Source organism: Peribacillus sp. R9-11 (assembly GCF_031345095.1).
Classification (GTDB): Bacteria; Bacillota; Bacilli; order Bacillales; family DSM-1321; genus Peribacillus; species Peribacillus butanolivorans.
Genome location: NZ_CP133763.1, coordinates 436,199 through 493,357, shown reverse-complemented (window position 1 = coordinate 493,357; position 57,159 = coordinate 436,199). Strand labels below are relative to the sequence as shown.

Annotated in this window: 60 protein-coding genes and 1 riboswitch (2 of these 61 only partly in view); of the genes, 23 read left to right on the top strand and 37 right to left on the bottom strand. The window is 38.8% G+C overall.

Annotated elements, in window-relative coordinates; all coding sequences use genetic code 11:
* The 8 genes from RE409_RS02410 to RE409_RS02375 form a co-directional block, all read right to left on the bottom strand.
* Window positions 1–140: the 5' end (the start) of a Gfo/Idh/MocA family protein gene (locus RE409_RS02410; RefSeq protein ID WP_201222308.1), read on the bottom strand. It extends 883 nt beyond the left edge of the window; 140 of the gene's 1,023 nt are visible here — the first part of the coding sequence; its start codon is at window positions 138–140; the stop codon falls past the left edge of the window.
* 18 nt (window positions 141–158) lie between these two features.
* On the bottom strand, window positions 159–881 hold the full coding sequence (locus tag RE409_RS02405; protein ID WP_056522646.1) for a ThuA domain-containing protein: 723 nt from the start codon (window positions 879–881) through the stop codon (window positions 159–161).
* Window positions 882–1,113: 232 nt separating this feature from the next.
* Window positions 1,114–2,148, bottom strand: a complete 1,035-nt coding sequence (locus RE409_RS02400) for a LacI family DNA-binding transcriptional regulator (RefSeq protein WP_053344280.1) — start codon at window positions 2,146–2,148, stop codon at window positions 1,114–1,116.
* A 57-nt stretch (window positions 2,149–2,205) separates the two neighbouring features.
* Window positions 2,206–3,024 carry a carbohydrate ABC transporter permease gene (locus RE409_RS02395; protein WP_053344279.1) on the bottom strand — a complete coding sequence of 273 codons (819 nt, stop codon included), beginning with the start codon at window positions 3,022–3,024 and terminating at the stop codon, window positions 2,206–2,208.
* Window positions 3,024–3,884 carry a carbohydrate ABC transporter permease gene (locus RE409_RS02390; RefSeq protein WP_053344278.1) on the bottom strand — a complete coding sequence of 287 codons (861 nt, stop codon included), beginning with the start codon at window positions 3,882–3,884 and terminating at the stop codon, window positions 3,024–3,026. Before RE409_RS02390 ends, RE409_RS02395 begins: the two co-directional genes overlap by 1 nt.
* Window positions 3,885–4,058: 174 nt before the next feature.
* Window positions 4,059–5,357: an ABC transporter substrate-binding protein gene (locus RE409_RS02385; RefSeq protein ID WP_201250127.1), complete on the bottom strand. Its 1,299-nt coding sequence runs from the start codon at window positions 5,355–5,357 to the stop codon at window positions 4,059–4,061.
* 364 nt (window positions 5,358–5,721) lie between these two features.
* A complete protein-coding gene (locus RE409_RS02380) occupies window positions 5,722–5,907 on the bottom strand; it encodes a hypothetical protein (protein WP_201183156.1) in 186 nt (61 codons plus the stop codon).
* 230 nt (window positions 5,908–6,137) lie between these two features.
* Window positions 6,138–6,977 (bottom strand): YitT family protein, encoded by an 840-nt coding sequence (locus tag RE409_RS02375; protein ID WP_053344275.1) that lies wholly within the window; start codon window positions 6,975–6,977, stop codon window positions 6,138–6,140.
* A gap of 459 nt (window positions 6,978–7,436) precedes the next feature.
* Between RE409_RS02375 and bioF the strand changes: the two genes are divergently transcribed.
* The 3 genes from bioF to bioC are packed head-to-tail and all read left to right on the top strand — an operon-like array spanning window position 7,437 to window position 10,202.
* Entirely contained in the window at window positions 7,437–8,636 is a 1,200-nt protein-coding gene (gene bioF / locus RE409_RS02370) for an 8-amino-7-oxononanoate synthase (protein WP_309558458.1), read from the top strand.
* Window positions 8,633–9,382, top strand: a complete 750-nt coding sequence (locus RE409_RS02365) for an alpha/beta fold hydrolase (protein ID WP_309558456.1) — start codon at window positions 8,633–8,635, stop codon at window positions 9,380–9,382. Before bioF ends, RE409_RS02365 begins: the two co-directional genes overlap by 4 nt.
* Window positions 9,372–10,202 carry a malonyl-ACP O-methyltransferase BioC gene (bioC, locus tag RE409_RS02360; protein ID WP_201222316.1) on the top strand — a complete coding sequence of 277 codons (831 nt, stop codon included), beginning with the start codon at window positions 9,372–9,374 and terminating at the stop codon, window positions 10,200–10,202. Before RE409_RS02365 ends, bioC begins: the two co-directional genes overlap by 11 nt.
* A gap of 490 nt (window positions 10,203–10,692) precedes the next feature.
* Here bioC and RE409_RS02355 read toward each other — a convergent pair whose 3' ends face one another.
* The 4 genes from RE409_RS02355 to RE409_RS02340 all read right to left on the bottom strand — a co-directional run bounded on the left by RE409_RS02355 (window position 10,693) and on the right by RE409_RS02340 (window position 14,626).
* Entirely contained in the window at window positions 10,693–11,370 is a 678-nt protein-coding gene (locus tag RE409_RS02355; protein WP_309558454.1) for an ABC transporter ATP-binding protein, read from the bottom strand.
* A complete protein-coding gene (locus tag RE409_RS02350; RefSeq protein ID WP_201222318.1) occupies window positions 11,367–12,473 on the bottom strand; it encodes an ABC transporter permease in 1,107 nt (368 codons plus the stop codon). The genes RE409_RS02355 and RE409_RS02350 overlap by 4 nt, the downstream gene beginning before the upstream one ends.
* Before the next feature lie 99 nt (window positions 12,474–12,572).
* Window positions 12,573–13,952, bottom strand: a complete 1,380-nt coding sequence (locus RE409_RS02345; protein WP_201183167.1) for a sensor histidine kinase — start codon at window positions 13,950–13,952, stop codon at window positions 12,573–12,575.
* Window positions 13,949–14,626, bottom strand: a complete 678-nt coding sequence (locus tag RE409_RS02340; RefSeq protein WP_309558452.1) for a response regulator transcription factor — start codon at window positions 14,624–14,626, stop codon at window positions 13,949–13,951. The genes RE409_RS02345 and RE409_RS02340 overlap by 4 nt, the downstream gene beginning before the upstream one ends.
* A 350-nt stretch (window positions 14,627–14,976) precedes the next feature.
* Between RE409_RS02340 and RE409_RS02335 the strand changes: the two genes are divergently transcribed.
* A complete protein-coding gene (locus RE409_RS02335) occupies window positions 14,977–15,951 on the top strand; it encodes a bile acid:sodium symporter family protein (RefSeq protein ID WP_201183171.1) in 975 nt (324 codons plus the stop codon).
* 383 nt (window positions 15,952–16,334) lie between these two features.
* Window positions 16,335–17,591 carry a DUF445 domain-containing protein gene (locus tag RE409_RS02330; protein ID WP_201183173.1) on the top strand — a complete coding sequence of 419 codons (1,257 nt, stop codon included), beginning with the start codon at window positions 16,335–16,337 and terminating at the stop codon, window positions 17,589–17,591.
* A gap of 174 nt (window positions 17,592–17,765) precedes the next feature.
* Here RE409_RS02330 and RE409_RS02325 read toward each other — a convergent pair whose 3' ends face one another.
* The 3 genes from RE409_RS02325 to RE409_RS02315 are packed head-to-tail and all read right to left on the bottom strand — an operon-like array spanning window position 17,766 to window position 19,583.
* A complete protein-coding gene (locus RE409_RS02325; protein ID WP_201183175.1) occupies window positions 17,766–17,960 on the bottom strand; it encodes a DUF5344 family protein in 195 nt (64 codons plus the stop codon).
* Window positions 17,960–18,121 carry a hypothetical protein gene (locus RE409_RS02320; protein ID WP_201183177.1) on the bottom strand — a complete coding sequence of 54 codons (162 nt, stop codon included), beginning with the start codon at window positions 18,119–18,121 and terminating at the stop codon, window positions 17,960–17,962. Before RE409_RS02320 ends, RE409_RS02325 begins: the two co-directional genes overlap by 1 nt.
* Before the next feature lie 52 nt (window positions 18,122–18,173).
* Window positions 18,174–19,583 (bottom strand): M28 family peptidase, encoded by a 1,410-nt coding sequence (locus RE409_RS02315; protein WP_201254181.1) that lies wholly within the window; start codon window positions 19,581–19,583, stop codon window positions 18,174–18,176.
* 274 nt (window positions 19,584–19,857) lie between these two features.
* Between RE409_RS02315 and RE409_RS02310 the strand changes: the two genes are divergently transcribed.
* From RE409_RS02310 to RE409_RS02300, 3 genes are read left to right on the top strand one after another with little or no spacing between them, the layout of a single operon-like run.
* A complete protein-coding gene (locus RE409_RS02310) occupies window positions 19,858–21,006 on the top strand; it encodes an iron-containing alcohol dehydrogenase (RefSeq protein WP_098176995.1) in 1,149 nt (382 codons plus the stop codon).
* Between the two features lie 11 nt (window positions 21,007–21,017).
* Window positions 21,018–22,634: a sensor histidine kinase gene (locus RE409_RS02305; RefSeq protein WP_309558450.1), complete on the top strand. Its 1,617-nt coding sequence runs from the start codon at window positions 21,018–21,020 to the stop codon at window positions 22,632–22,634.
* Between the two features lie 4 nt (window positions 22,635–22,638).
* Window positions 22,639–24,069 carry a sigma-54-dependent transcriptional regulator gene (locus RE409_RS02300; protein WP_201222324.1) on the top strand — a complete coding sequence of 477 codons (1,431 nt, stop codon included), beginning with the start codon at window positions 22,639–22,641 and terminating at the stop codon, window positions 24,067–24,069.
* Window positions 24,070–24,146: 77 nt separating this feature from the next.
* On the opposite strand, the gene adhP is transcribed toward RE409_RS02300, so the two are convergent.
* The gene (adhP, locus tag RE409_RS02295; RefSeq protein ID WP_053347932.1) at window positions 24,147–25,160 is read right to left on the bottom strand and encodes an alcohol dehydrogenase AdhP; all 1,014 of its coding nucleotides are present in this window, start codon (window positions 25,158–25,160) and stop codon (window positions 24,147–24,149) included.
* 278 nt (window positions 25,161–25,438) lie between these two features.
* Between adhP and RE409_RS02290 the strand changes: the two genes are divergently transcribed.
* Complete coding sequence (locus RE409_RS02290) at window positions 25,439–25,735, top strand: DUF3892 domain-containing protein (RefSeq protein ID WP_053344256.1); 297 nt, start codon at window positions 25,439–25,441, stop codon at window positions 25,733–25,735.
* Between the two features lie 184 nt (window positions 25,736–25,919).
* Here the strand turns inward: RE409_RS02290 and RE409_RS02285 are convergent, their stop codons facing one another.
* Together RE409_RS02285 and RE409_RS02280 are read right to left on the bottom strand one after the other, a co-directional pair.
* The gene (locus RE409_RS02285; RefSeq protein WP_056522703.1) at window positions 25,920–26,732 is read right to left on the bottom strand and encodes a hypothetical protein; all 813 of its coding nucleotides are present in this window, start codon (window positions 26,730–26,732) and stop codon (window positions 25,920–25,922) included.
* Window positions 26,733–26,995: 263 nt separating this feature from the next.
* On the bottom strand, window positions 26,996–27,517 hold the full coding sequence (locus RE409_RS02280) for a YbaK/EbsC family protein (protein ID WP_201183184.1): 522 nt from the start codon (window positions 27,515–27,517) through the stop codon (window positions 26,996–26,998).
* Window positions 27,518–27,684: 167 nt separating this feature from the next.
* Window positions 27,685–27,729, top strand: a riboswitch (PreQ1 riboswitch).
* A gap of 6 nt (window positions 27,730–27,735) precedes the next feature.
* Here RE409_RS02280 and RE409_RS02275 point away from each other — a divergent pair.
* The 3 genes from RE409_RS02275 (at window position 27,736) to RE409_RS02265 (ending at window position 30,740) form a co-directional block, all read left to right on the top strand.
* Window positions 27,736–28,221: a QueT transporter family protein gene (locus RE409_RS02275; RefSeq protein ID WP_201183186.1), complete on the top strand. Its 486-nt coding sequence runs from the start codon at window positions 27,736–27,738 to the stop codon at window positions 28,219–28,221.
* A 121-nt stretch (window positions 28,222–28,342) separates the two neighbouring features.
* On the top strand, window positions 28,343–28,999 hold the full coding sequence (locus tag RE409_RS02270; protein ID WP_201183188.1) for a TVP38/TMEM64 family protein: 657 nt from the start codon (window positions 28,343–28,345) through the stop codon (window positions 28,997–28,999).
* Between the two features lie 115 nt (window positions 29,000–29,114).
* Window positions 29,115–30,740 carry a PAS domain-containing sensor histidine kinase gene (locus RE409_RS02265; RefSeq protein WP_201222326.1) on the top strand — a complete coding sequence of 542 codons (1,626 nt, stop codon included), beginning with the start codon at window positions 29,115–29,117 and terminating at the stop codon, window positions 30,738–30,740.
* Between the two features lie 89 nt (window positions 30,741–30,829).
* Here the strand turns inward: RE409_RS02265 and RE409_RS02260 are convergent, their stop codons facing one another.
* Together RE409_RS02260 and RE409_RS02255 are read right to left on the bottom strand one after the other, a co-directional pair.
* Window positions 30,830–32,281, bottom strand: coding sequence for a cadherin-like beta sandwich domain-containing protein (locus RE409_RS02260; RefSeq protein WP_309558449.1), 1,452 nt, complete (start codon window positions 32,279–32,281; stop codon window positions 30,830–30,832).
* 57 nt (window positions 32,282–32,338) lie between these two features.
* Window positions 32,339–33,208 carry a VOC family protein gene (locus RE409_RS02255; protein ID WP_201222329.1) on the bottom strand — a complete coding sequence of 290 codons (870 nt, stop codon included), beginning with the start codon at window positions 33,206–33,208 and terminating at the stop codon, window positions 32,339–32,341.
* Between the two features lie 175 nt (window positions 33,209–33,383).
* On the opposite strand from RE409_RS02255, the gene RE409_RS02250 reads away from it, so the two are divergent.
* Together RE409_RS02250 and RE409_RS02245 are read left to right on the top strand one after the other, a co-directional pair.
* Window positions 33,384–35,015, top strand: coding sequence for a copper resistance protein CopC (locus RE409_RS02250; RefSeq protein WP_309558447.1), 1,632 nt, complete (start codon window positions 33,384–33,386; stop codon window positions 35,013–35,015).
* An 18-nt stretch (window positions 35,016–35,033) separates the two neighbouring features.
* Window positions 35,034–35,696, top strand: a complete 663-nt coding sequence (locus RE409_RS02245) for a YcnI family copper-binding membrane protein (protein ID WP_309558445.1) — start codon at window positions 35,034–35,036, stop codon at window positions 35,694–35,696.
* 43 nt (window positions 35,697–35,739) lie between these two features.
* Here RE409_RS02245 and RE409_RS02240 read toward each other — a convergent pair whose 3' ends face one another.
* The 5 genes from RE409_RS02240 to RE409_RS02220 all read right to left on the bottom strand — a co-directional run bounded on the left by RE409_RS02240 (window position 35,740) and on the right by RE409_RS02220 (window position 40,199).
* The gene (locus tag RE409_RS02240) at window positions 35,740–36,738 is read right to left on the bottom strand and encodes a S8 family peptidase (RefSeq protein ID WP_201183201.1); all 999 of its coding nucleotides are present in this window, start codon (window positions 36,736–36,738) and stop codon (window positions 35,740–35,742) included.
* A 340-nt stretch (window positions 36,739–37,078) separates the two neighbouring features.
* Window positions 37,079–37,585 (bottom strand): SEC-C metal-binding domain-containing protein, encoded by a 507-nt coding sequence (locus tag RE409_RS02235; protein ID WP_201183203.1) that lies wholly within the window; start codon window positions 37,583–37,585, stop codon window positions 37,079–37,081.
* A gap of 207 nt (window positions 37,586–37,792) precedes the next feature.
* Window positions 37,793–38,362: a nitroreductase family protein gene (locus RE409_RS02230; RefSeq protein WP_057218282.1), complete on the bottom strand. Its 570-nt coding sequence runs from the start codon at window positions 38,360–38,362 to the stop codon at window positions 37,793–37,795.
* A gap of 11 nt (window positions 38,363–38,373) precedes the next feature.
* On the bottom strand, window positions 38,374–39,546 hold the full coding sequence (locus RE409_RS02225; protein ID WP_309558442.1) for a toxic anion resistance protein: 1,173 nt from the start codon (window positions 39,544–39,546) through the stop codon (window positions 38,374–38,376).
* Complete coding sequence (locus RE409_RS02220) at window positions 39,543–40,199, bottom strand: 5-bromo-4-chloroindolyl phosphate hydrolysis family protein (protein ID WP_201183207.1); 657 nt, start codon at window positions 40,197–40,199, stop codon at window positions 39,543–39,545. The genes RE409_RS02225 and RE409_RS02220 overlap by 4 nt, the downstream gene beginning before the upstream one ends.
* Before the next feature lie 256 nt (window positions 40,200–40,455).
* On the opposite strand from RE409_RS02220, the gene RE409_RS02215 reads away from it, so the two are divergent.
* Window positions 40,456–40,902, top strand: coding sequence for a hypothetical protein (locus RE409_RS02215; protein WP_207196240.1), 447 nt, complete (start codon window positions 40,456–40,458; stop codon window positions 40,900–40,902).
* A gap of 463 nt (window positions 40,903–41,365) precedes the next feature.
* Here RE409_RS02215 and RE409_RS02210 read toward each other — a convergent pair whose 3' ends face one another.
* The 5 genes from RE409_RS02210 to RE409_RS02190 form a co-directional block, all read right to left on the bottom strand.
* Window positions 41,366–41,569, bottom strand: coding sequence for a hypothetical protein (locus tag RE409_RS02210; RefSeq protein ID WP_309558441.1), 204 nt, complete (start codon window positions 41,567–41,569; stop codon window positions 41,366–41,368).
* A 49-nt stretch (window positions 41,570–41,618) separates the two neighbouring features.
* Complete coding sequence (locus tag RE409_RS02205) at window positions 41,619–43,484, bottom strand: DUF6583 family protein (RefSeq protein ID WP_309558440.1); 1,866 nt, start codon at window positions 43,482–43,484, stop codon at window positions 41,619–41,621.
* A 545-nt stretch (window positions 43,485–44,029) separates the two neighbouring features.
* Window positions 44,030–44,257, bottom strand: coding sequence for a hypothetical protein (locus tag RE409_RS02200; protein ID WP_309558439.1), 228 nt, complete (start codon window positions 44,255–44,257; stop codon window positions 44,030–44,032).
* A 36-nt stretch (window positions 44,258–44,293) separates the two neighbouring features.
* Window positions 44,294–45,571 (bottom strand): ammonium transporter, encoded by a 1,278-nt coding sequence (locus RE409_RS02195; RefSeq protein ID WP_201183215.1) that lies wholly within the window; start codon window positions 45,569–45,571, stop codon window positions 44,294–44,296.
* On the bottom strand, window positions 45,568–45,984 hold the full coding sequence (locus RE409_RS02190) for a hypothetical protein (RefSeq protein ID WP_309558438.1): 417 nt from the start codon (window positions 45,982–45,984) through the stop codon (window positions 45,568–45,570). Before RE409_RS02190 ends, RE409_RS02195 begins: the two co-directional genes overlap by 4 nt.
* Window positions 45,985–46,708: 724 nt before the next feature.
* Between RE409_RS02190 and RE409_RS02185 the strand changes: the two genes are divergently transcribed.
* The 7 genes from RE409_RS02185 (at window position 46,709) to RE409_RS02155 (ending at window position 50,430) form a co-directional block, all read left to right on the top strand.
* Window positions 46,709–46,912: a DUF1657 domain-containing protein gene (locus RE409_RS02185; RefSeq protein ID WP_053344237.1), complete on the top strand. Its 204-nt coding sequence runs from the start codon at window positions 46,709–46,711 to the stop codon at window positions 46,910–46,912.
* A 69-nt stretch (window positions 46,913–46,981) separates the two neighbouring features.
* Window positions 46,982–47,452 (top strand): YhcN/YlaJ family sporulation lipoprotein, encoded by a 471-nt coding sequence (locus tag RE409_RS02180; RefSeq protein WP_201183218.1) that lies wholly within the window; start codon window positions 46,982–46,984, stop codon window positions 47,450–47,452.
* Window positions 47,453–47,472: 20 nt separating this feature from the next.
* The gene (spoVAC, locus tag RE409_RS02175; RefSeq protein ID WP_201183220.1) at window positions 47,473–47,952 is read left to right on the top strand and encodes a stage V sporulation protein AC; all 480 of its coding nucleotides are present in this window, start codon (window positions 47,473–47,475) and stop codon (window positions 47,950–47,952) included.
* Window positions 47,952–48,962, top strand: a complete 1,011-nt coding sequence (spoVAD, locus tag RE409_RS02170; RefSeq protein ID WP_053344234.1) for a stage V sporulation protein AD — start codon at window positions 47,952–47,954, stop codon at window positions 48,960–48,962. The genes spoVAC and spoVAD overlap by 1 nt, the downstream gene beginning before the upstream one ends.
* A gap of 5 nt (window positions 48,963–48,967) precedes the next feature.
* Window positions 48,968–49,318 (top strand): stage V sporulation protein AE, encoded by a 351-nt coding sequence (gene spoVAE, locus RE409_RS02165; RefSeq protein WP_053347930.1) that lies wholly within the window; start codon window positions 48,968–48,970, stop codon window positions 49,316–49,318.
* A 12-nt stretch (window positions 49,319–49,330) separates the two neighbouring features.
* A complete protein-coding gene (locus tag RE409_RS02160; protein WP_053344233.1) occupies window positions 49,331–49,537 on the top strand; it encodes a DUF1657 domain-containing protein in 207 nt (68 codons plus the stop codon).
* 32 nt (window positions 49,538–49,569) lie between these two features.
* Window positions 49,570–50,430: a DUF421 domain-containing protein gene (locus RE409_RS02155; protein ID WP_201183222.1), complete on the top strand. Its 861-nt coding sequence runs from the start codon at window positions 49,570–49,572 to the stop codon at window positions 50,428–50,430.
* Between the two features lie 32 nt (window positions 50,431–50,462).
* Here RE409_RS02155 and RE409_RS02150 read toward each other — a convergent pair whose 3' ends face one another.
* Together RE409_RS02150 and rlmD are read right to left on the bottom strand one after the other, a co-directional pair.
* Window positions 50,463–51,011 carry a YitT family protein gene (locus tag RE409_RS02150; RefSeq protein WP_201183224.1) on the bottom strand — a complete coding sequence of 183 codons (549 nt, stop codon included), beginning with the start codon at window positions 51,009–51,011 and terminating at the stop codon, window positions 50,463–50,465.
* A 253-nt stretch (window positions 51,012–51,264) separates the two neighbouring features.
* Window positions 51,265–52,635: a 23S rRNA (uracil(1939)-C(5))-methyltransferase RlmD gene (gene rlmD / locus RE409_RS02145; protein WP_201222339.1), complete on the bottom strand. Its 1,371-nt coding sequence runs from the start codon at window positions 52,633–52,635 to the stop codon at window positions 51,265–51,267.
* Window positions 52,636–52,823: 188 nt separating this feature from the next.
* Between rlmD and RE409_RS02140 the strand changes: the two genes are divergently transcribed.
* Window positions 52,824–53,042, top strand: a complete 219-nt coding sequence (locus RE409_RS02140; protein ID WP_053344229.1) for a hypothetical protein — start codon at window positions 52,824–52,826, stop codon at window positions 53,040–53,042.
* 78 nt (window positions 53,043–53,120) lie between these two features.
* On the opposite strand, the gene RE409_RS02135 is transcribed toward RE409_RS02140, so the two are convergent.
* From RE409_RS02135 to RE409_RS02115, 5 genes are all read right to left on the bottom strand, one after another.
* Window positions 53,121–53,696 (bottom strand): GNAT family N-acetyltransferase, encoded by a 576-nt coding sequence (locus RE409_RS02135; RefSeq protein WP_201183228.1) that lies wholly within the window; start codon window positions 53,694–53,696, stop codon window positions 53,121–53,123.
* 63 nt (window positions 53,697–53,759) lie between these two features.
* The gene (locus RE409_RS02130; protein WP_201183229.1) at window positions 53,760–54,674 is read right to left on the bottom strand and encodes a diacylglycerol kinase; all 915 of its coding nucleotides are present in this window, start codon (window positions 54,672–54,674) and stop codon (window positions 53,760–53,762) included.
* A gap of 183 nt (window positions 54,675–54,857) precedes the next feature.
* On the bottom strand, window positions 54,858–55,796 hold the full coding sequence (locus tag RE409_RS02125; RefSeq protein ID WP_201183230.1) for a hypothetical protein: 939 nt from the start codon (window positions 55,794–55,796) through the stop codon (window positions 54,858–54,860).
* Window positions 55,793–56,863 carry a hypothetical protein gene (locus tag RE409_RS02120; protein ID WP_201183231.1) on the bottom strand — a complete coding sequence of 357 codons (1,071 nt, stop codon included), beginning with the start codon at window positions 56,861–56,863 and terminating at the stop codon, window positions 55,793–55,795. The genes RE409_RS02125 and RE409_RS02120 overlap by 4 nt, the downstream gene beginning before the upstream one ends.
* Window positions 56,856–57,159 carry the 3' portion of a hypothetical protein gene (locus RE409_RS02115; RefSeq protein WP_201183232.1) on the bottom strand. Its footprint extends 164 nt past the window's final position, so only the last 304 of its 468 coding nucleotides appear in the window; its start codon lies beyond the right edge, outside the window — the gene reads right to left on this strand; the stop codon is at window positions 56,856–56,858. Before RE409_RS02115 ends, RE409_RS02120 begins: the two co-directional genes overlap by 8 nt.

Here is a 57,159-nt window from a genome sequence, read left to right as displayed (position 1 = left end):
TGTGCTGCTGTATTCGCCCGGTCTTGCACAATATCACAAACGGCAATTATCTCTGTTTCCTGGATTGCTTCGTATTCTGGAAAATGCCTGTTTTTTGCAATACTGCCGCATCCAATGACGCCTACTTTCACTCTGCCCATTCTACTCTCTCCTTCACTTCATCTCTTTATTGAGATAGTTTCCAACGGTTCGGCTTTTCCATATACCGATTTATTGTTAACTTCCGGCTTGACCCACTCAACTGCATTCTTAATCACCCGTTGTATTTGCGGATTATGGTATGTCGGATATGTTTCATGACCTGGCCGGAAATAAAAAATCTTACCTTTACCACGCTGATACGTACAACCGCTTCTGAATACCTCCCCACCTTCAAACCAGCTGATAAATAATAGTTGGTCCGGCGTAGGGATATCAAAATGTTCCCCGTACATCTCTTCCTTTTCAAGTTCTATATATTCTCCGATTCCCTCAACGATTGGGTGACTTGAATCAACAACCCAAAGCCGCTCCTTTTCATCCGCTACCCGCCATTTCAAATCGCAAGTCGTGCCCATTAATTGTTTAAAGATTTTTGAGAAATGTCCAGAATGGAGGACGATAAGACCCATTCCCTCGAGTACCCGCTTATGAACCCGTGTGACAATTTCATCATGAACTTCTTCATGTGCGACATGTCCCCACCAGAGAAGTACATCGGTTTTCATCAGTATCTCTTCAGTTAAACCATGCTCTTCTTCCTCGAGTGTAGCCGTCTTCACCTCGACCTGTTCGCTTTGTAAAAAGCCAGCAATCGCACCATGGATTCCATCCGGATAAATTTCAGCAACATCAGGTTTTTCTTTTTCATGGCGATACTCATTCCATACTAGAACTCTCATGAACAATCTCCTCCACATTAATTTGTCGGCAACTTGCTCTATATGTTTAACTACTACCTCTTAATTTCGAACGCAAACGTTTGCGTTTGAAATAATAAAAACTCAGTCGATTATAAGAACATACTTGGCATTTCGAAAAGTATGAATTTCAAAAAATTGTTAGTGATAATCTTTATTGTAAATTTATGTTAGCAAAAATCAAGCTTTAATTGGAAAAACATTTCTACACTTTTCATTTATTTTCCTTTTTAACAACAAAATGCGACTCTCGCTTTATGATTTTAGTTGGAATCCTGATACTTTTTTCCATCATTTCGGGATTTGCAATTAAATCAAACACACATTTTGCCGCTTCAAAGCCTAATTGATACGTATGAATATCGACTGTTGTAAGTGGCGTACTTAAAAATTCAATAAACTCTGAATGATTAAAACAGACGACGCTAACTTGCTCAGGTACTTTTAAATTCTTTTCCGCCAACACCCCTAGTAAAAGTACTCCCAATAAAAGATCCATTACCATAAAAGCGGTTGGAGCTTCCGGTAGATTTAGTAATTCCTTGATTGCCTTTATTCCATCTGCTCGATTTAAAGGGATCAGCTTGATATATTCCTTTGGCACATTTAATTCGGCCTGTTCCATAGCTTGTTGAAACCCTCTTAAACGGGCTTGAATCACTTCAAACTCAGGGCTCCCCCCTAAAAAAGCGATTCTCTGATGACCAAGATTGATTACAAACTCCGATAATTCCCTGGCTGCTTGAACATTATCGTTATCAATGAAGGTGATTCCGCTCATGTTCGTACTTGGTTTCCCAATCAAAACAAATGGAAAGCCCTGCTTTAATAAATAGGGCACCACTTTATCATCCTTTTTCGAATACAAAACAATCATACCGTCCACCCGTCTACCCTGAACCATTTTCACGACGTCTTCAAAAATAGCATCCTCGGTTTCACCGGTCGTTAGAGAAAGACTGTATCCCTCTTTATTGCAAAAATCCCCGATTCCACGGATAACCTCTGGAAAAAAAGGATTGTAAAGCGATTCTCTGGCTGAATTTTTCATGACGATTCCAATGGCCTTGGTGGATTTCGTGACCAAATTCCGGGCATTTTCATTCATATGATAGCCCATTTCCTTTAATACCTTACGTACCTTACGCTTTGTCTTTTCACTGATTGCTGGACTGTTATGGATAACACGCGATACCGTTGATGGAGCGACATTCGCTTTTTTGGCAACGTCCTTTATCGTAACAGACATATTCAACACCACTTCCCGTTCACCGCACATGGCTTAATATTCCCTATATTTAAATACTTATTTAACGGCACCATCCGCAATTCCTTTGATAATTTGCCTCTGAGCAAAAAAATACGCGATAATGACTGGAATAATGGATAAAGTAAGCCCAGCCAAGGCTAGATGCCATTGTTTCGTATACTGTCCGAAAAAGAAGAATAATTTAAGCGGGATTGTCTCCGAGCCAGCGCCTCCAATAACAAGGGATGGCAACAGGTAGTCGTTCCAAATCCAAATAACATTTAAGATTCCAACTGTAATCGACATAGGTTTTAATAAAGGAAAAATGATATACCAAAATACTTGAAACCTGTTCGCTCCATCTATTTTCGCAGCTTCGTCAAGCGAGGTAGGAATCCCTTTTAAAGTACCGTGATACAAGAATATCGAGAGACTGCTGCCAAAGCCTAAATACATGAAAATCAACCCAGCCTTGTTCAACATCCCAAGCTGTCCGAATTGGGCAACAAGCGGTATCATCACAGATTGAAATGGAATCAACATGGCTGCCACAAACACGAAGAAGAGCAAAGAACTGACTTTACTTTTGTTTCGTGAAAGCGCATAAGCCGCCATTGCTGAAAAGATAATAATTATTACTACGCTGACGCCCGATATCAATAAAGAATTAAATAAAGTCCGAAGGAAATCCAATTGTTCGAAAGCTTGAGTAAAGTTTTCGAATGTCCAAGTTTTAGGCAACCCCAGCGTGTCGGCAAAAATATCACGTTTCATTTTAAAAGCATTGACAATCATTAAATAAAACGGAGCGAGCCACAATAATGCCAAGATGAAACCGATGAATCCAACCAGCCATAGCTTCCATTTTTTTCTCATTACAGCTCAACCTCCCTTTTCTTATTGATATACACTTGTGTTAGAGAAACTGCTGCCACAATTACGAAGAAGATAACGGCCTTTGCCTGTGCATATGCCATATCATTTTCGGTAAAAGCGGATTTAACAATGTTCATCGCAACCATTTCAGTTGAGTTATAAGGCGCTCCGTTAGTCAAAGAAAGGTTTTGATCATAAATTTTAAAGGAGTGGGAAAGCGTTAAGAACAAACTAACAGTAAAAGCCGGTGCTACAAGCGGAAAAGTAATATGGCGAAAACGTTGAAAGCTGTTGGCCCCATCAATTTTAGCCGCTTCGATCAGTTCTTCAGGAACCGCTTGTAAATAAGCAATATAAATGATCATGATATAACCAGCCATTTGCCAAGACGTTAAAATGATTAATCCCCAAAAACCGGTTTCTGTCGTTGACAACCAGCCATTAAAAGCTTCAATCCCTGTCAAATCACCAATTGCGCCGAATACTTTAATAAAAATAAACTGCCAAATAAAACCGAGAATCAAGCCACCGATCAAATTTGGCATAAAGAAAACTGTCCTAAGTAGGTTGCTTGATTTAATTTTCGACGTCACGATAAGCGCTAAACTCAAGCCGATAATATTAATTACCACAATAGCTGCTACTGAAAATTTAATGGTGAACCAAAATGTATCCAGAAACCCTCTATCCGTAAACAAGTCTATATAATTTTTAAGCCCTATAAAGTCCGGAGTTCCAAGACCGTTCCAATTCGTAAATGAATAATAAAATCCGTAAATGAGTGGCACAATCACCACCAAAATGAGTGCAGCCAGAACAGGTGTCAAAAACAGCCAATATGCGGCATCCCGATTTCTCAATGAAACCGACCTCCTTATGAAAGATATATTAGTAGAAAATGAGTTTTAATTTCGAATCGAAAATCGAAGAATATCTAGTAACCGAACTTTCCCTCTAACAACTTTCTTGTAACAAGGAACAACCAATCGACACAGCTTTCGACGGCGATTGGTTGTTTCCCATTTACGGAATACTTATTTACTGTGAATTTTCTCCCAATTTTCAATATTTTGTTGCACAAGTTCATCCCATGTTAGTTTACCGGTTACGTATTTTTGGACACTTGCACCTAGGTCATCATTCCAACCAACTGGATATCCATTAAAAACCCAGCCAGTCGTCTTTCCATCTTGTGAATATTTATAAATTTCTTTTGAAAGTGGATCGGCAATTTTTTCTACGTCATACCCTTCATAAGCTGGAATGAATTTAAAATCCTCCAAAACAGCTTTTTTTCCTTCATCAGATGTATACATCCAGTCGAGGAATTTCTTCGCTTCTTCCTGAACTTTTTCATCTGATTTTTTGTTCACTGCCCAATAGTTTGGAACCCCAACTGGCATCCCCGCAGCTGTATCCCCATTCGGAATCGGGATAATACCAATACCGTTTTCGGCTAACTCAGGATCCATATCGTACACTGTGTTATACACCCAGTTTCCTTGCTGAATGATTGCAACCTTTTCAAGCGAGAACAACTCTTCCACTTGTTGTGAATAATCTAGACTTGCCGTCGGCTGAACGGAATATTTATTTTGAATATCGACCAGTTGCTTAAACTTGTCTCCATCCGTAAATTTAACGGTTGGTGACTTGCTCGCAGTTAATACATTCCCATCAAATTCAGGTGCTAAAAAGACATTTGATAAGTGGTTTCCTGTTACCCACTTCTCTTTAACCGGATAAGCGAAAACCGCCTCGATTTTCAATTTATCTTTCTGTGAATCCAGTTTTTTAACCGCAGCCTCTAATGCTGAATAACTAGTAATTTCTTCAGGTTTAACTCCGGCTTCTTCAAAAATTCGTTTGTTATAAATCAAGCCGTATCCTTCTTGGTTAAATGGAAGCCCTAGAACGTGCCCGTCCTCTTCCACGCCATCCAATGTACCATCAAGCGCAGCAGCTGCAGCCTTTGTATCCTTTAAATCTAATAATCTATCTTTATATTGTTCAACATCTATTGGTCCGCCAATGTTAAAAACTGCTGGCTCCTCACCTGAAGCAAACTTTGCAGTAATGGCTGATTTATAATCATTTCCACCACCCACTGTTGATATCTTGATTTTTACATTTGGATTTTCTTTTTCATATTGTTTTGCCAAATTCTCAAATTGCTGCTTAAACTCTACTTTGAATTGAAAGATATCCAGCGTCACTTTATCTTTGTCTTTAGAGTCACTGTCTCCACCTGTAGAAGAAGAGCATCCAGCCAAAATCACACTAAAAATTAATAAAACAGAAAAGATTCCCCCGTACCATTTTTGAAGTTTCATGCCTACCAACTCTCCCTTTTTCATAAGATCTTATGCAAATTCAAGAAAACGTTTGCATAAAATGATAAAAAAATATACACTTCTAAATCTACTATATTATTATTCTATCCAACCTTTTATACATCACCTCCTTACAGGAATACTGTAAACGTTTTCATTTATGCGCTTTATATTACCACTAAATTCCATACTTTACAATTAATTTGTATTTTTTTGTAAACAACAAGTAGGATATAAGCCTTGTCTACTTAATTATATGATTCACAAACCTAAGATTATTCCTTTATTTGATTATAAAAATTATCGTAATGGACATTTATTCTAAATAAGTTTTAAATAGGGAAACCCAAAGGCTCCCCTCTATTCACTTCAATATCATCTTCACATTGGATGAACCATACTCATCCTTTAGTTCATAATATTTATCACTTGCTTGTCCAAATTCTTCAAACACACCACTAATAATCAGTTCATTCGTTTCCTTATCAACTATGCTGTACTTGATATTGCTTTTCCCAAACTTTCTGTCATCCACTTTTAAAAGGATCATATTGGACACACCTCCATATTTAATGGCTGCACTCCTCAGGGTGTTTGGATTCTTACTTACATAATATAACAAATTATTCTTATTTTACAGATTTTTCTCTTTTTGGAAAAATAAAAAAAGCCTATTTAGGCTCTTTTCAATTATTTCTTTAGTTCCAAATATCAAATGTTTCAAAAATACTATATAGGATTCCCCATTAAAAGGAACCTCATTGGCTCCTCAATATGGTTTTAAGACTTCGAAATATCTAAGAATCCTTCCCCAAATACATCACGAACATCATGTATGGCTATAAAAGCACTTCTATCAGTAGACTGTACAATTCTCTTTAATTTGAGTACCTCTTGCTTACTAATAACAATATATAGGATTTCTTTGGATTCTTTTGTATAGTATCCATGACCACTAAAAACAGTCACCCCTCTATCCATCAAAACGGTTACTTGTTTTGCAATCTGGTCCGCTTCTTTTGAAATGATGGTAATCGCTTTTTTTGGGTTCAATCCCTCAATGATGAATTCCATCGTTTTTGTTCCAATATAAAGCATAAGGATAGTAAGCATTAGACCTTCTGCACCAATAATAAAATAAGATGAGAACGCAACGATTAAATCGAAAAACAGAAGTCCATAGCTTAAGCTCCATCCCAAATACTTATTCGTAATTCGGGCTAAGATCGTTGTACCGGCAGTCGTGCCTCCAACTCGAATGATTATGCCAATACCTGCACCGGCAAAAACACCGCCAAATATCGCATTGACGACCAATTCATCTGAAGATATACTCCAACTTTCGGTTAAATGGAGGAAAAGTGAATTAAATGCAACGGCTATGATTGTATAAACCGTTGTTATTTTCGACAAATATTTATAACCGACAATGAGCAGGAAAGCGTTAATAATCAAACTTAACAGCCCTGGTGACCATTCAAAAAGATAAAACAAAATGATGGTTATCCCCGTGACTCCTCCCTCACCAAGTTCATTGGGAATAACGAAAAGATTTATTGCCAAAGCGAAAATAAAAGCTCCTATTAATATAAAGAAAACATCTAAAGAAATCTTTTTCATATTTAATTACCTTCCTTTATGTAATGGTTAATGTGAAAAGAAATAGGTTAATTTCACTGCTCTATAGTAACATGGAATTCCATTTAATCCTTCAAAGATTTGAAGGTTTAACAAAAAGACTACGTTGGAAGTTAGATTATCTTCAATGAACAAGATTAATACATACAAAGGCACTAATTTTCACTAAGCTCTTTTATACATTAGCTTAACAAAGCCACTGTCTCCTTCTCATTAACCTATTATTATGTTAGTTTCACGCTCCTCGAATTGGTTCAAATAACCAACAGCATGCTTATGATAAGTATCTTTTTTCGCCCCTTGATTTCTCCTAGATTAATGGATAATCAATTTATTATCATGTTCCTTTTCAAAGCTTGACAGTTTCATTGAGTCATGATTAGAATGTTTTATATGTTAACCTATATTATTTTTAGTTAACATATAAAAAGGAGAATGGCTATGCACAGTGAAAAACAATTACCTTGTTGGGAAGAAAAAATTAAGAAAGAACTGGCTTATTTAGAAGAGATATCGCAAAAACGTGAACTCGTTTCAACGGAATTCGCCGAGCAGCCATGGCTTATGATCAACGGGTGCAGGATGCTGAATCTAGCTTCTAATAACTATTTAGGATATGCAGGGGATGAGCGGCTGAAAAAGGCTATGGTAGATGCAGTACATACATATGGTGCAGGAGCAACGGCTTCACGTTTAATTATTGGCAATCATCCTCTTTACGAGCAAGTAGAACAAGCTCTTGTCAATTGGAAGAAAGCCGAAGCAGGACTCATTATTAACAGTGGATATAACGCGAACCTTGGAATTATCTCCACCCTGCTGTCCCGTAACGATATTATTTATAGCGATAAATTGAATCATGCAAGCATTGTCGATGGAGCTCTTTTAAGCCGTGCAAAGCATCTACGCTATCGTCATAATGATTTAGATCATTTAGAAGCATTATTGAAAAAATCATCGATGGAAGCACGTAAATTAATCGTGACGGATACGGTCTTCAGCATGGACGGTAACTTTGCTTATCTTGAAGACCTTGTTTGGTTAAAAGAACGTTATAACGCTATGTTAATGACTGATGAAGCACACGGAAGCGGCATCTACGGTAAAAACGGTGAAGGTTATGCCGGTCATCTCCATCTTCAAAATAAAATAGATATCCAAATGGGAACATTCAGTAAAGCGCTCGGTTCATTCGGGGCCTATGTCGTCGGGAAAAAATGGCTCATCGATTATTTAAAAAATAGCATGCGCGGATTCATATATTCAACTGCGCTCCCCCCAGCCATACTCGGTGCTATGAAAACAGCGATAGAACTTGTACAACAAGAACCAGAACGCCGCTCACTGCTCCAAACACATTCAGAACACTTTAGAGAAGAACTCACATATTACGGGTTTAATATTTGTGGAAGTCGATCACAAATTGTTCCTATCGTCATCGGGGAAAACGAAAAAGCGATGGAATTTGCCACACGTTTGCAGAAAGAAGGAATTGCAGCTATTGCTGTCAGGCCGCCGACCGTTCCTGAAAATGAGGCGAGAATCCGTTTTACCGTAACAGCTCTCCACGATATAAAAGATCTTGATTGGGCAGTTGAAAAAGTTTCGATCATTGGAAAAGAAATGGGTGTTATTGAATGAAACAGCCGAATTTAGTCATGCTTCCTGGCTGGGGAATGGAAAAAGATGCGTTTCAACCGTTAATCAAACCGCTGTCAGAAGTATTTCATCTCTCATTCATAGAATGGAGAGATATGAAAACACTAAATGACTTTGAAGAACGAGTCATAGACACAATCGCTTCCATCGATGGTCCTGTTTATTTACTGAGCTGGTCATTAGGAACAATAGTATCACTTGAACTTTCAAGTTCGTTTCGAGAAAAAATAAAAGGTTATATCCTTTTTGGCGCAACAAGTCGGTTTACCACAGGAGATAATTATTCATTTGGCTGGGATCCACGAATAGTCGAGCGCATGAAGAAACAACTGCAGCGCAATAAAGAGAAGACTTTGACTTCTTTCTATGAAGCAATGTTTTCCGAAGCTGAAAAAGAAGAAGGTTTTTATCATCAATTCATCACGACAATTCAAAGCGAGTTTCATGGGGATGACGTATTTTCGCTTCTGATTGGTTTGGATTATCTAATTCAGAAAGATGCTAGATCAAGACTCGACTGGATTGAAGCCCCCTTTATATTACTTCATGGGAGAGAAGACAAAATTTGCCCACTCGAAGCCTCATCTTTCATTAAAGAAAATCTGGGTGGGAAAGCCGAGGTTCATATTATCGAAGGCGCTGGTCATATTCCATTTTTCACAAAACCACAGGAATGTATGGAGCATATAAAAACATTTATTCAAAAGGAGTACATTCATGATAGATAAACGATTGTTAAGTAAGCGGTTCAGTGAACACGCGAAAACATATGATGCGTATGCCAATGTTCAAAAAAACATGGCGAAACAATTAGTGGATTTGCTCCCTCAAAAAAACAGCAAACAAAGAATTAACATCCTTGAAATTGGCTGCGGCACTGGTTACTTAACGAGGTTACTCGTTAATACATTTCCTAATGCTTCTATTACCGCTGTTGATTTGGCACCAGGAATGGTTGAAGTGGCGAAAGGAATGACAAAGGAAGATCGTGTTACATTTTTATGTACTGATATCGAAGAAATGGCGCTTAATGAAAATTACGACTTGATTATTTCTAATGCAACATTTCAATGGCTGAATAATCTTCCTGCAACTCTTGAAAAATTGATTGCACGATTAACGGCTGAAGGAAGCCTGATATTTTCAACGTTCGGAATCGATACCTTTCAAGAGCTTCATATGTCATATGAACATGCGAAAGAAAAGCTTCAACTTTCCATTGATAGTTCACCAGGCCAAATGTTTTACACACTAGAAGAATTATCCCAAGTTTGTGAAGAAGCACTCCCCTTTTCATCAGCATTTCCAATCGAGATAACAAAAATGGAAAAGCTTGAACTAGAGTACTTTCAGACAGTACGTGAATTTTTCACTTCAATTAAAAAGATTGGTGCAGCTAACAGCAACAAAGAAAACTACTGCCAGCGCCCTTCTTTTTTTCGAGAGTTAATCAACATATACGAAACAAAATACCAAGATGAATCAGGTGTGAAGGCAACCTATCATTGTTTGTTCTTTAATATTAAAAAGCATGCACCCCTACCCTAACACCTTAATCCGAAGATAATGGTCTGGTATACCAGCATAGTATCCTTTTTCTATCTTATAGCCGTTTATAAAATATACTGGGAGATCACCTTTTCCCGTCTTTCCTTACATAATTTAAGTCCGTTCTATAAAGTATTTATATAGACTACTGTTTCCTCTAGAATTCAGGTGCTTACTGTGCATGCATTCGGATTAGTTTTTCATAAATAAGTAGAGCTCATCTTGTTATTGAATTTAACTAAACAAGGTTCCAATTCAAGAAAAATTAGGCCGCCGCTTCTCCAAATTCCTTTGGAGAAGCGGCGGCCTAATTAAAGTTTTTTATTGTGTCTCATTTTACTAGGTCCGTTCAAACCTTGTTCTCTTTTAAAAGAATATTAATATTGTCTTATTATTTTAGGTTCAGTCCAATCGGAATATTTCAGCCTTTATTTCAATTGAAAATTACTCAAATCATCTTAAGATGAAAATGTGTTTACGTTTAACTTTTTCACCCGAAAACCCGGCCATCTGTAATATTGACTACTCGATCACATAAATCTAACATTCTTTCATCATGTGTCACCATAATGGCTGCTTTATTTCTTGACTTCACCTCATGAGCAAGCATTTCAACAACATCCCTGCCTCTTTTGGAATCAAGACTTGCGGTTGGTTCATCCGCTAAAATGATTTCAGGATCATTCATCAACGAACGGGCGATGGCTACACGCTGCCGCTCTCCGCCCGACAGTGCTTCTGGCAAGTGATCTGCCCGATGTCTAAGTCCAAGGTGGCTAAGCAATTCGTCCGCTTTTTTCACAGTTTTTTTTTCCCGTTTGCCAATCAGTTCAGAAATGAGCAGAAGCTGATCTCGTACGGTTAGATATGGCACAAGATTCGATGATTGGAATACAAACCCGATCTTTTCAAGGCGCACTCGAGTCAATTCCTTTGAAGATAGTGATGTAATATCCTCATTATTCAAAAGTAAACGTCCTTTACTCGGGGAAAGTAACGCACCGGCTATGGAAAGAAAAGTACTTTTTCCTGAGCCTGATGGACCCACGATGGCGACGAATTCCCCCGCTCTCACATTCAGGGAAATATTATCAAGGGCTGTCACCTTATTATCGCCTTCCCCATAAATCTTACTGACGTTTTCAAATAATAGTTTATCTCCCATCATGATACCCTCCCTATTGCTTCGATCGCATCTATCTTCGCTACTCGATAAAGTGATAGCAGCGAACCCAATACGGATACAACCAAAAGTAACACGGAATATTTAATAACCAAATTGGTACTCAATTCAAATGGCATTCCTTCTGGCATAATTAAAGTGGCGCCATATGTCAGTGCAACACTAATGGCTATGCATGCCACGGCAAGTAGCATAACCTGACCAACGATACTTTTTGCAAGGTAGCTCGTATTAGCTCCAAGTGCCTTAAGTACACCAAATTGATTCGTTTTTTGTAAAGTAATGACATAGAAGAACACTGCCAAAACAAAAGCTGCTATAACAAACAAAAAGGCAATCATCATCGTCAATGTACCCTGTTCCTCTTTGAACCCTGGAATACTCTGAAGTGATTCATCTTTCGATATGAGTGTTACATCACCAGACATTGATTTGCGTACAGCTTCTTCTGCCTTTGAATCCATCTGAACTGCTATAGTGCTAATTGAATTATTGTCTTGATTCTTCAATACAGGATTCATCTCCTGCCATCCCTTAATATTCATGTAAACTACCGGGGAATGGCTGTAAGACTGTTTTTCAGTAAAACCAACAATGGTTAATACTTTTCCTGACAAGTCATCTTTTAATGAATCACCTAATCTATAGCCAAACTCTTTTAAAGAACGATCCGCAACTATTTCACCTTGCTTCTTATTGTCATAGTTCGTTCCTTCTATGATCTTCGGTGCCAATATACCGCTAGCATTGGTCGCAAAAATAGTGACATCCGTTTTTTCCGATGAGCCAACTTTGTTTAAAGTAATCATCATTTGCCCAAGACCTTCGGCTGCTTTAACATCAGATGAAGCCCGGATTTCATCTAGCTTTTCCATGGATATAATTGATCGGTTCAGTTTATTTTTAGAGTCATGCTCCATAACGAAATAGTCGGCCTTCATATTTTGAATGGATGAAGCATTATCTGAAGAAAGTCCATTAGCTAATCCTGAAATGATAAAGACAAGCAAAGCGACCAATACCATAATCAGTCCAATCAGCAGATAACGTAACTTTGAATGCTTTAGTTCACGTATTGCTAAAAACATTATTTCATCTCCCATTCCTTTTATTTACCGATCAAGTCCTACTTCAATCGGTATGTTTTGATTGTAATCAATCAATATGAATGGAAGATGAACGAATGATTACATAAGGGGCAACCGGATATAAAAAGTGGTCCCTTTGCCAAGTTCGCTTTGAACCTCAATCGTTCCGCCATGTAGTTCAACCGTCTTCTTTGTTATCGAAAGTCCTAAGCCACTGCCTGTTTCACTGCGATTTCTCACTTTATCAACTTTATAAAAGCGATCAAGGATATAAGGGAGGTCTTCTTCTGGAATTCCCATACCCGTGTCCGCAATCTTCACTTCTACAAAGCCATCAATTTTCTTGATTTGAATAACAATCGAACTACCGATATCAGAGTATTTAATACTGTTGGTTATCAAGTTAGTCCATACTTGGTTTAATAGTTTCTCATCAGCAGAAATGATGGTTGAAGGTAAATCCATTTCGATCACCATATCTTTTTCCCGCCAATTCCATTCCAGCATGAACATCACTTGCCGTATTTGTTGCGCTAAATCGAAATTTGACCGTTGCAGCGGGTCATCCTCTATATCCAAGGAAGCAAGCATTAGGAGCTGTTTACTCAACAAGGACATGCGCCGGCTCTCTTTTTCAATAATAGACAAGTAATTATTTCTTTGTTCCTTTGTTAATTCCTCCGATTGAAGGGTTTGAGAAAAACCTTGTATAGATGCGAGCGGAGATTGAATTTCATGAGAAACATTTGAAACGAATTCCTGTCTCATATCATCTAACCGCTGGATGCTTTGAGTCATTTTCGAGAAATGCTGTGCCAAATCCCCTATCTCATCACTTCGGGTTACATTCAATTTACTACTATAATCCCCATCAGCGATTCTCTTTGTGGCTTCTGTTAATTTCGTAATTGGCTTAACAATGAATCGCGTGTTAATGATCACAAATAAAAAACTGAGAAGGAGCGTAAGTACGAGCAAAACAGCAAGGAAAAAGCGGAACTCTCCAAACTGCAGTTCTATATTCGGCCTTACAAACAAGGCATATTTCTCGCCATCCACATTAATTGGTACCCCAACGCTATTGATTAATACATCCTCAAAAAAACCCGTAATAAACAGCCCATTATTATAATTAGCGATCCCTTGATAGGTTTTCCCGTTCAAAACTCCTGAAATCGTGTCTGAATCCAAAGCTGTTTCCCGAAACGGCTCCCCATACAAAGTCCCTTCACCCTGCTCATTAAATAAATACATTTGATAGTGCAATCCTGCAATATGATTTAAATACGCATCAATATCCTGACCTGGATTTTCTTCATATAAGGAGACGATATCACCAGCAACTTTGCTTATCTTCTCACCATTGTGTGGTTTCTGAACCTTATGATAATAGACATTGGAAATTAAAAAAGCGATGACACTGGCAAGTACCATGATCAAAATGGTTTGAATAACTATCCTGAAATAAAGTGTTTTCACTTCTTATTGACCTCCAGTTTATAACCTAAGCCACGGACAGTCGTTATCACAAAATCATCGGTCCGCCCTGCAAAACGTTCCCTTAACCGTTTAATATGGACATCAACAGTCCGATCATCCCCTTCAAAATCAGCACCCCACACCAGTTCAATTAGCTGCTCACGTGTAAAGACCTGATCAGGAAAACTACCCAGCTGAGCTAGTAGCTCAAATTCCTTAAGCGGCAGGAGCAACGTACTCCCCTTTATTCGCACTTCATAACTTTTACGGTCAATAACCGTTTGATTCAAGGAAATCAATTCAGAATTAACCATGCGATACCTGCGCAAAAGAGCTTTAATTCGAAATAATAGCTCTCGGGGTTCAAATGGCTTGACGAGATAATCATCAGTACCAGCAAAGTACCCCTTTTCTTTATCGATAAGTTGATCTTTAGCTGTCAATAAAATAACCGGTAGATCATATTGATCCCGGATTTCCTTACAAAGATCCAGTCCGTTTTTATATGGCATCATAATATCTACAACAGCAAGATGGATTCGTTCTTTCTCTAGTATTGATGAAGCTTCATTTCCATCCTTTGCTTCGAACACCATGTACCCTTCTTTTTCTAAGTGAAATTTTAATAATTCTCTAATATGACGATCATCATCAGCAATTAATATATGTATCAAAGAAACCACATCTCCACTTCATTTAATAACCTTGTTATTCTTACAATAGCAATAATTGAGCTTTTAAAACAACCAATACTGATTCGCGCTCTAGAAAACCAGTGGTTACTTTCCTTATAAATTAGTTTGCCAATAATATATAGGCCTATCTAAATAAAAATGGCGAACAAAGTTTTTAAAACCTTGTCCGCTTTTTTATTAAAGTTTATCTTCATAAACATAAGAAGTAGTAAATTGATTCCCAAATGGCTGGTTAGAAACGCATTGATATTTTTTATTACTTAAAAGGGTTTTAAATATTCTGAATATAATTTATAATTGATTTATTTTAAAACATCTAGGAGGTCACTATGGGTTTAGTAGAGAAAATCAGCTCTTTTGCTGGTAAAACGTTTACCTTATGGGTCATTATTTTCGCAATTATTGCGTATATCATGCCTAATCATTTTATATGGATTGGAGCCTATATTGTTCCATTATTAGGAATTGTCATGTTTGGCATGGGACTTACACTATCAACAGCGGATTTTAAAGAAGTTTTCCGTCGACCGAAAGAAGTAGCACTAGGGGTAGCAGGACACTTTATCATTATGCCATTATTAGCGTTTGTATTAGCAATAGGGTTCGATTTACCGAAAGAAGTGGCTGTTGGTGTTATTTTGGTTGGGTGTTGCCCAAGTGGAACAGCATCAAATGTCATGGTGTTTCTTGCGAGAGGAAATGTTGCGCTTGCAGTTGCCATTGCTTCTGTTTCCACTATTCTAGCACCTATCGTAACCCCCCTGCTTATTCTGCTCTTGGCAAGTAAATGGGTTAATATTAGTATTGGATCATTATTTATTTCTATCATTCAAGTGGTGATTATCCCACTGATGCTTGGATTTGTTGTTAAAAAGTTTTTCGGCAAACAAGCAGAGGCTGGTGCAAAGGCTTTGCCTCTAGTATCTGTCATTTCTATTGTTCTGATCGTATCTGCTGTAGTAGCTGGCAGCCAAGCACAGCTGGCTAAAACAGGATTGCTGATTTTTGCAGTAGTCGTTCTTCATAATGTTCTTGGTTTTTTCCTCGGCTTTTTCTTTGCTCGTTTATGCGGGATGGATTTAGCTAAACAGAAAGCAGTTGCAATGGAGGTTGGTATGCAGAATTCCGGTTTAGGTGTAGCAATAGCAACAGCTCATTTCTCGCCTTTGGCCGCGGTACCTAGTGCCATTTTCAGCGTTTGGCATAATATATCAGGCTCCGTTCTAGCCTTTATTTTCAGTCGCATGAAAGATAAAAAAAATGGAGAGAACGCTAAAAATAATTCGATAAAAATAGGCGCATAATAATGTGTATATGATCCAAAAAATCGATAATCTGGAGGGCTTTTTTGACTCTTTTAATTAAATTAGTGGATTAAGCCGATTGAGTAAATCGGCTTTTTTTATTGTGAATTAACTATCTGCATATTGAACATTTCAAGGAAGATAACAAATATTCAACGTGATATATTAATGATTGTAGGGCTGATTCATATTGTGATGCATTTTTAAGGTTCCATTACTTAATAAGTGATATGCTTTTTCCCCTGAATAAATGAACTTACTGCCTTTGTTGGGGGTAATTTTTTGAACTACCTGCTATACTACTAGATAAAAGTAAGACATAAAACTCTTGCTAATGATTTGGATATAGTAATTGAATATCATTTTAAGGATGAGGGAATATAATGTCACCAAAAATAAAATCGTCAAGAAAAATTGCTAGATATTCACTAATTATCATGGGGTTGGGTTATATTGCAACCACTCCATTTCAAGGTTCGTTGCCGTTAGATTTATTACATGGAGGGTTTGAGGCAGGTCTAGTTGGTGGATTAGCAGATTGGTTTGCAGTCACTGCATTATTCCGCCATCCGCTTGGATTACCAATCCCTCATACAGCTCTTTTGCCCAACAATCGTAAAAGAATGACAAATGCACTTGTTTCGATGTTAAAAAATGACTGGCTTTCAAAGGAAAGTATTCAAGACAAAGTAAAACATATTCCTTTTACAGAAAAATTGATCCCTATTTTAGTAAAAGAGATACAAAGTGATGCTTTTAGAAAAGTTCTTATTAAACTTATCAAGCAAATGATTTGTTATATAGATATTGAAAAGATTACACCTTTCGTTGCAAAAAAAATTGAAGCTACACTTTCTAACATAGAAATGAGCAAGCTTCTTCATTTAGTAAGTTCACAGCTACTTAATGAACAATTTGATAGGAAAGCTTTGGATCATGTTTTGAAAAAAGCTGAAGATTGGTTAAGAAAAAAACAAACAAGTCACCAACTAGGCACTGTTTCCATGGATGTACTTAGTAAGATTGAACTAGATGGTATGCTTCAGTTTGCCGTTAAATCCATTCAAAGTCTACTTAACGAAGAGAAACTTGGGAATATCATACAAAACCTTTTATTAAGTGTCGTAAATAATTTACAAAACGAGGAAGAACCAAATAGAGAGGCTTTAATCTTATATATCAGGAAAGAGATACAAGGCATTGACCATAACCGAGAACTGTTAGAAGGAGTTGAAAAATGGAAAAAACAACTTCTAACAAAATGGGAACCTGAAGCAACAATAATGGGAAGTCTACAACAAATTCAACAAGATGCATTAGATTTCGTTGAAGATAAAAATTTCATGGATACTTATCTTACTCCATTGATTTATCACATACTAGACAACATAAAAGAAAATAGCACCCACATTGATAATTGGATTCAGAAACAAATTACTGTTCTCATTGAAAATAATCATACGCAGATCGGCAATCTTGTACAAGAAAATTTAGATAAGCTAGACAACGAAACTCTAATTGATATGATGGAAAATGGTGTAGGAAAAGATTTACAATGGATTCGTGTGAACGGAGCGGTTTGTGGTTTTATAATAGGGATTATCCTAACAGGTATACAGGCTCTACTTAAGCTGGTATAATTCCGGCGCTGCGACCGATATGGTTTCAGCTTCTTGCAGCTTGCTGCCGTTACCAGATCGAATCCGGTTTCTAGTTTGTTCTTTTGGCACTGATTCTCTCAGTTTCGGACTCGTGCTGATTCGCTGCCTCAGTCGTAATAGCAATGATGATAAGCCCTTAACCTTAAGGGCTTTTTAATGGGGAAATGATTTTGCCAAAGCTAATGAGATTTTGACTAAGAATAACAATATCGTATCTTCTACATTTTTTTGGACGATTTTGATATATTGCTCAAAGACCTTCTTCAGGTTGGTTTCACGATCAATCCACTTCGAGGTGAATTCCAATTGCTTAGTTACGGCAGGATGATTCAGTTTGATTGTCGTCATTAAAACAACCACCCTTTTAAATATGATATTTTACTTTCCAATTGATCAATGACGGCTTCTCCTTTTCCTAAAAGAGCATCCGCTTCATGCGCTATGGTGCCTGCTGCACTCATAGCTTTTTTCTCTATATTCAGCATCGTGGTTTTTCCATTTTTAAACATAAAAAAAAGAGTGCAAGCTGCACCCTCTAAAATTCATACCTTTTTTAATGAATTATCTCAATTCCTTTTCGTCAAATAAATGCGGCGCTTTCACCTTTTTCCCTTTTTTATGATTTGGATTAGGTTTTTTAGCTTCCAATTTAGCTTGGTCATAGACAGCGGTGCCGACAATTTCAGCAACATCTTGAAGCTTTTCTTTTGAGATTTTATCAATGGTATCATCAGGAGTATGATACCAAGGTTCTGATGGACTGTGTATGAATAAAGCAGCGGGAATCCCAGCCTCAGCGAAAGATACATGGTCACTTCGCCCGCCTTGTCCATATGGAGTCGGCTCACCATTCAGTCTTGTACTTGATTCCTGAGCCAGCTCGGTTACAAGGTTCATTTCTCCATCATTAGTCAAAATAACCAAATCCCCAGCGTCCCTGCTTCCTACCATATCTAGGTTGAAGTTAGCAATCGTCCGCTTGATATCTTCATCAGAGAGGTTGTCCACATAATGCTGCGAACCTAGCAATCCATTTTCCTCGGCGCCAAAGGTAACGAAACGAATTTCCGTATCTGTAGGAAGATTCTTCAAAACACGTGCAAGTTCAAGTGTAACGGACGTTCCTGATGCATCGTCATTCGCTCCAGGTGCCCCGGCGACGGAATCATGATGACCTGTGATATAAATGATATCGCTCTTCTTTGCTTTATTGTTCTTGGTTGCTTTTTTTGTGGCCACTACGTTATAAGAGGTTTTTTCTCCAGAATAAGCCCCTTCAATTTTTAATGATGCCGTTAGCTTAACTCCAGCATTCAATTTTTCAAGCAGGGCTTCTCCATCCTTTTTCGTTATCGTGACAGATGGAATATACTTATCATTAGCCCCTCCAAGTGTCCCATTTAATTCCCCATCTGCATTATTGAATAGGATGACACCCGCTGCTCCTTTTTCTGCTGCATTCAATACTTTCTCTGCAAAAGTGAGGCTGCCTCTTTGAATAAGGGCAATCTTCCCTGTAACACCCGCTTTTTCAAGCTCTTCCTTCGTTCCTAAACCGGCGTATACCATTTCACCGGATAGATCACCATTTACTGAATAGGTTAAATGGTTTGATTGGATTTCCCCATCAAATCCGTCAACGGACAGCTCGACCAGATTTGGGTCTGTATAGGATAAAAAACTGAACTCTTCAATATCGGCTTTATAGCCATAAGATTTAAATTGCTTTTTGATGAACTGGACGGCCTTATACTCAGATTCCGTCCCGGCTACTCGAGGTGTTTGTGAAAGGTATTCAATATTCTTGTAGATTTTGTCGACATCGATCCTTTTAACGATTTGCTTGTCTGTGGATGGCGCCTGATGTACTGGAGAAGAATGCGGTGTCGCTAAAGCAGTAGTAGTAGTGGTTCCGGCTGCCCCGAATGTTAATGCTGCGACTAATGATAAGGATAGAAATTGTTTTTTCATAGATTGCCTCCCAGTTTAATAGATTCCCTCCATTATTTTACAATATACAGAAAATTCTAACTAGGTAGGTTTATCCCTATTAATCTGTGTCTTAAGTAACAAATTTACAAATTTAAGAAACTAGCAGGAAATTTGATCTATACCAAAAGTTGTATTTTATTTAATAATTTGTCACATTATATAAAAATTCCTGCGATTCAAACAGGATTTTCGCCTTTCTTCGGGAAAATAGTACAAAGAGAAAATGACTTTAATCAGGGAAGAAGGCGCGAAGATGTCGATAACTAAATTTGTGATGCCGGAAGTTATTTTTGGAAAAGGTTCTATTGAACAAGCTGGCGAGGCTTGCTTGCGGTTGGGTGCCAAAAAGACACTGATAGTTAGTGATTCCGGTGTAGCCAACGCTGGTTGGCTTGATATTGTCATGGAAGCCTGCCAAAATGCGGGGCTTGCTTTTGCCACCTTCATTGAAACGACGACCAATCCGAAAGACAGGGAGATAGAAGCCGGTTGTTTATTTTTTAATGATCATGAATGCGACGCCATCATAGGTGTGGGGGGAGGCAGTGCCTTGGATGTGGCAAAAGGGATCGCCCTTTTGGCAACGAATGGTGGAACCATCAGTGACTATGAAGGGGTTGATAAAGTCCATTCTCCTCTACCCCCTATGGTGATGATCATGACCACTGCCGGATCGGGTTCGGAAGTCTCACAGTTTTCTGTGATTGTCGATTCGTTCCGGGAGAAAAAAATGACGATCATTTCAAAATCCCTCGTTCCTGATATTGCGATTGTTGACCCGGCTACCTTAACGACCTTAGAAGCAGATTTGACCGCCGCTACTGGAATGGATGTTTTGACACACGCCATTGAATCTTATGTATCTATCGCTGCAACTCCTTTGACCGATGTACAAGCCAAAAACGCCTTGTCCATTGTTTCCCGTTACCTACGCCCTTCCGTTGCGTCTAAACATAATGAGGAAGCAAAAGAAGCGATGGCGATGGCCAGCCTGCAAGCCGGTCTTGCCTTTTCCAATGCCATATTGGGAGCAGCCCATGCAATTTCACATGCCATTGGCGGAAAGTACCTGCTTCCGCATGGTGAAATCAATGCTATCCTTCTCCCCCATGTCATGGACTTCAACCGAATTGCGGCCCCGAAGCGATTCAGCCAAATAGCAGAGATCATGGGGATTGATACGAGAGCTTTAACTGAGCAGCAAGCCGGCACCGCTGCCGTACACTTTGTAAGGGACTTATCCCAGGATATCGGGACACCCAGGAGCCTAGGTGACGTGGGCATTACCAAAGACATGATTGATACAATAGGAATGACCGCCCTCGAGGATGCCTGCATGATTACGAACCCTCGGGATATGTCATTAGAACAGATTAGGCAGTTGCTCCTTACAGCCCTATAAGAGGTGAAAACATGAACAAATCTGAGTTGATCGATTTAATGACAGGCGTTAAGTCTTCGAAAAAAACATATTACACGGAACTTAAGAAAACCGTGGATCAGTTGAAGAAGAAAAATATGCAGCTTGAAATTATGAACGATATCACTAAAAACATGAATATAGACATGGATATTCACGAAATTCTCCGAAATGTTATCTCAAAGCTCAAGCACCTAATTACATTCGATGACAGTCATTTTGTCATTTTATACGAAGAAGAACCAACTCTTCTCCATATTTGTCCTAATGGCCAATGCGAGCTTGAAATTGAATCCAACAACCTATTACACCCTTTTCAGGACTTCTCATCTGCCTTGAAAGACGAACAATCCATTCAGGTGGAAATCAAAATGCTACAAGACTTCCCGGAAAAAAAAAGACTGCTATCTCTTGAGATTGAAACGCTTCTATTGGTGCCCCTGTATGGGAAAAATAAAAAAATAGGGGTTTGGACCTTCGGCAGAAAGAAAAAGAAAACGTGGCATAAAGATGAGTTGGATTTTCTTGAGCAACTTTCCAACCAGCTTGCACTGACTTTGGAGAATGCCCAGCTCTATAAAGAAGTTCTCCATTCCAAACAAGAATGGGAGGATACCTTTAAGGCCGTCGAAGATATGATCATCGTCTTTGATCGCCAAGGAGAAGTCTACCAATCAAATGATGCAGCCAGAGCTTTTTTTGACTTAATTCCTTTAATTGAGAAATCTCAGACACTGATTCAAAAGACCTTTGTACAGGATAAGCCAGGGTTTCAAGAAATTTTGCTTCAGCCTGAAGCGATCTTGGAAATGCATGCCTATCCGATTCAAAATAAGGATCAACAGGTCTATGGAGTCATTGCTTATTATAAAAATGTCACCGAGAGAAGACAGATGGAAGCTCAATTGTTACATGCAGGCAAGCTCGGAGCCATCGGCGAAATGGCAGCTGGAATTGCCCATGAATTGAATAGCCCATTAACGGCCATTCTTGGAAACTCACAGCTTTTATTACGGAACACTTTACCAGACAACGAAGATTATATGCTTCTAAACGATATTAAAAATTGCGGCGACCGGTGCAGGCAAATCGTGAAAAGCTTACTTACCTTTTCCCGTCAAGATGAATATAGATTCCACTATTACTCTATTAACGAGGCCATACATCAGGTAATGAACCTTCTGAAGTTTCAACTAGGGAAGAAACAAATTTCCCTTCATCTTTCCCTTCAGGAAGATCTTCCTTTCATAAAGGGAAGCCAGCCTCAGATAGAACAAATAATCATCAACTTGCTATTGAATGCCAAGGATGCATTGGATGATTGTGATATATCGGAAAAATCCATTACGATTCATACCTATTCTGAAGAAGAATTCATGGTGGTGAAGGTTGCTGATAACGGGGCCGGGATTGAAGCAGAGCGGCTGCCGCTCATTTTTCATCCTTTTCATACGACTAAGGACCGTGAAAAAGGTACAGGCCTAGGATTATCTGTGAGCCTTGGCATTGCGAAAGACCATGGAGGCAAAATTGACGTAATAAGCGCACCTGGAAAAGGAAGTGTATTTTTCCTGAGGCTTCCCTTGCAGCCAGAAGATGAAAGGAGATGATGAGATGATTAATTTACTTGTGGTAGACGATGAAAAAGAAGTTGGTACCTTTTTATCCCGCCTTTTTTCGATGAAAGGATATCACGTACAGGTCGTGAACAGTGGAAAGGAATTTCACCAAATAGATTTTAATCAGCAGCGCTTTGATGCCGCGATGATAGACCTAAAGCTTCCAGATTGTGATGGCCTTTCTCTCCTGCAGCATCTGAAACAAAAACAACCGCTTTGCAAGGCACTGATTATGACCGGATACAGCACAGTCAAGACCGCTGTCGAGGCAATGAAACTTGGAGCGAGTGATTATATGGAAAAACCCTTTGTGGATATTGAAGTATTGGAAAAGCAACTTGACAACCTATTGAATGAAAACGACGATTTGAATCAACATTTTATCCATAACCTTGCCAAAGAGTCGGGTCTCATTGTAGGAGAAAGTTTATTAATGAAGGAACTGATTGAAATGGCTTTCAAAGTGGCTCAAAAATCCGTCAATGTCTTGATCGAGGGAGAAACAGGGAGTGGCAAAGAAGTACTTTCCCGTTTCATTCACTCAGCAAGCCCACGAAGCCACGAGCCCTTTATTGGTATTAATTGTGGAGCAATCTCGGAATCCCTTCTCGAAAGCGAATTATTTGGGCATGAAAAAGGGGCCTTCACCGGAGCAACCCAACAACGAAAAGGTTTCTTTGAAATTGCAGGGAATGGCACCCTTTTCCTCGATGAAATTGCCGACGCGAGTCCGGCCATACAAGTCAAATTGCTTCGAGTTTTGGAAACAAGGGAATTTATGCGTGTCGGAAGTAGCGGGACATTAAGAACAAATGCCCGCTTAGTAGCCGCCTCCAATGAAAGTCTGCAGCAGGCAGTTGAAAAAAACAAATTCCGGGAAGACCTATTTTATCGACTGAACGTCGTCACTCTTGATATCCCCGCCTTGCGTAACAGAAAAGAAGATATTCCCCTCCTTGTCCGACATTTGGTTGAAAGAACTGGCCAGGCAGATATCTCCTTTTCCAATGAAGCTATTGAAAAATTACAGCAATACGACTGGCCCGGTAATATACGCGAATTATCTAATGTAATCATGCGAACTCTCACTCTTGCTGACCATAAACAGGAAATCTCGGCAAATGATCTCCTTCTATCTACCAACCAGGTTATTCCAATAAAAAAAGACCCGCCGAATGCGAATCAGTCGACTGAAAATCATCTCGAAGAATGGCGTAAACAGCTGGTTGCCGACTTTAATGAGAAAGATGAACTAATGCTCGAGGAAATCCTTAAGGAAATCAAACAACTCGAATCTACAATTGGCAAAGAACTCGTCATGCAGGCACTTCAAAAAACCTATGGAAACCGAAATGAAGCGGCCAAGCGTTTGCAGATCTCCATGAGAAAATTGCGATATATATTAAATGAGAAGAATCAGACATAATCTAATTATAGAATTCTTATAAGCTACCTAGAACAAACGAGGGTGCCCGATTTTAGGACTCCCTCGTTTGTTTATTTCTATTCTAAAGTTAATACGATTCTTCCGTTGATTTCGCCCTTTTCCATCATTTGAAACACGTCGTTGATTTCATCAAGCGTTCTCGTTTCAATATTCGTCCTTACTTTGCCATCAGCCGCAAATTGAACAGCTTCTTGTAGATCTTTTCTTGTACCAACGATTGACCCTTTTACAGTCACCCCATTTAGTACCGTATCAAAAATTGGAATTGGAAGTTCGTCATTCGGCAATCCGACAACGACCAATGTTCCACCCCTTTTAACTGAACTGTAAGCCTGTTCGAAAGCTTTTTTCGTAACCGCTACAGAAATGGCCGCTTGTACTCCACCAACTTTTTCCTTAATGGCTTGTACAGGATCGCTCTTAAGACCATTAACCGTGAAATCTGCTCCTAATTCTGTAGCCAGATCAAGCTTATCATCTTGAATATCAACGGCAATGACATTAAAGCCCATAGCTTTCGCGTATTGAAGAGCAACATGACCCAATCCACCAATTCCATAGATTGCTACCCAATCTCCAGGTTTAGCTTCTGACACTTTAAGCGCTTTATAAGTCGTTACACCAGCACAGAAAATCGGTGAAACTTCCGCAAAGTCAAGACCTTCAGGAACCTTGACCACATATTTTGCTGGCGCTTTGCAATATTCCGCATAACCGCCATCCACAGAATATCCTGCATTCAATTGATCCAGGCAAAGCGTTTCCCGTCCAGTCAGACAGTATTCACAATCGCCACATGCCGAATAAAGCCATGGAATCCCAACGCGGTCACCAACCTTTAATGTAGTAACGCCTTCTGCCACCTTCTCAATAATGCCTACTCCCTCATGTCCAGGAATAAGCGGCAGCTTCGGTTTTACCGGCCAATCACCATGTACCGCATGTAAATCGGTATGACACACGCCACATGCTTTAATTTTCACTAATATCTCACCATATTCTAATTCAGGGATTGGTACATCTTTAATCTCAAGCTCTTGATTAAATTCATTGACGACCGCCGCCTTCATTGTCTTAACGTCTTGTATTTTTTTTGCATCCGCAGTACTTGCCCCTTGTTTTACATTCATGATTCATATTCCTCCCTTTTTTAAGTGGATATTTCTCACTTCCACTTATTTATGATGCAAGTGCCATGCCAGAAGAATAAAGCCCGGACAACAGTCTTTTCATAAAAAAATGCCGAAAAGTCGGCCCATTTTGACAAAAATGCGGCTCAATCTGGACGAAACCTGGTTTGTATATTGCTGACCAAATAGCTCACCCTATAAATAGGAGGTGTCCAAGCATGGACCAATTTGAAAAAGCATATGAATCCTACAAACAGCAGGGAACCCCACAAGTAAACCAACATGATACAACTGGAAAAGAAGAAATTATCGCAGTACGAAAAAATGAAGATGACAATATTATTGCCATCAAAACAAATTCTGGGCGGGAGCTTGACTATCCCACCGCTCTTTCGGAAGCTAAGGCAGGCAACCTCGCCAATGTTGATGTCTTCCATAAATATGGCCGTGACATATTGCGGAGTGAGCCCGATGGGGTAAAGGAAAATAACCTGGATGAACTACCGGAGTTCTAACTATTTGAAGAAGCTGCCTCACGTATGGGCAGTTTTTTCTGTCAGGGGGTTAAACAAAAAGGAACCAGCATAGTAGCTGGTTCTCCTTAATTCCAGTTCGTCTTGAGAATGCTTTACAGCTCTGCTTTAAAAATTGCAGAGTTATTTGAAGTATGGTCTACCTAAAACGTCTCTCACCATCATTTTATTTTTCATACCGATAGGATTCAGAGATTTCGAGCAGTTGGCCACAGGATTCCACCACTTCGATGATTTCTATCCAGGACATGTCCAACCCAAGTTCATTAGCATGAGAAATCTTATCCCGTAATTTTCGAATGGCATTCGCATCTTTCTTTCCTTTACTTTTAGAAGGAATTTGGAAGAAGAACCTCAATTCCTGATCTTTATGAATGATATCGAATTTATCACTGATTTGCAGACACTCTATTAAATTGATATCCTCATTTTTATCGATTCTCCTCCTATATAATTCGGTAGCCTTTTCTAAACGATCTCCGCTGATCATTGGATACCAACTGTCATCCCCGAATTTATCCATGATGATATCGCTCATCCTCATTTCCAAAAGGGTAATATATCCAAAAATCAGCATTCTGATTGGAGGCTTTTGAAGGTCAGCGTGGGTAATCAACTTTTTAATTGAATTATTCTCTAACACGAACACCCTCGTTTTATTCTTAAAAATATGAAGAAGTTGAATCAAAGGGGTTGAGTCCGAAACCAATTCTCTTGGTGTAAAACATTTCAAATACTCCGCAATCTTACCTTCACCAAGTTCTTGCCTTTCGATATATCCGATAATTTCCCCTTGATCCTCTACCGCCAATATATCGAAATTCTTTTTTTCCAATTCTTTTTGTATCCCCAGTGCTAAATCGTTTTTATGGCAAAACTCAAGTTCCTGGGCAATGCTCTTAACCGTGATATTTTCTTCATAAAGAGTTTTAAGACTGAGGTAACTGCTATTGTTTTTTTTATAGCTTTCATTGAACATCTTTTACCCTCCACTTACGAACTTTCTGAACGATTTGCCTATGCGCCATGTTGAACAAACCTCCCCTAATTAGACCGTTAATTTACATCTGCGGTCAACTTTTCAGAAGAAAATGGGAGCAAACCTATTCGGAACAAGTTAAAAGCTTATAACTAAAAACCCAGTAATAAAAAGGGAACAGGTAATGTCTCTCGTTATCAACAAATAAAGTCCACCCAAGTGGACTCATTTCCATTCTATGTGGTTCTTTTTGGTACGATAAATCAAAATCCATCAACTGCCTTACCTACTGCTGCTTCCTCATTCTGCTCTTCTTCCCATGCCTTACAAACATCAACCCAATCCTTTGCTCCTGAATATTCAAATAATTCAGCAAGTTTAAGTTCTATTGCAGAGTTCGCACTTCCGCATGCTGGGAATAAAGACTCAAAGCGCTTCATCGACACATCAAGGAAAACATCTAGGTCATTTGCCAACCCAAACGGGCAGACTCCTCCAATGGCATGACCAGTCTGCTCAAGCACATCCTCAGCTGACAGCATTCGTGCCTTGAAACCGAACGTCTGACGAAATTTCTTATTATCCACTTTTGCGTCCCCTGCGGCAACAACCAAAATCGCATGCTCACCTTCCCCCTTAAAGGAAAGAGTCTTAGCAATTCGCGCTGGAATAACACCGATGGTTTCTGCTGCTTCAATCACCGTAGCACTCGATGTTTCGAACTCCATTACATCGCCTTCCCGATTCCATTTTTTAAAATGGCTCTTGACACTCTCGATCGACATATTATATCCACTCCTTTGAAGTACATGTAAAAATAATATCATCCTTTATTGCAATAAATCAAAATCATTGAGACATCCACAGCTTGAAACCTTATTATTTTGAAACCATTCTTTACAAATTGACGAAACAAGCTTACATGGGATACTATTAATCATTGGGCAAACGCCTAACCGTGGTTCGTAACCATCCCACGATAAAAAACTAGGGAGAGATTAAAATGAATGTTCGTACACTTGTGATAAACGGGTTATTGGCTGCCTTGTATGTGGCGGTCTCATTGGTGTTTAAACCAATAGCTTTTGAGATGTTTCAATTTCGTGTACCGGAAATGTTGAATCATCTGATTGTATTCAATAAAAAATATATCTACGGCATAGTGGGCGGCGTTTTCATATCGAATCTGCTCTTTTCGCCGATGGTGCCGTATGATTTGATTTTTGGGGTAGGGCAATCCGTGCTCGCCTTATTGCTTGTCATTTTTGTATCTCGGTTCATAAAAAGCATTAAAGGACGAATGATCGCCACGATTATCTTTTTCACATTCACAATGTTTTTAATTGCAATTGAACTGAACCTTGCCTTTGGCTTACCTTTCTGGTTTAGCTGGATGACCACGGCTGTCGGTGAGTGCGTTGTCCTCTTGATTGGTGCGCCAATCATTTATGGAATGAACAAAAGAATTCAGTTTGAAAAGTGGCTATAAAGGAATCTTTGCGTCGTTAGCCCACTATAATGGAAAAGAGCTGTCTGCTTCATGCGGGAGCTCTTTTTTTCACCATTGAACCTGAAGATGATAAACTATTAGAATGAATGGTGGTGACCTTTTGAAAAAAATACTGACCTTAATCGGTCTACTGGTAATAGTAATATTTATCGTTTCCAATGCAGAATTGTTCACCATGGTTTGGAAAAGTGATTTGGATTCAGTTATAACCATATTGACAGAAAACCTTTTGCTTACTTTTGTTGTGACATTTGTGTTGATGATTGTCCAAAATTCTTTTACCATTATACCCTTAATTTTACTCCTAACCATCAATGTCGCGATATTTGGATTCATATATGGGTACCTATGGAGTTGGGTTACAAGTGTCGTTGCATCAGGATTCATTTTTTATGCAGCCAGGAACTGGTTTCAGGCACCTCTCTTAAAGAAAATGGGCCCAAAATGGAAAGAATCCGTTGTAGAGCATGGCTTTATGTACGTGTTTACCGGAAGGATATTCCCACTCATACCAACAAGTTTAATTAACTTGGCAGCAGGAGTCAGTTCTGTAACCTTCAAGGATTTTTTATTAGCGACCGCACTCGGCAATCTTATATACTTTTTCTTTCTATCCTTAATCCCTTATGGTCTCCTATCTGTGGAAATGAACCAATATACACTAGCTGTACTCGCCTTCCTCTTCTTACTATTTTTCCTTATCTATAAACGCTTTAAGAAGAAAAAGAAAGTAACCTTCTTCAGGAAAAACAGGTGACTGTTAGGGTTCCTGTTTTTTTATTTATGATTCTGCATATATTTTTCTTTGATAGTTTGTTAAAATGTGTATGTATTTTTAACCTTTGAAATGTCGTAAATCAGGGAGAATCTCCATGTCCAAACGCTCCATTTTAGTACTATATATCCTATTTGGGATTCTTACGCTAGTCGTGTTCGACTACTTTTTAACTACTAATATTGAAAACAAAGAGGTCTTTATTCAACTCCAAAGAGCAGAAGGAATTGTTTTTCTTTTATCAATAGGCTTGATTTTATTTCTTTATTTGGCTAAAAGAGAAAAATTCAAGCAATTAAAAGAAGAGGAACAGCGTCGTCGCACGCTCATTAATTCAATGGTAGACTTCGTTAACTTCAAGGATGGAGATGGCCGATGGCTTGAATCCAACACCTTTGGTCTGCAATTATTTCAATTGGAACATGTAGACTATAAGGGGAAAAAAGACAGTGAGCTCGCAGAATACTCCGAATTTTATAAAGAGTCGTTAATCTACTGTGAAATTTCAGATGAAGAAACGTGGATAAAAAAGGAGATTACGCGGTGTGAGGAAATCATCCCGCTACCCAACGGCAATCATAAGACCTTTGATACCATCAAAGTTCCTTTGTTCTTTGAAGATGGTTCCCGAAAAGGATTAGTGGTCATTGGCAGGGATATTTCTGAAAGAGTTGTCGCAGAAAATCAATTATTTGAGAGTGAACAGCGCTATAAATCATTGTTCGAACACAACCCTTATCCGATGCTGATGCTTGATTTAACCGGAATAATTACCACCGTCAATCCAAGGTTTGAAACAGTTACAGGCTTTCATCAAGAAGAAATCCAAGGTGCCTCTTTTATTGAGTTAAACTTTTCCGCAGAAGATGAAGAACTGATTCGTACATCCTGTCAATACGTCGTCGAAAACCAAAAGGGGATAAAAAAAGGAAAAGATATAGAGTTTCTCACGAAATACGGGGAGTCTCTTTTACTTTCATGTACATTTGTCCCGATGCTTATTGGAAATGAATTAGTCGGAATTATTACCTATGCTAAAGATGTAACTCAAATCCGAGAAACGGAAGCACGCTTAAGAAGAACCGAAAAGTTGTCAATAGTCGGTGAACTTGCTGCCAGTGTAGCACACGAAGTACGTAACCCATTAACTTCTTTAAAAGGATTCGTCCAGTTACTTAAAAAGAGCGACCACCCCTTTGAACAATACTACACTATTATGCTCAGTGAATTAGACCGAATCAATCTGATTGTAAGCGAATTACTTGTTCTTGCAAAACCTCAGGAACTCCCATTCAGTAAACACCAAATTATTGGACTGATGGATGAAGTCAAAACCTTGCTTAAACCAGAGGCAGACTCATATTCTACAAAAATATCGATAGATGTAAAAAATGAAATCCCGCTTCTTTCATGTGAGGCAAATCAGCTCAAACAAGTTTTTATAAACATGATTAAGAACTCTATGGAGGCCTCCGCCGATCACATTTGGATTGATTTTGAGCAAATAGACAATACCCTTTCCATAACCATCAGGGATAATGGAAGTGGAATCGAAAAAAATCGTTTGAAACATCTAGGAGAACCTTTTTATTCATCTAAAGAAAGAGGAACGGGTCTAGGATTGACCGTTAGCTGCCGAATTATTGAGGCGCACAGAGGAAAGGTTCGTTTTAACAGCGAGCTAAATCATGGAACCGAAGTCAAAATTGTTTTACCAATATAAATTTCAGGACAAGCCTATTAAATCTTGTCCTTTTTTTGTAGTCTAAAAAAAGACCCCTTCAAATTTTTTGAAACAGTCCCTTGGTAATATTAAAAAAGAGAGAGAACGAATTTCTTTATTTTCCCCAAAAATGAGATGGATTCTGTTGATTGATTATCCATCGGCATCATCTGGCTACCTCTGTTATTGGATTTAAGGTTTTCCGATTTACTAGATGTACTCATTTGTTTTGCTCCAACTACTGCCTCTTTTTCAGTTTTGGCATCATCTACAGTTTCTTCCTCATCCATGTCTACATCGATATCTTTATCGAAAACAAGGACGTAGGTACGTCGTGCTCCATCTTTTGAGACTGTAACTGAAATTGCAGTCTTAGCTTTATTCTTAATCGTTACGGTTTTACTGCTTTCACCGTCATATTTTAACGTAGCTCCACTTGCGCTAGCTATAGCTTCAATTTGGACTGAGGTAATATCCTTATCGACTTCGATATGATATGTATGCTCATCAGAATCAAAAGATTTGTTCCACGTTCCTTTTGATACTGTCAAAGTGTTCAACACTGGTGTGGTATTGCCTTCCTCACCTACGGACCCAGCTGAAATTGCCTTTTTAACAGAATCCGATAAGGGTTTTTGTGTGGAAATGCTTGCAATCTGCTGTGCTTTAGGTGCTTGGCTACTTAGCACTTGACCTTTGGATAAATCCGAAGGAGTTGATGATGGTTTGTCACCGTTATCGGAGGAAGGTTGAGTTTTACTTGTTCCCGTTGAAGATTCCTTTTTAGCTTCATCTCCTTTAGAGGTATCCTTATCTTCGGTTCTCTTTGCTTTAGCTGCAGCCCTTGTAATCGTAAGCGTGTATGTTTTTTTATCTCCATTTTCTGCTGCAACGACAATCTTCACCGTTGTCTTACCAACTGGAAGGTTCACCTTTACTCCTTTACTCGTTGCATCTATTCCATTTACGTTTACCCTTGCAGTACTGTCACTCACTGTTGGAGCCACCGTAATGGTATTGACTTTATTCGCCAAAGAAACCTTATAAGCTGTTACAGACGCATCAAATGTTAAAGAACCTTTTGATAATCCAATCGCAGTTAAAAGGTTGTCATCGCTTTCCGATTTATCAACCTGGATGGTATAGGTAGTCGTTTCATTTATCCCATCACTGACCGTGATCGTGAACGTATTCTTACCAGTTTGAAGAGAAAAATCCTCAGCCTTCCCATTTGTCAGTTGTATACCATTCACTGATACGGTAGCAGTCTCACTGGAACTCTCAGCAAGTAAGCTGATTTTTTCAACATTCTTCCCTACTGTTGCACTATACTCTAAAACATCGGCAGAAAACTGTTGATTCAATGTTATACCATCTATTTCGAGCTTAGATAGAGTATTTACCGTTTGGGCCTCTCCCTGTGTGACCGCTGTATCCTCCGTAGCCTCTGCTGTAGGCATATAAGTGAACGTTCCCATTCCCACAAGAGAACCGACCAAGATCACCTTCACACCTTTTTCTTTAAACCTTTTCTTTAACAACGCCTATCCCCCCTATTATTCCTGCAAATGTGGTAGGGTCAGGTTAACAAAGAAACCTTAATTATTTCTTAATGTGGGAACGACTAAATGGATGACATTTCCTGACGGATCCTTTGTTACAACAGCTTCTTTCTCCTGGTTTATAAATGATCCTAATTGCTGTAATCGCTCTACTGTGTTTTTTCGTGCCTCTTCACTTGGTAAAATAAGCGTGAACGATTTCAGTCCTACACTTGTTGCCTCCGGTGCAGGAGCCCCGACTCCATTCCATGTATTAAGGCCAATGTGATGATGGTAGTTGCCTGTAGAGACAAATAGGGCTTGCCCTCCATATCGTACAACAATTTCAAAGCCTAGTCCTTTTGTATAAAACTCTTCGGTAGCACCAATGTCTGCTACGTGTAAATGAATGTGGCCCATTACGGTTTCACTTGGCAGACCTGCCCAAGGTGATTCATCATTTTCTGCTAATAGTCCTTCTGCATCAAGGGCCTCCGTACCCATTTCGACTTGCCCATTCTGCCACTTCCAGGTTTCTTCCGGCCTATCACAATAAATTTCAATTCCATTTCCGTCAGGATCCCCTAAATAAATGGCCTCACTTACATAGTGATCCGAAGCTCCTTGCAGCGGATATCGACATTGAATCAAGTGCAGTAATATCTTAGCCAAATCAGCTCTGCATGGTACTAAAAGCGCAAAATGATATAAACCAGTCGTCCTCAATTGCTTCGGTGTTACACCATCTGGTTGTTCCAAAATCAGTAGTGGCGTCTTCCCATCTGCTGTTAACACTGCTTTATCAGCAGATTGCTCAAGTACTTCGAATCCAATAATCTCCTTATAAAATTTTAAACTACGCGATAAATCCTCTATAATGATATGTACATAGCCGACATAGGTGTTGGGATAACTTTGAAATTTCATTTTCTGTCCTCTTTTCATTTTAGTTACGTTAAGTGGTAAATTTATTATAGGTATTTTATCTCTTTCTAGTATTTCTTAATTTCCTTATATAAGTATTTTTTTTTTCACTGTTTTTTCACATTTTTATTTTATACTGAGCTTGCATAATCTTATGAAAGGGTGATGACGCACCAATATGAAGAATTATTTATGGCTGGTTATCAGCCTATTCAGTTTGCTTTTATATCCAGTAACGGCTTCTGGTCACGCTTCTGTTATAAGTTCTAATCCTAGTCCAAATGAAGCAATGGATACTCTTCCTGAAAAGATCAGCATTCAATTCAGTGAGAATATACAACCAGCTTTCCATTCACTTGAGGTATTCAGCCAAGATGGGGACAAAATACAAATTCAAGACAGTACAATCTCGGAACAAAGTGAAAAAATACTGGAAGCTAAGTGGAAAGGCACTCTCGATGAAGGAATTTACAACATAAAATGGAGAGTGGTTTCGAGTGATGGCCACCCCATTGAAGGGACAATCCCCTTTCAATTCGGAGATTCAGCGGGCCTATCAGACCAAGAAAATCCCGAAATGAATGCAGGTTTTCCGAATTCCATCAACGTTTTCCTGCAAAGTCTTCAATACATATCTTTTGCAGCCCTTACCGGAATCCTTTTTTTCCAATTATCGTTAATGAAGGATTCTCGCCTTTTTGAAGCCAGCAGAAGAGCCCGTCTATACCTTTGGCTTTCATATGCAGGTTTAGCATTTTCCATCTTCTTCAGTCTGCCTTTAAAGGTGACGATTGACGCTGGCGTAGGTTGGACTGATGCATTTAATGTGAGTTATATAAAAGAAGTATTGAATGCTACAAACTTTGGAGCCATCTGGATCGTTGAAATTCTAATATTGCTCTTTCTATTTTTAGTGATTTATTTCATGCTAGAGAACTCCCTGAATAAATCACTACCCTATCTTTCTTTCATCATAATAGTCAGCTTGATGGTTTGTAAGGCTTCAATTGGACATACGGCAGCTGTTCCTAATCAGGTTCTGGCCGTTTTGATGGATTTCCTCCATTTATTGTCCATGGCTTTATGGTTGGGCGGCCTTATGGCCTTATTGGTGATATTGCCTGGGCTTGCTGATCGGCAGACAGAAGATAAGAAAATATTTTACTGGTCAATCATTCAAAGGTTTTCCAGATGGGCATTTCTGTTTGTAATCATACTGATCGTTAGCGGGATATATAGCAGCTTACAGCATGTACCGACTATCCATTCATTGTTAAAAACAACATATGGACAATTGTTACTTGCGAAAGTTGGTCTCATGTTAGTCATGATCGTTTTAGGAGCATTTCATTTTTTCAGGGGGAAAAAGAAAGAAAAAAAACTTGGTTATAGTGTGGGAATAGAGTTTGGTGTAGGAATCGTCGTTCTCCTTGTAGCCGCTCTATTAACAAATGTCCAAACGGCCATGTCTTCTCCAGGACCAATTGAGAAAACTTTGATGACTGCAGAAAATAATGAGGTTACGTTAATGGTAACTCCCAATGAAGTCGGTGAAAACAGAATCCAAGTAAACATATCCAATGATGAAGGCATGCCTTATACCGAAGTTGAACAGCTTACAATCATAATGGAGCCTGTAGATACCGGCGGAGGAGAAATAAAACTTCAACTTCAGGGAGAAAATACAGGTACGTTTACATCCAAGTCGATTCTAACCATGTCAGGAAAGTGGAAGATTCAGGTCCATGGATTAACTGAAAGTCTAGATTCAATTGATGCCGATTTTACAATATTAGTAGGAAATTCATAACAGAAGGGATTTATTTAAATGAAAAACATTTCAAAGCTTCTTATCTCTACATTTGCTGCACTATTCATTTTTTCTGGTTCAGCGAATGCACACGTTACTGTTAAGCCTAGTTCATCTGCACCTGAGGCTTGGGAAACCTATACACTTAAAGTACCCGTTGAAAAAGAAACTGCCACCACCAAGGTGACTTTAAAGATACCGGAAGGCATTACTTTTGAAAGCTACCAGCCTGTACCAGGGTGGAAAGTAACAACTGAAGGTAACAAAGAAGGTCATGTAAAAACGGTAACATGGGAAGCGACCGATGAAGGAATTGCCGCTGGACAATTCCAGCAATTTTTATTCGTTGCCCAAAACCCTAAAGAAGAAACAAATGTAGCTTGGGATGCCTTTCAATATTATGAAGATGGTGAAATTGTTGAATGGAGTGGAGATGAAAGCTCCAATCTACCGCATTCTGTAACTGAGATTTCGGTAGCTTCCAAAGCTAATACAGGATCTGAGGGCCATAGCCATGCAGAAAAAAGTGATCACGCAGCTTCAAATTCAGCCGACAGTTCAAAGGATTCTGCAAAAACAGAAGATGATAGCAATGAAACACTGATCATTACTCTTGCAGGGATATCTTTGATTCTCTCTATTGTAGCCCTTTTAGCAGCCATTAGGAAAAGTAAAAAATAATCTTTTAGGTGTCCCAAAATTTCTTGGGACACCTTTTTTATTTTTAATATTCCATGACCACCGTTTTACTTGGTAACTGAAGATTTTCTGATTCTATGGTAATCTTAATGGATTTTTCAACTCTTTGTTCCGCTATTGTTAAGTTTAGTAGCCCATTCCCCTGGGCTCTTTTGCTTATTCCCAGATCTTCTGTACTTTTCACTAACTGTGCATATAATTCCGCTTCAGTTAGCTTACGGCCAAATTCCTTTTCAGCAATCACTTTCAAAAGAGCTGCCGCACCGCTTACATGAGGCGTTGCCATAGACGTTCCGCTCAGCCTAGCATATCTATTTCCTGGATACGTAGAGAGAATATCAACTCCTGGCGCTACCAGGTCAATTTCATCATTTGTATTTGAAAAATCCGCCAAATTTCTGCTTAAATCCACGGCTCCGACTTCCACTACCTCGGGATATGCCCCTGGGTAATCCAATTCATCCGTTTCATCACGCCCATCCCCACTATTTCCAGCTGCACATACAACAAGGATATCTTTCTGAAGCGCTCTTTGAATAAGCTTATGTTCCGCCTCATCTGGAGGACCACCGAGGGAAAGTGAAATAACTGAAACCTTTTCTTCATTAGGCCCCTGCCAATTAATCGCATACTCTAAAGCTCCATTAATCCAATTTATATCGCCTTGTCCTTTTCCATTTAAGGCTTTCAACGCTAAAATACTTGCTTTCGGAGCCACTCCAACTACTCCAACTTTATTAAGGGCAGCCAAAACCGTACCGCTGACATGTGTTCCATGCCCGTTATCATCTTGATAATCCCCGGTATTGGTAAAATCCTTTCCACCAATAATTCTTTCTTTGAGGTCTGGATGCTCTTTATCAATGCCTGTATCGATGACAGCAACGACCACGCCTTCACCATAATTGCTCTTTTCCCAAATTGCCGGGGCTTTCACAAGCTCTACACCCTCAGGAATTTTTTCTTTAACCGTGTCCATTACTTCAAGAACTTTGTAAGGTATTAATCTTTTTTCTTTTGTCATTTGATTACCCCTTCCTTCGTTCAATAAGTTAAACTGCCATCAGTGGGGGATCTTCTATCCCGTCTGGTTGCCGTCTACCGTTGAAAGAGATGAGATCAAAAAACTCTTCTCTCTTATATATACCAGATTTTTGAAAATAAAAAAGGAGTATTCGGAAAATTCCGTCTAAATTACTACTTTTTATTTCTTCTTCTTGTCACTATCTGGTACCCTTATTATAGAACAAACGTTCCTGTAATACTATAGTATTTTTTTTATTTATGAAATCATTCTATTTTTCCATGTTAGATTTCAAAAAAAAGAAGCGACTCCGAATCGAGTCAGCCTCCCTTAAATGAACTTAAGCTGCACCGCAGCATTTTTTGTATTTTTTCCCGCTGCCACATAGACATGGCTCATTTCTTCCGATGACTGGTTCTGTATGAACATGAGGCATTTTAGCCGCTTTTGCACTCTCCATGATAATTTGTGAGCCTTTTTCCTTCATTTGCTGATAGCGCTTCTTAAACAGTTCCATTACGTCTTTACTGTACTTTAACGTGTCTTCAGCAATATCCATCGCCTTTTGCTTGGAAATATTATAATCCTCTAGGACGAATTGATTATCTCGGAATGAAACCCGAACTCCAAAATGCTGTCCGGCCTGACTGGTGGTCTTGCGCTCCTCCACGAATTCAAGGTACACTTCCTGGCAATCACAGGTCTGATGCATGCAATAATAATCATATATCCAATACGTTTTATCTTCATACTTACTCTTTAAAGCAATTCCATCCTCAACGCCAAAAACATCCAAATATTTAATCGCTTTTCCATCTAGAATCTCAAATGGATCAATCGTTCTCATCTATAGACACATCCTAATTCATCAAAATTTATTCACCCTATGTATTGTACAACCTAAAACCTCAATCGTCACTTGAAACGAAGCATAAGAAAGCCAAAATCCTATATGGTAAAAACCTATTAAAGAAATCTTATCGAACAAAAAAACAGCTGCCGCAGTGTGTTTATACTGATGCAACTGCTCCTATATTTACTTCCCATTAATTTTTCATTCGATCCAAGTAGTCAATTCATCAATCGGTGTTTTTTTAGCCGGTTTTGGCTCCATATCGGGATAACCCAAGTAAATGAATGCTAGTATTTCTCCTTTTGAGGATAAGTTGAAAAATTCCCGAACCTTCGTATTATAGGTGATTTTGCCAGTTCTCCATACTGCCCCAAGACCTAGAGAATGTGCGGCAAGAAGCATATTCTGAACGGCACTGTTCACTGCTGCATATTCTTCGGATACTAAAACATTATTCTTATCACTAGGTTCAATACCTACTGCAATAATGACCGGAGCTCTTAGTGGATTCTTTTTTTGTCTTTCCATCTTACTTATTAAACTCTCCGGGGTATCATCTGCATTTTCAATTCTTGTTATCTCTTCAAAGACCTGCCCTAGTTTATTTCTTCCTTCTCCTGTTAGTACAAAAAAACGCCAAGGCTCTGTTCGATGATGATTAGGTGCATACGTTCCAGCTTCAATTATTTGTTCAATCAATTCTTTTGGTACCGGATCTTGTTTAACAACCCCAATACTTCTTCTCGTTTTTATAGCTTCAATAGTTTCCATGTAATCTCTCCTTATCCCTTTATCTCTAAAAGTTTCTGCTTTAGTTCATTCTCCATCGCAGCCAGTTCCTGTTCAGCATGTCGACGTTTATGCCTGCCTTCTTCTTGAATTCGCATTGTTTCTTCAAGCGTGGAAATTAAATTAGCTTGGGTGTTCTTTAATGTTTCAATGTCGACAAGCCCTCGCTCATTTTCCTTAGCCGTTTCAATGGTATTTATTTTCAGCATTTCCGAGTTTTTTAATAGCAAATCATTTGTCGTTTTGGAAACCTGCTTTTGTGCCTCCACAGCATGACGCTGCCTGATCAAGGTCAATGCAATTGCAACCTGATTTTTCCAAAGTGGAATGGCCGTCATTATTGAAGATTGGATTTTCTCGACAAGCGCCTGATTTGTGTTTTGTATCAGCCTAATTTGCGGGGCGCTTTGAATGGTGATTTCACGACTCAATTTCAAATCATACAGCCTTTTATCTAATCTTTCAGCAAATTGGCGCATATCATTGACTTCTTGAAACTTCATTTGATCATTGCTTAATTCCGCAGATTTCTTTAGCTCTGGAATTGTTTTCTCATGAATTTCTTCAAGTTTAATTTCCCCCGCTGCAATGTAGACATTTAACGCTTGAAAATATTCCTTATTCGTTTCATAAAGCTTTTCAAGGATTACGATATCCGATAGCAGGATATTCTTGCTCCGATCGAGTTTTACACTGATTCGATCAATTTGAGCCCCTGTTTTTTGATACTTAGAAAGTACTTCCTGTACAGATCCCGTCAACTTCCCGAACATACGCGCAAAAAACGAGGGCTTATCCGGTTTAAGCTCATCCGGGCTCAGATCATTTAACTTCTTCATTAAATCACTGATAATGTCGCCCACTTCACCTACATCCTTTTTTTGTACATGCTCAAGCATCGAATTCGAAAAGGTTAAGAGTTTTGATTGAGCGGGTGTACCATAGGAAATCATCGCCTGGTGATTTGTTGGGTCAATTTGTTCAGCAAGCTGGTAGGCCTTTGCCCGGTTTTCTTCCGGAATGACATCAATCAGTTTGACCGGCTTCGCTTCCTGGGGAGAAAGCTTCTCCAACTGCTGCACCTCGTCAAATGGATTGGCTAAAAGATCATCAATTAAATTGGAGTTAGTCGTATTATTTAACAGGTTTGGATCATTATTATTCATTTTAACCTCCTGCTTTCATCGATTACTTGTGACTCTTTTCTAGTTTTAATGGTTTGCTTCGCAACGTCCAATTCAAAGTTGAGGTTATCTATATCATCGGCAATCACTTTATATAAATCCTTTTCTATAGTTTTAGTAAGATCCTTTAAAGTTTTACGTGTTTCTGTTAAAGATAGTTCGAGCTCCTTATTCTTTCTGGGCTGCTGAGATAAAAAAACATATTTCTCTGCCAACTCCGTGGCTGAATCCAGATGGGAATAATAAAATTGTTCCGCCTGGTAAAAGCGCTTTGGTTCTTTTTTGGTAAGACTATATATTTTCCTGATCATCTTTATCATATCCTTCCTCTGTTTAAAAGAAGAGATATGCCTGACCGAAATTAGTGCCTTTTGCACTCGCCATATTTTCGGTTTTGCTTCACTTAAATTTTTCTTTATATATTGATATTCTTTTCTTGTCAATTCATGTTTTTTGAGGAATCGTGAGGAAAAGTAGACGGAACTTAGCCAGTATGCGAGGCCCCCTCCAACTAAGGAAAAGACAACAGAAAGAACAAACGATTGATTCAATGCAAAATAGCTAATCAGCCAAACCGGCAAAACCATTGGAAATGCAATTAATATTGGAACAACATCGGCAAGAAAGCGATTCATTTTCACTACACTCCTGACTTACACTCTTTTCTATATATACGATTATCACAGTAATTGGTTTCAAGATGGAAGAAAATTTTCTCCTACTTAAACGATATAGGAACAGGATGGTTTCTGCAAATTTAGCGATGAATTTATATTTTCATTGGAAAATGCCCCCTCTTCATTATACTCTTTTTAGGCTATCGCCTTGCCACTTTACTAGAACTCACATAAGTTATAGGGTATCTATCCCGTTTGCAAAGGAGAGCTAACTATGAATTCACACGGTTTTTATCCTTTTCCACAACAAAATGGAAATCATCAGTACATTCAGGCTAATTTCAACCCATACTTCCAACAACCCGAACGATATGAATATGTACCACAGCAAGATTGGAATTTTCAGCAGATTCAAGACGATCCATATAACCATTTGCCCGAGGAGTTTGATTTTGAAAGACAACCGCCGCAAACTCAACAAATTGAAAGAAGAGTTCGGGAGCTTGAGCGTCAAAATGAGCAACAAACGAGAGAAATCAATCGACTGAACCAAGAGATTACGCGGGTGAATCGAGAAGTGAACCGTGTTAACCAGGAAATAACTAGGCTAAGCCAAAATGATCAGCGTCATACGAACAGATTGAACAGACTTAATCAAAGACTGCGGGCCGTGGAAAGGAACTTGAGCATCCCATTCTCCGCTACAGATGATGGCTTTTAGGAAAAAAACAGCAGGAGCTCATTATGGGCCTCTGCTGTTTTTTTACGTTTTCACTAGCTCTTTCATCAAAAGAACATGGAATTAATCAAACGATTGATTAAGAGGTATAAAGCTTAACAAAACGGTCATTTCGGGTTGCCTTAACTGATTTGCCAGTTCTCCAAACAATCATCCGTTTCGCTTAATAGTCTGTATACTACTTCTTCTAGGGATATGTTGTAATAGCCTTATTCCCCGAAGCTTTCGGCCGCTTCCTTGAGGGTACCTGTGATTCATGACGCCATATTGCAGAACACCGATTCGGTCACAGAGTTTCATGATTTCGCTCATGTCATATGTAATGTACACCATTGTTCTTCCTTGCTGGGCCGTCTTTTTTCAACAATGATTAATTTCCAGTTTGGTTTTGCAGTAGCTCTTCTGCCTCTTTTTGATCAACCTCCAAACTTGGTCATAATCCCGTTCAAATGTGGACTATCTGTAAGCTGTTCGATGACCAACTTTGTTTCAACCGTAGGATCATCTTTACTATCGCTACTTTAAATGGCTGTACTCGGCTCTCTTCTTTCAAAAAGTAGTTTCCAATGACTGCTGCGCCCAATAAAAAGAAAATAGGAGTCAGCCACATTCCTTCGGCTGCCTTCCTATTTTCTAATAGTACCTTCAAATAAAAGGAAGTAAAAACCAACGTGTTTCTCATGTAAAACACACCCTACCTAAAACTTATCATCCGAATGTTTGTCTTCAAATTGATAATAACCGTCATAACTAGCTTCATCGTAAATATCGAACTGATACCTATCTTCCGGAATGAGCCCATATTTGACACCAAGCTCCTTTAAATTCGTTCCTACTTCTTCCTGAATTTTATACATCTCATTTTCAGAAATGTTCACTACGCTTAACCCTTCACCAGAATCTAGCTCCAAATCTGGCAGATCGGCTTTATCCTTTAGCTTCGTCTTAGAATCTAGCTTGACTGTAACCGTTCCTGAATCCAAATCACCCTCTAGACCAAGCTTTACTTCAAATTTCCTATTGGAATAGTCTTTCTTTAGGTTAAGATCGCTCGCTTGTTTAATTGTTCCTTTAAAGGCAGAAGGCATATCAGATAAATCACCACCGGCGAAGTTCAGGTTAAAATTCCTAATGATGTTCTGCTTACCACCGTTTTCTCCGTTAATATCACTCTTCATCGCAAACTTGATTTCCTCACTCTCCCCGTACTCTTCATACATAAAGGAAGCCTTAAGATTTTCAGCCCGCGTATCTTTATTAACAGCCACATCATTTGTAACTTGGAACATAACCTGGGAATCCTCATCTTTTTCAGGAGATAATGCAACGCTAAATTCTTCAAATATCTGATCATTCCCATAAGGAATATTTTTACTGTTCACTTTCATATTGACCTGATCTGAGTTTCCTCCTACCGCCATTGTTACTTTACGGTCGATAACTTGCTCACTCTTGTTAATTAGTAATGTAGAAGAAAACCCATTTGGAAAACTAATATCCTTCATTTCATTCTTTGCATCTTTTAACCCATTAATTAATTGTCGTTTCATTTCTTTTGTATCAAGCACCCCTACGTCATCTGCCATCGCATTAGCCTTCGCCACTTTTTGTGCTCGATTAACTATCATGCTATGAAGCTTATTATCTTCAATTAATTGATCCATAAAATCATTTACAAGGTTTTTAGTTTCCGAGGCAGATAACTTAAGAGTCACTTCCCTTAACTTCATCGTCTCGCCTTCATGCTTATATTCCACGCCTTTTTGTACCTTAAAGTTCTCACCCTCTAATCGGTCCAATAAGAATAACCCATACCGTTTTTGAATATATTTCTGTTCTTTCTCAGTTAATTTCAGGTCCTGCCATTTAAGATCCGATACTTCTAAGGTTTCAGGCCCCTCATATAAGGGATCAATCATACGCATGAACTCACCATATTCAACAATATTCAAATAAAAGAATTTTTCATATAACACCGGAACCTTCAAACCGAGTTTATCCTTACTTTGGAACATTTCAATTTCCAAAGCATTCTCCTTTTCGACATTCAAGGCTAATTTGTAGTGACCTTGTTTGCTTATAGGATCCTGTTCAGTATTGGCTGTAAAAGATATATGGCTCAATAATTCTTGAATCATTTCAAAGTCTGGATTATTTCCTAATGAATCCATTTCGACACTTCCACTAAGGGTCATATCTGAACTAGAAGGTTGCTTCATCATTTTCTCTTGGAATTCAATTGAATTGCCATACTTATTGGTCCATTCCTCTTTGTAATTCTGATACGTTTTGTATTCAGACAGAAGATACAGCTCTTTCGGGGATTTATGAATAATAGCTGCAACTGCACTGGTAATGATGATAAATGCTAATACTGCCGTAATAATTAACGTTTTTTTCTTGAATAGCTTTTTTGAGGGCTTTTCCTCGATTTGTTCTTGCCTCAATTCAGAAGTAGCCATTTCCTCTTCTGTTTTTTGGTCTTCACCTACAGAAGCGCCACATGATAGGCAAAGTTTAGAATCCTCACTCACCGTCTTACCACATGATTTACAATTTTTCATTTATTAGGACTCTCTCCCTTTTCCTACTCACTTAACACATAAACTCCTATAAATTTAGTACTTTTTCATCATAAATAATTCATTTCAATAATTACACATTTTAGGTAAATAACGACGGAAATAACGAGCACTATTATTACCCATATTATTAAATTATTGTTAATTAATATCCATATTCTAAATTTCTAAAAATAACTCTCAAATTCATGTTCGGAAATCTATGCCTTCTCACCTCATCTGTTCAAATATCATGAATAGCCGTTGAACAATAAATCACCTCCATCCTTTACTTGTTATTACATTAAATACTCCTCGAAACAGGTATCTAATAATATCAAGGAGCGAGTTTCCCTGCGCCCTCTGTATAAGTATGTAAATACCCCATGAAATTATCACTTAAGAATTTTTATTAAAGCCTCCCATGATCCTCATTTCTCACTCCGCTCAAAAAGAATGTTTAACCATTTATTTTCGGAAATATTACAAATTTAAACCAGGAACAAAAAAAGAACAGGAGCCATTCTTGCACTCCCGTTCTTTCTCGATCATCTCATAAAATGATTTAACTTTTCATTTCTTGCATCTTGTTCTCCCTTAGAAGCCAAATCGTACTTCTTTAAAAGATGAAACAATTCGTTCAGTGTTTCCTGAGAATTTTCGTTTTCTAGAAAGCGGCCCAATTTCTTACCTAAGTCCTTTGGTAAAAATCTCATTTGACTCTCTAATTTCAATCTGACATCTTGCTGGGAATGATTTAGATTGCATGTGCCCATTTATAAATCACCTCTTACTCTATTCTAAGATAAATCTTACCTTTTTACCTCTTCTTCCTGCTTAAAGTAATTCTCTGACTTAATAAACTCTGGAGAGGTATGAGTGGCCATGATACCATGATAGCTGATATCCAGGCCTAGCTCTTCTTCTTCATCCGTAGACCGAATTGGTACCCAAATATTGATGACTTTAAAAACCATCCATGTTAATACAAATCCCCAAATACACAATACCATTAATCCCAACGCTTGAACCCTAAGTAAATGCCATCCTCCACCTGTAAATAGACCACCTTCTGTAGCAAAAAGACCTACAGCTATTGTTCCCCACATACCAGAAGCCGCATGGACAGGAAAGGCCCCCACTGGATCATCAATCTTACGGGCTTCTAACCAGTTAGTCGCTGCTATCATAAGCATTCCGGAAACTGCCCCAATTAGGATCGCAGCAATATCACTAACGAAAGCGCAGCCAGCAGTAATGCCAACAAGTCCTGCTAGTGAACCATTGATGACGGACGGAGCATCTGATCGTCCATAGCGAAATAACGTATAAAGCATAGTACCTGCACCACCTGATGCAGCTGAGAGCATCGTGACAATGGCAATATGTCCGATACGACCATCTGTAGCCTGCAGAGTACTTCCTGCATTAAACCCAAACCAGCCGAACCATAAGAGGAACGCTCCAACCGATGCCAACGGGAGATTACTAGGCAGGGAAATAGAACTAGGTCCCTCTGACGGAAATTTTCCCACTCTCGGACCAATCACCATGGCTGCTGCCAGTGCAGAAAAACCACCTAGTGCATGAATGACCGCTGAGCCTGCAAAATCCCGCATCCCTAACTCACTTAGCCAGCCGCCGCCCCATACCCAGTGACCGGCAATCGGATAGATAAACGCCGTCATCATGACCACATAGATAAGGTACGCGCGAAAATTAATCCTTTCCGCAACGGCTCCGGAAACGATGGAGATTACCGCAATTACAAACGCCCCTTGAAATAGCCAAAATGCATCTATTGAAATGGTCAAATCGATGTGCGACAAATCACCTTTCAGCATAAAACCACTCGTCCCGATACTCCCTATTAAATCCGTCCCATACATTAACCCAAAACCTAATACGAAATAACAAAGCGTACCAATTGTAATATCAGCAAAAACCTTCATAATGATGTTCACATTATTCTTAGTACGAACAAACCCTGCCTCTAATAAGGCAAAGCCGCCCTCCATTAATAGAATCATGGCTGCTGTCAGAACAACCCAGATTGTATCCAATCCAGCATTTAACGTTTCTAATGTCATATTGGTAGTCCCTCCACTTTCCGCCAAGCCTTTATATCTTCTATGATGGTAGGTGGCAATATTATTTCGCGTTTTTCCGGGTCTGCTTCCAGTAAGCCCATCGCCTCATTTATAATAGTGACCTTTTGTTTTATACTCTCAATTTTGATATATCTTTCTTTAACATTCACCAAATGCTCTACAGCCTGATGATGGCTCGGAGCCCGTCCCGTAAAAAACCGTTTAAATGGGGATAGCGATTGATACCACGCTTCCTCTGCTCTTCGTTTTTGCTCGTATTTATGTATCCTATTTTTCATTGATTCAATCTCCGACTCTTGTTTGCTCTTGATTCCTTGCAGAACTTTCATTACTTCTTCCAACGAAATTTGAAAAACCACTCTATTATACAAATCGTCTAAAACCACCATCATGTTATATCACCTCACGTTATCACGTTAGCTTTAATATGATTATATGTATAATTCTGAATTGAGTCAACTTTTTAAAAATTTTAAAACACTATGGCAGTTTTTAAATTAGAGTGAATAATTGAATCGTACAATGCACTTATTTGTTTAAATAGCTGACTCCCTTACATACAAAAAAAGCTAGCTATCTCCCCATATTTATTACTATTCCAGCTATTAATCAATCGTTTGATTAAATATAGATAAGCGCAATTCCCCTTAAATAATCGAACTCAGTCCCTTTACTTTTTTACACATAAAAACTGCTCAGTTCCCCCGGCACACCCTCAGTTTAAATATACCAACCATCACTTGACGAAACAGAGTGGCAGTTAACTTTCATGAAAACAAACTGTTTCCATCAGACGCTAAAGCCACATCCGCCGTATACTGATAACTGGTTCTTCAGTAATCCGGGTTACTTGTTCAAAAGAAGTATCAGCCAATCGGCGTTTGCTACCTTTTTATACTGAAGAAGCAAAACTAAACCCCCTCAATAAAATACTTTGAATCGGAAACAAATTATTTTATAAACCTTATCAAGTTTCATCCTCAAGGCCATGCGATTTTTAAGCAAACAAGGGATTGAAATCACTATTTTTCACAATCTAGAGAATTTTGGTAGGTATATAAAAATTGATGTTTCCTTATTCTAAAAAGGCAGTTAAAAACCAAGGAGGTAACACCCATGACAGTAATCAGTGATGTTAAAACGACTTTAGCAGGACTAAAAAGTGCTCAAGCAAGCTTCGAGACCTTCGCCCTTTCAACGGACAACGAGCAAGCCAAACAACTTTATCAACAAGCTGCTCAACAAACACAATCGATTGTTGACAGCGTTTCTCCTCGTATTGATCAGATTGAGCAAGAAGAACCACAATATAAGCAATAAGTAATCATATAAAAAGGTTGGTTGAGGCAACCAACCTTTTTTATATCTTTAATTTGAGGAGGCAATTCCTTGAAATACAAAATGAAGACATTAAAAACATTCCTTTTTTTAATAACTGTTATCGGGTTTGTCTCAGGATGTTCCGGAAATTCGAATCAAATAGATAATAATAAAAACTTGAATATTTCGAAGGTACATACTAGCAGTCCAATAAAGCAATCCGTGGCCAATCAAGCTAAAGATAGGCTATTAGCAGAGGAAGAGGTTTCGGATGTAAAAGCCGTAAATAGCGATAAGGAATTGTTAGTGGCAGTCAAAGTAGATAATTTTGATCGTTTCCGTTTAAAGAGCGTTAAAAAACAAGCACAATCAGACTTAGAAAACATGTTCCCAGATTATAAAATTCTTATCTCAACTGACCAAAAGATGTTTTTAGAACTTGACCAGTTGGAACAAAAGCTCGAAAAAGATAAGACTAAGATGGACTCACTGAAAAAAGACTTCAAAGAAATCAAAAGTTTAATGAAGGAACAGACGTAGATGGAAGAGGTGATACAAGCATGTCAAATAATAAAAAGAAAAAATTAACCCCTGTCCAACAAGAATATCAACAACTTCAAACCCAACTGGAAACAAAAAGACCAGTACTACTAAATTGCATTAAAGCTTTTATAACAGGTGGAATCATTTGCCTTATCGGGCAGTTTATTCAAAATATTTATATTCATTACTTTGATTTCACAGATCAAACGGCTGGGAACCCCACTGCAGGAACGCTAATTTTCATTGCTATGCTTCTTACTGGATTTGGAGTGTATGACCGAATCGCTCAATTTGGGGGAGCTGGATCTGCAGTACCGCTTACAGGATTCGGGAATGCTGTCATATCAGCCGCTATTGAACATCGAACAGAAGGATTTGTTTTAGGAGTTGGTGGTAATATGTTTAAATTGGCAGGCTCCGTCATCTTATTCGGCGTTTTTTCCGCTTTTATTGTTGCTCTGATTAAAACAATTCTTATTCAATGGGGTGGTTTATAATGCTGACGGGTCATCGTACATGGGTTTTCGATCAAAAACCTGTCATACTCTCCACAGGAACTGTCGGGGGACCATTTGAAGCTGAAGGATTACTTGCAGATGATTTTGATTTACTTCATTCCGATTTATGGATAAATCAAGATTCCTATGAAAAGGCTCACAAAGTCCTCATAGAAGAAGCAAGTACAAAAGCAATCGAAAAGGCTGGCCTTCAAAAAGATCAGATTCAGTTTTTCCTTGGCGGCGACCTCATTAATCAAATAACACCTACAAGTTTTGCCTGTCGAACTTTGGGTACACCCTATCTTGGCTTGTTTGGAGCGTGTTCTACCTCTATGGAAGGACTTGCTCTCGGCGCTTACCTTGTTAACACCAAAGGAGCGGATTATCTGTTAACAGGTGCTTCTAGTCATAACACCGCTGTTGAAAAGCAGTTCCGTTACCCAACTGAATACGGCGGTCAAAAGCCTCCCACTGCCCAATGGACCGTTACGGGTGCAGGAGTTGCCTTATTAAGTAGTTCCGGAAAAGGCCCTCGAGTTACTTCAGCCACAATCGGCCGGGTCATTGACATGGGATTGACCGATCCATTTAATATGGGAGGAGCCATGGCTCCAGCAGCTGTCGATACAATTGAGACCCATCTAAGAGAACGAAACATCGACCCTTCCTATTATGATTTGATTGTAACTGGAGATTTAGGAAAGATTGGGCAAAAAGCTTCATTAGAATTATTTAAAAAACATGGAACCCCTATACGTGAAGAACAGTATAAGGATTGCGGATTAATGATTTATAGAGAGGGGCAACCAGTTTTATCCGGAGCCAGTGGACCAGGATGTTCAGCAACGGTTGTATATGGGCATTTATTAAACCGCATGAAAAAGGGAGATTTCAAACGTATGTTAGTCGTAGCTACCGGCGCATTATTATCTCCTCTATCCTTTCAGCAAAGCGAGACGATTCCATGTATCGCCCATGCCGTTTCGATTGAATATGGTGGTGAATAGCAATGATGATTTATTTTTGGGCTTTTGTTGTAGGAGGCTTTATTTGTGTAATCGGGCAAATAATGTTTGATGTATTCAAGCTAACACCCGCCCATACATTAAGTACCTTTGTTGTCGTAGGTGCTCTTTTAGATGGGTTTGGTTTATACGAACCATTTATTGATTTTGCAGGTGCAGGCGCAACGATCCCCATTACAAGTTTCGGGAATTCGCTTGTGCATGGGGCAATGGCCGAGGCAGAAAAGCATGGCTTAATTGGTGTAATTTCAGGAATGTTTGAAGTAACTAGTGCCGGGATATCAGCAGCAATTATTTTCGGAATGATAGGAGCTATTATTTTTAAACCAAAAGGATAAGGAGAATATAGGATGACTATTGCATCTGAAGTGAAACAATGTGTCGCCAGCCTTAAGGGTGTAGAAGCTGGTTTATCTAGCCTTGCACTCCGAACTCAAGATGATGAATCGAAACGTATCCTGCATGAAACGATGATGGTAGTGAATGAAGTGATGAAGGATGTACACAAGCGAGTTGGAGAATTAGAACGAGAGGAACCACAATATAAGGGTTTTTGATTAAACCTATGATTTGCAGGAGGTGCTAAGTAATGCCTGAATGGTTACAAATCGTTTTACGGTCACTATTTTTTTTAATTGTCCTTTTTTTAATCACAAAATGGTTAGGTAAAAAACAGATATCTCAGCTTTCCTTTTTTGAATATGTAACTGGCATAACCATCGGGAACGTTGGGGCAGAGTTAGCCACAAAGGTTGAAGGAAGTATTATAAATGGGGTGCTTTCTATTCTCGTTTTTGCACTCGCACCTTTTATAGCAGGATTAATTTCTTTGAAAAGCAAAACTATTCGTGATCTTGTGGAAGGAAAAGCCTCAGTGTTTATTAAAGATGGAAAAGTCATGGAAGACAATTTAAAAAAGGAAAAGTATACAACTGATGAATTGTTAGGGTTACTTCGAAAGAAGGATGTCTTTGATGTAGCTGATGTTGAGTTTGGTTTGTTAGAAGCAAACGGTGACTTTTCTGTTATGTTAAAAAAGCAAAATCAACCTTTAACAGCAAAAGATTTGAATCTGGCAGTTGCTTCAGTCAAGGAGGCTCAGACTGTCATTATGGATGGAGAAATCCTTGATGAACCACTTTCCACGATTGGCCTAAACCGAAATTGGTTGAAAACCGAATTGGATAAGCTAGGCGTAACCATCGAGAATGTCTTTCTTGGACAAGCAAATTCCAATGGTGAATTAAACGTGGATCTTTTTGATGATAAAATTAAAGTGCCATCTCCACAAGAAAAGCCTTTGATGCTCGCAACTTTGAAAAAATGCCAAGCAGACTTAGAGTTATTTGCCCTTGGAACTGAATCAAAGGAAGCTAAAGAAATGTATAGCAAAAATAGTGAAAAATTGCAAAAGGCAATTGACCATGTAGCCTTCATCTTAAAAAACTAATTTATTTTATACTTTTGGGTTGATAAGAAAATTTAATCCCTCACTTTCATAAGTGATGTAATCAGTCCAATAATGACAATCGTCAGACATGAAAAAAGAAAAATTCTCATACCTAAGATAAAGACGGCAGCTGTAATAATGAGTGTATCGATGACAATAATAACTATAGCAATATCTATGGAGGAAGATTTGGAAATGAATTTTGCTAACAAATCTGTTCCTCCGCTGCTTGTCTCATATCGAAGCATAAGCCCTATGCCCAGCCCAATGATAGCTCCGCCAATTAACGAACTACTGAGAATGGAAATAGAAAATGCCTTTTTTAATGGACTCAACCAATCCATAAAAAGAGAAGTCAAAAGTAATCCATGGATGCTGCTATAGAAAAGGTGACGTTCATAGTACCAAGCATATATAAATAAAGGAATACTAAGAACTAACATGGATAACCCCGTTTGAAAGCCCAAAAAATAATGAATAATAAGAGCAATTCCAATAACACCGCCATCTATTAAATGATACGGAACTAAAAACCCATTAATTCCAATACCTATCAAAAAGCTACCAACAATTACAGCCATCACTTTTTGGAATTTAATAAAATCACCTTACCTCCCATTCGATATTCGATATTCCATAATATATGTCCAAGTTAGAACGTCAAGAATATACTTGTAAAAGATTTTTTTCCTCAGCACCCTTACTACAATTTTTGACACCACATTGAAAAAGCAGAGCCCTTAATGGGTCCTGCTTCATCATCTCTATCTAACAAAGACACTTATATAAATCAATATAAAATAAGCCCAGTCCAATGACTGGGCACTTACACCATTATTTCAATTCTAACAACACTACATTTTCAACATGTGTAGTCATCGGGAACATGTCAACAGGTTGGATATCAACTGCTTTATATCCGCCTTCTTCTAAAATATGAAGGTCCCGTGCCAAGGTTCCTGGGTTACAAGATACATAAACGACCTTTTTAGGTTTCATCTCAATGATTGTGTTTAGAAGAGATTCTTCACAACCTTTACGAGGTGGATCAACAACGATGACGTCTGCCATGTTACCCTTTTGATACCATTCAGCAATGACGTTTCCTGCATCACCAACGATGAATTCTGCATTTGTGATTTCATTTAATTCAGCGTTGCGGCGTGCATCTTCAATCGCTTCTGATACAACTTCCACACCAATAACCTTTTTCGCTTTTTGTGCTAAGAATAATGAAATGGTACCAATGCCACAATAAGCATCAATCACCGTTTCTTCGCCCGTTAGACCAGCATAATTAAGTGCTTTATCATAAAGAACCTTCGTTTGATCTGGATTAATTTGATAAAAGGATTTTGCGGAAATCGCAAATTTCACGTCACCGATCAAATCATAGATTACTTCGTTACCCCATAGCAAAGTCATGTTGTCGCCCAAGATAACATTTGTTTTCTTCGAATTTACGTTTTGGACGATTGATTTCACCTGTGGAAGACGTTCAACGATTTCCTTCACGATTGTTTCGATGAAAGGGATACTTTTCGTTCTTGTAACGAGTACTATCATCAATTCGCCTGTTTGCTTGCCATAACGAGCCATAATGTGACGCAATACACCTTTATGGGTTTTTTCATTGTAAGCAGGGATACCAAGTTTACTGATGATTTCTTTTACAACTTGAACAGCTTCACTAATCACTTCATTTTGGATAATGCTTTCTTTCGTTTCTACAATTTCATGTGTCCGTGGTTTAAAGAATCCCGCTATTAGCTTGCCGTCCTTTTCACCAACAGGCACTTGGGCTTTGTTACGATAATGAGTTGGGTTTTCCATACCAATTATCGGGTGTACCTTCACATCCTCAAGTTTTCCAATGCGAGTCATCACTTCACGGACTTGTTTTTCTTTGAATTCCAACTGTCCTTCATAGCTCATATGCTGTAGCTGACAGCCACCGTATTTATGAAAGTCTTCAGTTGTAATCTCAACTCGATACGGACTATTTTCTATAATCTCCATCAAACGTCCGAAGCCATAACCTTTATTTGTCTTCATTACTTTAACTTTTGCCTTTTCACCAGGAAGGGCGTTCTGAACAAAGATCGGATAGCCATCAACTTTAGCTACTCCAGCTCCTTCGTGCGTTAAATCTTCGAATAAAACCTCTATAATATCATTTTTAGCAACGGGTGCTGTTTTTTTCATATCATCTTCTCTTTTCTTTTATAAGCTAGCCTGTATTTTACCACATTCAGAGCCTTGCCACAAAACGACTCACCAATTTACATTGGTTTTCATAAAATAATAGTAGAAGGAATTACGTTTTTTCATAGTTCCATGTATAAAAGCGAGGTAAAAAAAGAAAAATAAGGAAAAATAGATGAGGTGAAGAAATGGGTTTGTTTAACTCTATATCTGCCTGGAATGCAAACAGGCTAGAAAAACATCGAGTAAGCATGGAGGAAAAGGGCCTCTGTCCGGATTGTTATGGGCGAGGATACAGCTCTTTCGTACCAACGGAATATCATTTTTCCGATATACACGACTGTCCCGGCTGCAACGGAACCGGAGTTTATGCTGATTGGGCTGCGATGAACGGACAGCAAATGTAGATCCCATTCCACTAAGAAAAGTTCAATGAATGGTGGAAGAAGAGATATATCAAAAACACACGTAAAAAGGACCCCCTGTTAAACAAGGGGTTCTTCTAATTTTTTTACCATATATCCAAATTCATAGCCACTTATCATAATGGTTTTTATTTTCTTATATCCTAACCTGTTATAGAGTCGATTTGCCCCTTCATTCACATCTTCAACGACTAAAGAAACCCTTGGGTAGCCTTTTTCCTTAGCATACTCCTCAACATATTGAATCAGTGCACTTCCAATTCCTATCCCTTGAAAATTCGGGTCAACACATAATGTATCCAGATAAAAGTCATCACTCTCTGCTTCCTTGTCGAGTGTAATACTCGAATCTTTCATTTTCCGCCGTAATCTTTCAACTATTGGTTCATCTAACCCTTTAGCATCTTTTCCATGATAGGCAATGATCAGTCCAGATACTTCCCCATTATGTTCACTAACGAAGGTATTTTCATAGCTGATTCGATTTCCACTTTTTCTAAAAAAGTCGGCAAGAACGGCGAGTATTGTTTCTTCTTCTGTTTCGCCAGTTAACTCCTCGGCAATTTCCTTTATCGCAAGTCGTGTTAATACTGCTGCCTTTTCTGCGTCTTCTGGTGTCGCTCTTCTGATGTACACGTTACCCATTCTCCTTGCTAGATTAAAATTAAAAGGCCACCCACTTTAGTGACCTTCTTTTCATTATTTATTTGTTGGATCGTCCGGCAATATTCCTTCCGGGATGAATACATCAAAATGACGGTACTGGTTTACGAATTCAGCTGGGGCCATGCCACCAAATTCCCCGTCCAAATTAAGCATCATGTCTTTTTTGGCAGTTACTTTGATCCGATTTGCTTTTTCATAAATGACATTTTTATCATGTATATGTTCACCGCGCATTGCCAAAGTTACGACTCGGACAATATCAGCAAGATTTGCCTTTTTCAAAATAAGTAACGTGAACATGCCGTCATTAAGGGATGCGTCTGGTGCGAGTTTTTCGAAGCCACCGACCGAATTTGTATTGGCGACTAAAAATAGCATAATCTCGCCTTCGAAAAGCCTTCCATCATATTCGATTGAAACTTCTGTCGGCTTGATAGAAGGTAGCATTTCAATCCCTTTAATGTAGTAAGCTAGCTGCCCAAGCATTGTTTTCAGCTTGATTGGCACGTCGTAGGTCAATTCAGTCAATCGACCCCCACCAGCAATATTGATGAAATATTTATCATTCATTTTTCCAATATCGATTGGCATCGTATGCCCACTGGCAATAATATCAGCTGCCCCTTCGATTGACTTCGGTAAATGCAGTGCCCGCGCGAAATCATTCGTCGTTCCTGTCGGAATAATTCCTAGTTTTGGGCGCTTTTCTGCAGTGGCCAGTCCATTAACAACCTCATAAATCGTTCCGTCGCCTCCTGCTGCAATGACAATATCATAGCCGCGTTCAATGGCAATTTTAGCTGCATTCGTTGCATCACCAGCACCGGTCGTCGCATGTGTAGAAGCCTCATATCCAGCTGCTTCAAGCTTTGCAAGCACCCCTGGTAAACTCTTCTTAATGGCTTCCCGGCCTGATGTCGGGTTGTAAATCAACCTTGCTCTTTTCATTTCCCATCATCCTTATACAAATTGATTCCATAAATTACATATTAATCGTTCACTACATGAAAAGCAATATTCGAAAAAAAAGAGGACCGCATTTCGGCCCATTTCTTTATATGCTTTTTCTAGAAATCTTATCAGGGAAATTATAAAGCTTTTTACAATTTTATTCTAGTAAATGGTTTAAAATTATGGGTAATGAACATTCACTTTATATGTATCGAAGACAGTTAAGATATGATTCCCTTTTCCAGACTTTAGTGTACCATTCTTTTTTTCAGTTTTTTCAGTGCCTTCTTCATTCGTGTCTTCTTCTTTTATCTCGGTCGTTTTCCAGCTATTTTCAGGCCCCTCGAGCTCCTCGACACCTTTTGCTTCAATCTTGATATCACTATTTTCTTGAAGGTATACGCTAAGGTAGCCGCTATCTTTTACACTCCAATTACTTAAAAGCTGTCTTGGCTTTAAGACAAGATCCGTGCTTTGTCCATTAATCTCTAATGATAATTCAGCAGGGATAATAAGAGTAGCCTTGAGATTCGTCCTGCCTCCGCCTAAAAGGCTATTTTGAACCGGTAAATCCTTGAAGCTGATATAAAGTGTATCACCGTTTCTCTCAACCATTAAATAATCTTCCGTCTTTTTCAACAGGGATTCAGCATCTACTGTTACAAGCTCATCATATGTCCCGAATATAGAAACTTCTTCATCGGTCCCACTTTCAACCGTCAATGGGTATGATCCAGAATCTAGAACGACCCTCTGAATGTCTTTTCCAGCCTTTTCATTGAACCCAGGTAAATTCACTGTTTTTTCTTCGCTTTGCACGGCTGCCCTGACTTGATCCATTATTCCACTTGATGTCAGCAGAATTAAAACAATTCCCGTCGTTCCAAGCAATCCTACGAAAAGAATACTAAGAATATCATATTTTACAAAGGAACTTTCTTTTCTGGAAAAATAGATATAGAAGAGAATTTCCACTCCCAAAATAATGAAAAGCAACGGCCACCAAGAAAGAAGAATCGTCGTCATATTCATATTTGCGATTTGAGAAATCAGTAAAATCATACCTAAACCAACCAGAGAGACTCCCATTGAAATTGTTCCGACTCTCCATGTTCTCATTTTGTCTCCTCCTTGTCTCTCGCTTTTTTACTTCCAGCTAACAATTTTATTCCTCCACCTATAAGAAGGATACACACGAGTCCTTTTTGAAAATAATCTCTAAACCAATATTCTAAGTTGCTTCCAACCCATTCATCTAAATGAGGTGCAATTGCCGGAACGATAATGTTACTTGCCAAGAAATAAATTCCTAGCCCCACCAAACCAAGGCCTACCCATTTTTGCTGATTGACAATTCCCGAAATTATGGGCGTATCTTCAACAGGACCCTCTTCCATTTTAGCCGCTTTTTGTAATCCATCAAAAAAGCTGTAAAACCAGATGATCGGAATAAGGAAAAAGAAGAATCCTAAACGGAGTAAATCCAATATATAAATGGCGAATAAAAAGCCGGCCATTAATTGGATTCCGCGTTTTTGCAGCCCTAAATATAAATGACCTGCCCCAGGGAAAATGGCGAATAAAGTCGCGACCGATTTACTCTTCTTCCCAGATTCCCGTCTCTCCTCGAAATCTTCCAACACGGTCCGATCAATAAGCTCCTCACCCCTTTGCTTTTTATTCAGCTGTTGAACAGAATCAAAAAAACTGTAAATCCAGATAACTGGCAATAAAGCCATGAATATTAGCAGACCTTCCATTTGTGTCATCACACTGATGAATATCACCATAATGCCAAGGCCTAAAAAGCCAATTAGAAAAATAAGTCCCCGATTCATGAGGCCGAGCTGAAAATGTCCGAGACCAGGCACGAATGAAAGGACAATTACATAGAATCTTTCTGCTTCCGGCTGATCCACTATTCCCCCTGCATCCGTTTCGCTTTTAGGATTTCTTAGAGAGGTAACTACCAAGTCAAATATACTGATGAAATAAAACACCATTCCTATAATGGAAAAGGCAAGAAACGCTTCCAATTGACTAATCAATGTAAGAAAAAAGCCTCCCAGCCCTAATCCAAGCGTGGCTAGAAAATAAAATAAACCTTTATATCTCCTACCTAGGTAAAAATGACCAAAACCCGGAAGAAATGATAACAAAAAAGCTAATATCGGACTTTTATTCATTTCTAAACCCCTCCTTATTTTTCTTTTCAATAGAGTCCATCCAATTAAATGTTTTATCAATAAGACCATCGGTTAAGGTCTGAGTTTCCTTTACAGTACTGGATTCTACAGAATCAACGTATTCAGTCAGGGATTGAAAAACTCCGGCTGCCATTAATAGAATCGTAAAACCAGCGGCAATCAGGTAATGTCTTGTAATCGTCCGAAGAGATTTTTCTTTTCTGATTTGCTTAACCTCTTCATTAGATACTTCATTTAGTTGAGCAATCGAGCTCATAACAGAATCTGCTATATCA

What these genes read in the sequence shown, in the direction of transcription:
- RE409_RS02405 (WP_056522646.1), bottom strand. Translation starts at nt 881, where the DNA reads ATGAGAGTTCTAGTATGGAATGAGTATCGCCATGAAAAAGAAAAACCT.
- RE409_RS02400 (WP_053344280.1), bottom strand. Translation starts at nt 2,148, where the DNA reads ATGTCTGTTACGATAAAGGACGTTGCCAAAAAAGCGAATGTCGCTCCA.
- RE409_RS02395 (WP_053344279.1), bottom strand. Translation starts at nt 3,024, where the DNA reads ATGAGAAAAAAATGGAAGCTATGGCTGGTTGGATTCATCGGTTTCATC.
- RE409_RS02385 (WP_201250127.1), bottom strand. Translation starts at nt 5,357, where the DNA reads ATGAAACTTCAAAAATGGTACGGGGGAATCTTTTCTGTTTTATTAATT.
- RE409_RS02380 (WP_201183156.1), bottom strand. Translation starts at nt 5,907, where the DNA reads ATGATCCTTTTAAAAGTGGATGACAGAAAGTTTGGGAAAAGCAATATC.
- RE409_RS02375 (WP_053344275.1), bottom strand. Translation starts at nt 6,977, where the DNA reads ATGAAAAAGATTTCTTTAGATGTTTTCTTTATATTAATAGGAGCTTTT.
- bioF (WP_309558458.1), top strand. Translation starts at nt 7,437, where the DNA reads ATGCACAGTGAAAAACAATTACCTTGTTGGGAAGAAAAAATTAAGAAA.
- RE409_RS02365 (WP_309558456.1), top strand. Translation starts at nt 8,633, where the DNA reads ATGAAACAGCCGAATTTAGTCATGCTTCCTGGCTGGGGAATGGAAAAA.
- bioC (WP_201222316.1), top strand. Translation starts at nt 9,372, where the DNA reads ATGATAGATAAACGATTGTTAAGTAAGCGGTTCAGTGAACACGCGAAA.
- RE409_RS02355 (WP_309558454.1), bottom strand. Translation starts at nt 11,370, where the DNA reads ATGATGGGAGATAAACTATTATTTGAAAACGTCAGTAAGATTTATGGG.
- RE409_RS02350 (WP_201222318.1), bottom strand. Translation starts at nt 12,473, where the DNA reads ATGTTTTTAGCAATACGTGAACTAAAGCATTCAAAGTTACGTTATCTG.
- RE409_RS02335 (WP_201183171.1), top strand. Translation starts at nt 14,977, where the DNA reads ATGGGTTTAGTAGAGAAAATCAGCTCTTTTGCTGGTAAAACGTTTACC.
- RE409_RS02330 (WP_201183173.1), top strand. Translation starts at nt 16,335, where the DNA reads ATGTCACCAAAAATAAAATCGTCAAGAAAAATTGCTAGATATTCACTA.
- RE409_RS02325 (WP_201183175.1), bottom strand. Translation starts at nt 17,960, where the DNA reads ATGACGACAATCAAACTGAATCATCCTGCCGTAACTAAGCAATTGGAA.
- RE409_RS02320 (WP_201183177.1), bottom strand. Translation starts at nt 18,121, where the DNA reads ATGTTTAAAAATGGAAAAACCACGATGCTGAATATAGAGAAAAAAGCT.
- RE409_RS02315 (WP_201254181.1), bottom strand. Translation starts at nt 19,583, where the DNA reads ATGAAAAAACAATTTCTATCCTTATCATTAGTCGCAGCATTAACATTC.
- RE409_RS02310 (WP_098176995.1), top strand. Translation starts at nt 19,858, where the DNA reads ATGTCGATAACTAAATTTGTGATGCCGGAAGTTATTTTTGGAAAAGGT.
- RE409_RS02305 (WP_309558450.1), top strand. Translation starts at nt 21,018, where the DNA reads ATGAACAAATCTGAGTTGATCGATTTAATGACAGGCGTTAAGTCTTCG.
- RE409_RS02300 (WP_201222324.1), top strand. Translation starts at nt 22,639, where the DNA reads ATGATTAATTTACTTGTGGTAGACGATGAAAAAGAAGTTGGTACCTTT.
- adhP (WP_053347932.1), bottom strand. Translation starts at nt 25,160, where the DNA reads ATGAAGGCGGCGGTCGTCAATGAATTTAATCAAGAGCTTGAGATTAAA.
- RE409_RS02290 (WP_053344256.1), top strand. Translation starts at nt 25,439, where the DNA reads ATGGACCAATTTGAAAAAGCATATGAATCCTACAAACAGCAGGGAACC.
- RE409_RS02285 (WP_056522703.1), bottom strand. Translation starts at nt 26,732, where the DNA reads ATGTTCAATGAAAGCTATAAAAAAAACAATAGCAGTTACCTCAGTCTT.
- RE409_RS02280 (WP_201183184.1), bottom strand. Translation starts at nt 27,517, where the DNA reads ATGTCGATCGAGAGTGTCAAGAGCCATTTTAAAAAATGGAATCGGGAA.
- RE409_RS02275 (WP_201183186.1), top strand. Translation starts at nt 27,736, where the DNA reads ATGAATGTTCGTACACTTGTGATAAACGGGTTATTGGCTGCCTTGTAT.
- RE409_RS02265 (WP_201222326.1), top strand. Translation starts at nt 29,115, where the DNA reads ATGTCCAAACGCTCCATTTTAGTACTATATATCCTATTTGGGATTCTT.
- RE409_RS02255 (WP_201222329.1), bottom strand. Translation starts at nt 33,208, where the DNA reads ATGAAATTTCAAAGTTATCCCAACACCTATGTCGGCTATGTACATATC.
- RE409_RS02250 (WP_309558447.1), top strand. Translation starts at nt 33,384, where the DNA reads ATGAAGAATTATTTATGGCTGGTTATCAGCCTATTCAGTTTGCTTTTA.
- RE409_RS02245 (WP_309558445.1), top strand. Translation starts at nt 35,034, where the DNA reads ATGAAAAACATTTCAAAGCTTCTTATCTCTACATTTGCTGCACTATTC.
- RE409_RS02240 (WP_201183201.1), bottom strand. Translation starts at nt 36,738, where the DNA reads ATGACAAAAGAAAAAAGATTAATACCTTACAAAGTTCTTGAAGTAATG.
- RE409_RS02235 (WP_201183203.1), bottom strand. Translation starts at nt 37,585, where the DNA reads ATGAGAACGATTGATCCATTTGAGATTCTAGATGGAAAAGCGATTAAA.
- RE409_RS02230 (WP_057218282.1), bottom strand. Translation starts at nt 38,362, where the DNA reads ATGGAAACTATTGAAGCTATAAAAACGAGAAGAAGTATTGGGGTTGTT.
- RE409_RS02225 (WP_309558442.1), bottom strand. Translation starts at nt 39,546, where the DNA reads ATGAATAATAATGATCCAAACCTGTTAAATAATACGACTAACTCCAAT.
- RE409_RS02220 (WP_201183207.1), bottom strand. Translation starts at nt 40,199, where the DNA reads ATGAATCGCTTTCTTGCCGATGTTGTTCCAATATTAATTGCATTTCCA.
- RE409_RS02215 (WP_207196240.1), top strand. Translation starts at nt 40,456, where the DNA reads ATGAATTCACACGGTTTTTATCCTTTTCCACAACAAAATGGAAATCAT.
- RE409_RS02205 (WP_309558440.1), bottom strand. Translation starts at nt 43,484, where the DNA reads ATGAAAAATTGTAAATCATGTGGTAAGACGGTGAGTGAGGATTCTAAA.
- RE409_RS02200 (WP_309558439.1), bottom strand. Translation starts at nt 44,257, where the DNA reads ATGGGCACATGCAATCTAAATCATTCCCAGCAAGATGTCAGATTGAAA.
- RE409_RS02195 (WP_201183215.1), bottom strand. Translation starts at nt 45,571, where the DNA reads ATGACATTAGAAACGTTAAATGCTGGATTGGATACAATCTGGGTTGTT.
- RE409_RS02190 (WP_309558438.1), bottom strand. Translation starts at nt 45,984, where the DNA reads ATGATGGTGGTTTTAGACGATTTGTATAATAGAGTGGTTTTTCAAATT.
- RE409_RS02185 (WP_053344237.1), top strand. Translation starts at nt 46,709, where the DNA reads ATGACAGTAATCAGTGATGTTAAAACGACTTTAGCAGGACTAAAAAGT.
- spoVAC (WP_201183220.1), top strand. Translation starts at nt 47,473, where the DNA reads ATGTCAAATAATAAAAAGAAAAAATTAACCCCTGTCCAACAAGAATAT.
- spoVAD (WP_053344234.1), top strand. Translation starts at nt 47,952, where the DNA reads ATGCTGACGGGTCATCGTACATGGGTTTTCGATCAAAAACCTGTCATA.
- spoVAE (WP_053347930.1), top strand. Translation starts at nt 48,968, where the DNA reads ATGATTTATTTTTGGGCTTTTGTTGTAGGAGGCTTTATTTGTGTAATC.
- RE409_RS02160 (WP_053344233.1), top strand. Translation starts at nt 49,331, where the DNA reads ATGACTATTGCATCTGAAGTGAAACAATGTGTCGCCAGCCTTAAGGGT.
- RE409_RS02155 (WP_201183222.1), top strand. Translation starts at nt 49,570, where the DNA reads ATGCCTGAATGGTTACAAATCGTTTTACGGTCACTATTTTTTTTAATT.
- RE409_RS02150 (WP_201183224.1), bottom strand. Translation starts at nt 51,011, where the DNA reads ATGGCTGTAATTGTTGGTAGCTTTTTGATAGGTATTGGAATTAATGGG.
- rlmD (WP_201222339.1), bottom strand. Translation starts at nt 52,635, where the DNA reads ATGAAAAAAACAGCACCCGTTGCTAAAAATGATATTATAGAGGTTTTA.
- RE409_RS02140 (WP_053344229.1), top strand. Translation starts at nt 52,824, where the DNA reads ATGGGTTTGTTTAACTCTATATCTGCCTGGAATGCAAACAGGCTAGAA.
- RE409_RS02130 (WP_201183229.1), bottom strand. Translation starts at nt 54,674, where the DNA reads ATGAAAAGAGCAAGGTTGATTTACAACCCGACATCAGGCCGGGAAGCC.
- RE409_RS02125 (WP_201183230.1), bottom strand. Translation starts at nt 55,796, where the DNA reads ATGAGAACATGGAGAGTCGGAACAATTTCAATGGGAGTCTCTCTGGTT.
- RE409_RS02120 (WP_201183231.1), bottom strand. Translation starts at nt 56,863, where the DNA reads ATGAATAAAAGTCCGATATTAGCTTTTTTGTTATCATTTCTTCCGGGT.